The organism is Thalassospira sp. (assembly GCF_030690045.1).
In the GTDB taxonomy this organism is placed as follows: Bacteria; Pseudomonadota; Alphaproteobacteria; order Rhodospirillales; family Thalassospiraceae; genus Thalassospira.
This window is the reverse complement of sequence record NZ_JAUYHK010000001.1, coordinates 115,344-155,948: the sequence shown is the minus strand read 5'-3', so window position 1 is coordinate 155,948 and position 40,605 is coordinate 115,344. Positions and strand designations below refer to the sequence as shown.

Sequence of the window (40,605 nt, the reverse complement as noted above, 5' to 3'; positions counted from 1 at the left end):
ATCAGGGGTACTTGATATGGCGCCCATACCCCCGTCTGCCTCACCCGCCGCATCCGAAAATGCAGGCTTGGGTCTTCCTTCCGTCGTCGGGCCTTCGCCCCGCATCAACCGGCCCCGCCGCAAGACGGCTTTCCCGTCACCTCGACGGGAACCGGACACACTTCGGGCTTCTGCCCGCCGTGCCAACACCCCCGGCAAGGCCGGACAGCTCCCGCCACGATCCCGGCAGGCACGGCCAGCCACAATGCGCACCTTGGGCATCCGTCAGCCTCACCAACGGACCCGTCCCCCGCTCCTGCCACCCCCGGCATGGCCGGATAGCTCCCGCCCCGATCCGGGCAGGACGCGCCACCGACAAGACGCAATTCGGGCGTCCTGACAAATGGCCGGGTTAGCGGACCCGCGAAGTGCCACCGTAATGGCTTTTCCACCCGCCGGTCATCCTCTTGCGGGGTCGCCCGCCGCCTTGTCTGTCTCTGTAACGCTGCATCATCATCGCCTCTTTCCTCTGGCCCAAACGCAAAAACCCGCAAGGCTTATGCCTTGCGGGTTTCGGTCCGGGCGGATTTATCCCCTTGACTTTTCTGTTATGCCACAGCGAAAAGAACAAATCAAGAACTTTTTTCAAAAAATCTGAAAAAACTTTGGATATGTGCTGTCGTCTGATCGAAAATGCTGAAAAACCAATGGCTTGATGATGGCAACAGGATGCAGAAAACAAATCTGCATCCTGTCGTGCCGTGCCGGAATGTTACCGTAAAACGGTACTCAGTATTTGTCGGCCTGTACCAGCCCGTCAACCACCATCACCCGGGTGATTTCACCGGTGATGCCAAAATCATTATCGTTGATCATGGCCAGTTTGCCGTCACCCATGATGGCGAGGCCTTCGATTTTCGTCGGGGCCATCGGGTAATCGGCACTGTCAAAACGCAGGGTTTTGGCGGTGGCGATGATATCAGGTTTCGACAGGTCATTTTCCTGTTCCAGCGACGGGCGGGTGGCCATATCGTCCCAGCGGGTGGCAAGGATATTGGTTGCCCCGGCAAGGCTGATTTCGTGCAATTTGGTGGTGGCATCGGTACGTTCAAGAACCAGAAGACGGTCATCGCCAAGGGCCATCATCTCGGAAATGCGCGGGGCGCTCTGTTTTTTCGAGGGATCGTTGCGGAAGCTTTGCGGATCATCAAGCTGATAGACATATTCGCCGGTCAATTTGCGATTAACCCGGTCAAACACAAAAATCCGGGTGTTTTTTGCGGCCTTGAAGGCATCGGCATCCGGGTTTGCCAGCGGGTTCTGCATCATGAAATACAGTTTGCTTTCATCGGGCGAAACCGCCATCGATTCAATGCCGCGATTGTTCTGACGGGTGACCAGAATGGCCGGAAGACCGCCGGAAACCTTATAGGCGGCACCCTCAAAATCCTTTTCCGATCCGGCCGGAACGATGCGTTCCAGAACCGTGCCATCAGCCCCGACATGCAGGATGGAAGGCGCATTTTCCTCGCCAATCCAATAGGTGCCGTCGGCAAGGCGAATAATGCCTTCGGCGTCGATCGAGGAAACGGATTTTTCCAGCTCATGACCATTGAGATCGACCGGCGTTTCGGTGCTGGCAAGGCTCAGCTTGTTGGTCAGGCCGGTCAGGGGCACGCCATTTGTGTCTTTCAGCGTGATCACGTCCTTGATGTCAAAGCTGCCATCGTCATTCAGAAAGACGGTATAGATTGACGGGCTGTAATCCGGGGTCGGATAGATACGGACCTTGCGGCCCTGACAAATCGCATCGGCAGAAACGCCCAGAACGGTTTCGACATCGCCGCACACAAAATTGGGGCCGCGGTCCGAAACGGTATAAAACATATTGGCCGGGTCGCCGGGGCGGCGATAGGCCGCCGATCCGATCCCGACCGTCAGGTCGCGGGCCTTGCCACCATCGACCAGAACGGTTGACAGATTGTTGATCGCACTGGTGGTGTCATACATTTTGACGTCAGCCGCACTGGCGATCTGACAGGTCAGCAGGCCCGCCGCAAGGACGGTTCCGGCGATAAAAGTCCGTTTCATGGAAATTCCCCGATTGGCAATGAAAAAAGGCCCCGCGCCAAAGACGGCGGGGCACAGGCATCGGAAAGCATCTTATAAAACGGACATGTCGGTTTTGTTGCGGGTTGAATGCAGTTATGTGAATTTTAACAGGGATTTACCAGAAATCCTCGCGCCGGACGGTAAAGGTTTCTGCGACACTGGCATATTCGTGATAGCCCAGACGGGCCAGCGGCTCGAACAATGTGACATCCACCATGCCGTCACGAATGATCGCATCGTCAATATGCAGGCCGACCACAGTACCGATCACCATGGCATTTTTGCTTTGCGGGTCGGGGCCGGGTAACTCGACAATCTGGAACACCTTGCATTCCATATGGATCGGCACGCCTTTGATTCGGTGCGCCCGGACCAGTTTCCCCGGTTCCTTTTCAAGACCGGCATAGTCAAATTCATCCTCGCCGGGCGGCAATGGTGCCGAACAGAAATTGATTTCGCGCAGCATCGCGCGCGGGGCAACCGCGGCAATAAATTCGCCAGTTTCGCGGGCATTGTTCAGACTGTCAATCGATCCGCCAGATGCAAACATCACCATCGGCGGATTGCCGCACACCGCATTGAAAAACGAATAGGGTGCCAGATTGGCGCGCCCCTGAACATCGACAGTCGATATCCAGCCAATCGGGCGCGGTGCGACACAGGCCTTGAACGGATCATGTGGCAGGTTATGGGGTGTTTTGCCGGGTTCGTAAAACATGGTGTGGTTTCCGCAAATAGGGTCAGGCACCGGGCGCATAGGTTTCGGCCCGCAAGGTGCCGGGGCGCCCCGGCAGATCAAGGCTGGTTTGCCGGGTGGGGGTTTGCGCAATCACCTTGCCGCGCCGGATAACAAACAGGCGGTTGGCCCGCAGGCGGATTGCCTCGATGCTGTCTTTGGCCTGTAAAACCACAAGATCGGCATGGTTGCCAACCGCAATGCCATAGTTTTCCAGCCCCATGATTTTGGCCGGTTCGGTGGTGACGGCATCAAAACAGGCGCGGATATCGTCGCGTGACGTCATCTGGGCCACATGCAACCCCATTGATGCGACTTCCAGCATATCGCCCGATCCCATCGAATACCACGGATCCATCACGCAATCATGGCCAAAGGCAACAGTGATTCCGGCCTTGCGCAATTCAGGCACGCGGGTCATGCCGCGTCGTTTGGGATAGGTATCGTGACGGCCTTGCAGGGTGATATTGATCAGCGGATTGGCAATTGCCGCAATTTCCGATTCCGCCATCAGGGCGATCAGTTTCGAGACATAATAATTATCCATCGAATGCATCGATGTCAGATGCGACCCCGCCACCCGACCCTGAAGACCAAGGCGCTGCGTTTCACAGGTCAGGGTTTCGATATGACGCGACAAGGGATCATCTGTTTCATCGCAATGCAGATCAACGCGCAGCCCGCGTTCTGCGGCAATTTCGCACAATTCACGCACACTTTGCGCCCCCTCATTCATGGTGCGTTCAAAATGCGGAATCCCGCCAACCACATCGACCCCCTTGTCCAAGGCACGCAACAGATTCTGTTTGGCGGTCGGACTGCGGAAATAACCATCCTGCGGAAAGGCCACCAGTTGCAAATCGATATAGGGCGCGATCTGTTTTTTGACTTCCAGCAACGCATCCACCGCCAAAAGCCGGTCATCACAGACATCGACATGGCTGCGGATCGCCAGCAAACCCTGCGATACCGCAAGATCGCAATATTTAAGGGCGCGCTCAATCACGGCATCGATTGTCAGGATCGGTTTTAGCTCGCCCCACAATGCAATGCCTTCCAGAAGCGTGCCCGATTCATTCATCCGTGGCAAACCCAGCGACAGGGTGGCATCCATGTGGAAATGACAGTCAATGAAAGGCGGGCTGACCAGAAGGCCCGCGCAATCGATTTCCTGTGCCGCCGCGATGGCAAGGCGGGTGCCCAGATCGATAATCCTGCCATCCTTGCAGGCAATGTCGATGCCGGTGCGGCCATCGGGCAGGCTGGCGTTTTTCAATAACAGATCGGCTTGCATGTTCCGGTTTCCTTGTTACCGTTGGCCCTTGAACCACGGTGTCAACATCGCCTTGGGATAATCGGCCTTGCGGGCCACCACAATCAGGGCGGCAATCGATAACAGATAGGGCATCATCAGATAAACCTGCGACGGCAGGAACGATCCGACTTCGGTTTGCAGCCGCACCTGAAAGGCATCAAACGCACCAAACAATAACGCCCCGATCAGGGCCTTGCCCGGTCGCCAGCTGGCAAAAACCGTCAGGGCAATACACACCCAGCCCCGGCCATTGATCATGCCAAAGAAAAAGGCGTCAAAGGCCGACATGGTCAAAAATGCCCCGCCCAGCGCCATGATCGACGATCCGACAACAATCGCGCCGATGCGCAATCCATACACCGATAACCCCTGGGCCTCGACCGATGACGGATTATCCCCCACCGCCCGGATCGCAAGGCCCAGCGGGGTGCGATACAACACCCATGCCGTCGCCCCGACCAGAAACAGGGCCAGCATCGTTAATGCCGTTTGCGAAAACAGGGCCGTGCCCAGAAACGGCATATCGGACAGAAACGGGATATCAAGCGGTTGAAACGGTGTGATGCGCGGTGGCGAGGACACATTGGGCAGGGCGGTGCGATAGGTGAAATAGGACATGCTGGTCGCCAGCAAGGTCACACCAATTCCCGACACATGTTGCGACAGGCCCAGCGGCACAGTCAAAATCGCATGGATCATGCCAAAAAATGCCCCGGCAAGGGCCGCAACCGCCACCCCGCCCCACAGGCCCGCCCCCAGCCATACCGCCATCCAGCCCGCCATTGCTCCGGCGGTAAAAATCCCCTCGATCCCAAGGTTTAAAACCCCGGCCCGTTCGCAAATCAGCGCGCCCAGAACCCCGAAAATCAACGGGGTGGCAATGCGGATTGATGCCGCCCAGAAATTGGCGCTTAGCAGGATATCAAGGATTTCCATGATGGCTTTCTTTCCCCTGACGGCGTTCAAAAATCACGCGGAAGCGCACCAGAAACCCGCCAACCAGCACGCACAGCAACGACATCGCAACAATCAGATCGGCCAGATAGCTTGATACGCCGATGGCGCGGCTCATGGAATCGGCACCGACAAAGACCGAGGCGACAAACAAGGCCGATATGATCACGCCAATTGGCGACAGACGTGCCAGCATGGCAACGACAATCCCGGCATACCCAAAGCCGGGCGACAGATCGGTCGCCAGATAACCCCGCGTCCCGGCGGCCTCGGACACCCCGGCCAAACCGGCGAGCCCCCCCGACAGGGCGGCAACAAGAATCATGGTTTTGGTCACCGAAATCCCGGCAAATCTGGCGGCGGCGGCGTTTTCGCCCACCGCACGAATTTCAAATCCCCACACCGTGCGTTTGATGAAAATCGCCAGGGCAATCGCACAAATCAGCGCAATCACCAACCCCAGATGCACCCGCATCCGGGTGATCAGGGCGGGCAGGGCGGCTTCGTCAATCACCGGGGCCGATTGCGGCCAGCCCATCGACATCGGGTCTTTCAACGCCCCTTCCAGCATCATCTGGACAAACAGCAAGACAATGAAGTTCAACAATAAGGTGGTGACAACTTCATCAACGCCCAGCCGGACTTTCAGGATGGTAGGGCCGATCAACATCAATGCCCCGGCAACGGCCCCGGCAATCAAAACAGCGGGGATCATCACCCATGACGGGCCGGAAATCATGCCTGACCCAATGGCAACAGCGGCCATCGCCCCCATGTAAAGCTGCCCTTCGGCCCCGATATTCCACAGTTTGGCGCGAAAGGCGATGGCGGCGGCAAGTCCGGTCAGGATCAAGGGCGTTGCACGGGTCAGCATTTCCGATACGGCAAAGACCGATCCAAAGGCCCCCGTCACCATCAGGCCATAGGCGCGAAACACCGGCGCCCCGGCAAGGGCCAGAGGAATCGCCGCCAACAGCAGTGCTGTGATGGCGGCCAGCATCGGGACGCCATAGACCAGAAAGGCCGCAGGATTGCTGCGCGGTTCAAACCGGATCATGCTGTGGTTCCTTCCGGTGCGGGTCCATTGTCAGGGGAATGCCGACTGTGCCCCGCCATCATCAGGCCCAGTTCGGATCGGTTGATATCATCGGTGGGCAGGGTTTCGGAAACATGTCCGGAATGAATGACGGCAATCCTGTCTGACAGCATCAGCAATTCATCAAGATCTTCGGAAATCAGAATGACGGCAGCCCCCCGGTCGCGGGCATCCAGCAGGCGGCGATGGACTTCGGCCTGTGCGCCGACATCCAGCCCGCGGGATGGCTGATTGGCAAGGATCAGATTGGGGGATTTTTCCAGAACACGGGCCAGAATCAGTTTCTGAATATTGCCCCCGGATAACAGCCGGGCCGGGGCGTCAGGGCTGGGGCAACGCACATCATACCCGGCAATTGCGGTTTGCGCCCGGTTGCGGATGGCATCGAATTTCAAAAAACCGAAATGTTGCAAATCCGTGCTGTGAATATCTTCAATCGCAATGTTTTCCGCGACACTCATCGCCCCGATCACACCGTCATGGTGGCGGTCTTCGGGGATGCGGGCAATGCCGTTGCGGGAAAATTTCCGGGCATCAAAATCGGTAATGGTTTCGCCAAAAATCCTGACTGTGCCGCGATCCGGGCGTTCCAGCCCGGCAATCAGTTGCGCCAGGGCGCTTTGCCCGTTGCCCGATACCCCGGCAATACCCAGAATTTCACCTTCATGGGCGGTCAGGCTGGCATCGATCAATGACCGTCTGGCATCGCCGCGATCAATCGTGACATGCTCAAGCTGCAACACCGGCTTGCCGGGTGTTTTGGCGCTGCGGCGGCTGACCGGGACATCGCGGCCAACCATCAGTTCGGCAATCGACCGGCGGTCGGCGTCTGCGGTGCTGATTTCACCGACCTTGGCCCCGCCGCGCAACACCGCAATGCGGTGCGATACTGCCAGAACCTCGGCCAGTTTGTGGGCGATGATGATAACGGCCAATCCGCCCTGTGCCAGTTGCCGCAGGGTGGCAAACAGGCTGTCGGCTTCTTGCGGGGTTAAAACGGCGGTGGGTTCATCCAGAACCAGCAACCGTGCATTGCGATACAGCGCCTTGAGAATCTCCACCCGCTGTTTTTCGCCGACGGTCAGGCGATGTACCGGCTGATCCAGATCGACCTTCAAACCCGATTCTGCCATCAGGGCATTCAGTTTGCGCCGGGGTGTCGCCTTATCGCGCCACAGGCGCAATACCGGTTCGGTGCCAAGGACGATGTTATCAAGACCGGTCAGATTATCGGCCAGGGTGAAATGCTGATGGACCATGCCGATCCCGGCATCAATTGCCGCCTGTGGTGCGCCGGGTTCCAGCGGCACCATGTCGCCATTTTCTCCTGCCACCAGAACCACCCCGTCATCGGCGACATAATGGCCAAACAGGATGTTCATCAGCGTGGTTTTGCCTGCACCGTTTTCGCCCAAAAGCGCAACGATTTCGCCGCGATGGACATCAAGGTCAATCGCATCATTGGCAATCAGCGGGCCAAATTTTTTGGTGATCCCGGCCAGTGACAGCAACAAATCAGCAGGGTTTGGGGAAGAAGGCCGTTTGGCTTCTGGGGGCATGGGCGGGGTGTCCATTCTGGCGGATGGAAAAAGGGCAGTCCGGCAATGGTGCGGACTGCCCTTTGCAAGAGGCGGCTATATTACATGGATGACTGCGGTTCGCCATCATTGACATTGACGCGGAACATGCCGTCCAGAATTTCGGCCTGTTTGGCTTCGACTTCGGTGACGGTTTCAGCCGGAACCAGTGCCGGATCAAGGACAAGGCTGCCGCCGCCATAGCTCATAAAGCTGTATTGGCCGTAATCGGCGGCTTCAAAACTGCCATCCTTTACCGCCGCAATGGCGCGGTCGATGGTCGGTTCCATATGCCACAATGCACTGCCCAGAATGGTGCCGGGATAATCCGCCGCGGTATCGATCACATTGCCAATCGCCAGAACATTTCGTTCCTTGGCTGCATCGGAAACGCCAAACCGTTCCGCATACAGAATATCCGCACCCTGATCGACCATCGCAAAGGCCGATTCCTTGGCCTTGGGCGGGTCGTACCAGCTATTGATAAAGGTCACCATGAATTTCACATCGGGATTAACCGACAAGGCGCCATCCATAAAGGCATTCATCAGGCGGTTGACCTCGGGAATGGCATAACCACCGACCATGCCGATCTTGTTGGTTTTGGTGGCCTTGCCTGCCGCCATACCGACCAGATAGCTGGGTTCGTGAATCCAGTTGTCAAACACGGAAAAGTTTTCACCCGACGGACCAAAACTGGACCCCATCAGAAAGGCGGTATCGGCATATTCCGAGGCAACCTTGCGTGCGGCACGTTCAACGCCGAATACTTCGCCAATGATCAGGCCTGCGCCGTTTTCAGCATATTCGCGCATCACCCGTTCATAATCGGTGTTGGCGACATTTTCGGAAAATTCATAGGCAATGTCACCGCGTTCCTGGGCGGCATTCAATGCCTTGTGGATGCGCGATACCCATTGCTGTTCTACCGGAACCGTGTAAATCGCCGCTACTTTCAGCGGATCGGCGGCCTGTGCCGGGGTGGTAAGCCCCAAGGCGGTAACAGCCGTAAAAGCCGCAGCGGCGACAATCATCGTCCGCCGAGTAAAGCCATAAAGACCTGATTTCATTATATTGCCCCTGAGTAAGGTCGAAAAAGCATCGTTTTGTTGCGTTGCATATTTATTGTTCAGATATTCTACACGTTCATAAAGCTGACGCAATGGTCAAGAATGGCGGGGCGTGCCGTGGATCACATGTTAAAACCACATTCTGTTCGCCACAAAAAACCGGCCTGTTTCACCCGTTGCAACCGCGGTGATCCACGAGGAATGACGATATGTCTGATAATCAATAAGGTACTGTTGGTGACAGCGGCAGGGACCCGGAAAATGCGAAACGCCCCTTTTCGCTATCTGGTTGTGCGGAAGGCGGGCGATTTTTATAACCCCGAATGGCACAAGATTATGTCGCCTGCCAGAAGGCATCCCTGATATCGTTTGGGGGATGTCGGGTATTCCCGAGCCGCAGACAGGAAATCAAGATGAAATCATCCGCCGCCGATATCTATGAAATTGCGATGGGACGCTGGAGCCGCCGTCTGGCGCGTGCTTTTCTGGCTTTTGTCGAAGCCCCGGCGCAGGGGGCGCTTCTGGATGTTGGTTGCGGCACCGGAAGTCTGACCCTTGCCGCCGCCACCCGTTATCCCGATGCCAATATTCTGGGGATCGATCTTTTATCGGATTATCTGCACGAAGCCTTGATGCATTCCGCCCCCAATGCCCGGTTTGAAACGGCGGATGCCACCGCCTTGCCCTATGCCGATCACAGTTTTGAGGCGGCTTTTTCGCAACTGGTTCTTAATGATCTGGAAGATTCCCGCAAGGCGGTCGATGAAATGGTGCGTGTCACCCGGCCAGGCGGCGTGATTGCCGCAACAGTTTGGGACCGGGCTGGAGGATTGGGGTTTTTGCGGTTGTTTCTGGATGCCACGGCTGTTTTTCTGGATCAGCCGGGCGAGGATTTGCGCGCCCGGATTTTCGATGTGCCCCATAAAAACGAGGATGATCTGATCGACCTTTGGGCCGATGCGGGGCTGAAAGATGTCAACAGCGCGACCATTTCGATCCGCATGGATTTCCTTGATTTTGGCGATTATTGGGATTCCCTGATGGGGGCGCACAGCCTGATCCCCAAATTTATCGGCGAACTGGATATCGACACCACCCGCCAGCTTGAGGCGACTGTCAGACGCGCCTATCAGGGCGGGGCTGCGGATGGCCGCCGGTCGCTGGTGGCATCCGCACTGGCGGTGCGCGGGATCATTGCCTGAACCAACCGGATAAAAGAAAGAAACCAATCCATGACGGATCTGCCCAATATTGCCTTTCCGGCCTTTGACATTCCCAGTGCGGAAAAAGTCGAAACAACGGTAACGCCCGATCATGCACCGCGCATTTTGTTGTTGTATGGATCCTTGCGTGCCCGGTCGTTCAGCCGTCTTGCCTGTGAGGAAGCCGCCCGGATTTTGCAGGAATTTGGTGCCGAAACCCGGATGTTTGACCCGCGTGGCCTGCCCTTGCCCGATGAAAGCCCCGATACCCATCCCAAGGTAGCGGAATTGCGCGATTTGATGATGTGGTCCGAGGGGCAGGTCTGGTGTTCGCCCGAGCGGCACGGGGCGATGACCGGTATTTTGAAAACGCAACTGGACTGGGTGCCGTTATCATTGGGGGCCGTGCGCCCGACCCAGGGCAAGACATTGGCCTTGATGCAGGTTTCGGGCGGGTCGCAATCCTTTAACGCGGTTAATCAGATGCGCATTCTGGGGCGCTGGATGCGGATGTTTACCATTCCCAATCAGTCGTCGGTGGCCAAGGCCTTTATGGAATTTGACGATCAGGACCGGATGAAACCATCGCCCTATTATGACCGCATCGTCGATGTGATGGAAGAATTGTTCAAATTCACCCTGCTGTTGCGCGGGCGCACCGATTATCTGGTAGACCGGTATAGCGAGCGCAAGGAAACCGCAGAACAGCTAAGCCAGAGGGTCAATCAGCGGTCGATTTGAGCGCCATAAATCGTTCCTGATGTAGGGCGCAGTCATTAACATTGTCTAAACGGCTGAAATTACTTTTAAAGTTGTGCGACTCCGCAGAAATTTTCGGAGTCTGTTAACTTTTTGCGACGATGCTTTCGTCAGGTTTCAAGGGGGAACTGCGAAAGCATCATGACAAAAAAGCACACATTACCGCTTGATCAGGTTTTAGTTGGCGACTGCATCGAACTGATGAACGCCCTGCCGGAAAAATCCGTCGATCTGATCTTTGCCGATCCGCCCTATAATCTTCAATTGGGTGGGGATTTGCTGCGGCCAAACAATACCAAGGTGGACGCGGTCGATGATCATTGGGATCAGTTCGACAGTTTCCGCCATTATGACGAATTTTCGCGTGACTGGCTGATGGCGGCGCGGCGGGTTCTGAAGGATACCGGCGCAATCTGGGTGATTGGTTCCTATCACAATATCTATCGTGTCGGCACGGTGATGCAGGATATCGGATATTGGGTATTGAACGATATCGTCTGGCGCAAAACCAATCCGATGCCAAATTTCCGGGGCAAACGGTTCTGCAATGCGCATGAAACCTTGCTGTGGTGTTCCAAAAACGCCGATCAAAAGGCCATCACCTTTAATTACGAGGCGATGAAGCAACTTAATGAAGGATTGCAGATGCGATCCGACTGGTTGCTGCCGATTTGTTCGGGAACGGAACGCCTGAAAGACACCAAAGGTAAAAAGGTCCATCCGACCCAAAAACCCGAAGCCCTGTTACAGCGTGTTCTTCTGGCGACTACCCGACAGGGGGATGTCGTGCTGGATCCGTTTTTTGGCACTGGCACCACCGGGGCGGCCGCACGCCGTCTGGGCCGTCATTTCATCGGTCTGGAACGCGAAGCCGACTATGCCGAGGCGGCAAAGGAACGAATTTCCCGTGTTCAGATGCTGGATGGTGACAGCCTTGAAACGACCGAGTCGAAACGGTCCTTGCCGCGCATCCCGTTTGGTGCGGTAATCGAACGCGGCCTGTTGTCACCGGGCGATAAAATCTATGACAACCGGGGCAATGTTGCCGCCATGGTCCGCGCCGACGGGTCGGTCGCCTATAAGGATGATGCCGGATCGATCCATCAGATCGGCGCACGCGCTCAGGGTGCAGAGGCTTGTAATGGCTGGACTTACTGGCATTACAAATGCGATGGTCGTCTGGTTTGCATTGACAATCTGCGCGACCAGTTGCGTCAGGAAATGTCACAGATTTCGGCCTGACCGAATGTAACCGGTAAGACCAGAATAACAGATTTGTGAAGGCCGCCGTCAGGGTAATCTGGCGGCGGTCTTTGGCTTTTTTTGCAAAATCTGTTATGGTTTAAACCGAATTAGAGTTTTAACGGGAGTATCTCATGCAGGTTGGCGCACCCAATCCGGTCTTTGCCCCGAACCCTTTGCAGGTTCAGCAGGCAGTTGCCCCGATTGCCGAAACCGGCAGTAATGATTTGCAAAGTCCGGCGGATCAGCGTGTTGAACAGGCCGCCGCAGCAGAAACCGCGCAAAGTTCCGCAACAGGCCGTGGTCAGGTGATCGATATCTTCGCCTGATACCGTAACTGTTGTGATTTAAAAGGCCCGCTGCCCCCGTGCGCGGGCCTTTTTATGGCTTTATCCGTGTGTCAGGGCATGGCGGACGATTTTTTTCATCAGGGTTGGCAGGGCATAATCGGCCAACCCGTCAATCGTCGTCCAGACCCCGTTGATATCATCCGGATTATTGGTACTGGTTCGGGTGGTCAGGACGGTGATTTCCAAATGAAAATGGGTAAAAGTATGGCCGACTGTGCCATCAAGTTCCTGCCATGTGGCCTTGATCGGGGCTTCGGACAGCATCACATCGTCGGGGGCGTCAATCACCCGCCAGTCACTGCCGGGGATTTCATACATCCCGCCCAGTAATCCTTTTTCCGGTCGCCGCCGCAACAGAATTTGACCATCATCGCGGACCACCCAGAATGCATAACCCACCCGGGTTGGTTTGGCCGGTTTTTTGCGTTTTTTGGGGAGATCGGCGGCAATGCCGATTTTGCGGCCCTCGCACGGGGTTTGCCACGGGCAAATGCCGCAGGCCGGATTGCGCGGGGTACAAATCGTTGCCCCCAGATCCATCAGGGCCTGAGCATAATCGCCGGGGCGATCCGGCGGGGTGAGGACGGCGGATTTTTCCTTTATGTCCGGTTTGACATCGGGAAGCGGTGTGGTCAGGGCAAACAACCGCGAAATTACCCGTTCAATATTGCCATCGACCGGACTTGTATGCCGGTTAAAGGCGATCGCGGCAACGGCGGCGGCGGTATAGGGTCCAATACCGGGAAGGGATAACAGGCCATCTTCGGTATCGGGGAAAATGCCATTATGGTCACGAGCGACAACTTGTGCGCATTTGTGCAAATTACGCGCCCTTGCGTAATATCCCAATCCCTGCCACGCATGCAGAACTTCGTCCAGATCGGCATTGGCCAGATCGGTTACGGTTGGCCAGCGCCCCAGAAAGGCCGAAAAATAGGGTCCCACCGTGATGACGGTGGTTTGTTGCAGCATGATTTCGCTTAGCCAGACATGATAGGGATCCGGGGTTTCTCCCGGTTCGGCGCGCCACGGCAGGGTGCGGTGATGACGGTCGTACCAGTCCAGCATGGTGCGGCCCAGCGCATGGGTTTCTTCTGGCGTGAAATGCACGACGTTCCCGTGATATGTTAAGGGTGAAATTAAGGATGCGGGACCTTCCCGTTTGGCTGACCCTACGGAAGAAGCAGGCGTGAGCAAGAAAAAAGATATGAGCGATACAGATAAATCTGCCGGGGCGGATCAAAATGCCACACCCGATGCAGGCAGCATTGCGGCAAAAAATGCAGTAAAAAAGAAACAGCGCATCACCCCGATGGCCGAGCCGGAAAGGCGGGCCGGGCTGCGCAATGTGGCACCGATTGTCTCGATCCTCACACGGCCTTTGGTGCGCAAACGTGGATTTTTTCAGGCCGAAATTCTGGTCAATTGGGGCGAAATTGTCGGGCGCGATATTGCCGATCTGACCATGCCGGTGCGTTATGCGCCGCCACGGGGCGAAAATGCCGGGGGTGGGACGCTGACCATCCGGGTGGCTGGAGTGGTGGCGCTGGAACTGCAACATCGCATGCCGCAAATCATCGAACGGGTGAATACCTATTTCGGGTATCGGGCGGTGGAGCGGATCAAGATGATGCAGGGTGATATTGCCCGCCCCGAACGCACTGTCAAAGTGCCGGTGATTGTGCCCGATGGTCCGATCAGCAGCCGCACCGAAAAACTGATTGAACAAATCGAAGACCCGGCCCTGCGCGAGGTTTTGACCCGGTTAGGCCGTCATATCAGCGGGGCGGCCCGCGCCAAACCCTGACCTGGATGACCGAATCAACCAGGAAACAGGGCTGATCATGGATTTGCCGCATTTTGTTTCGATGCTGGCGACTCGTTGATGTGATGGCGGTTTCGGGGCGCAGGTTGACTTGTTCGCCGCAACAGGCTTGTAATCGCAAAATATTGTTTTAACGGAGGTTTCCTTTGCTCAAGCCGGTCAAATATCTTGCTGCGGTATTTTTTGTGTCAATGACGGCCCTGTCATCGCAGGGGGCGGATGCGCTCGAATATAAGGAACATGTGCTGGGCAATCCCGATGCCCCGGTGACGATCATTGAATATGCGTCGCTGACCTGTTCGCATTGTGCGGCTTTTCACACTGAAATTTTACCGGAAATCAAAAAGGAATTGCTTGATACCGGCAAGGCCAAACTGGTTTTCCGCGATTATCCACTTGATGGTGTGGCGTTGCGGGCATCGGCGATTGCGCAATGCGCCGGGGATGACCGGTATTTTGGTGTTCTGGGCATGTTGTTCAAATCGCAATCGACCTGGGCGCGCAGCGAAGACCCGATTGCCGCAATCAAGGAAACGGTTCGGTTTGCCGGTATGGATGGCGATGCGGTTGATGCCTGCATGGCCGATGAAGAACTGGTGAAGGGGATTGTCGCATCGCGCCTGCGCGGTGAACAGGAACACAATGTCAATTCGACGCCCAGTTTCGTGATCGATGGCAAAACATTTCCGGGATCGCGCGATCTGAAATTTTTTGCCGACAAGGTCGAAGACCTGACCAACTAGGCCAGAACCTGATTTGGGACAGGGAATAATAACATCACATGATCGTTGCCCGTATCCAAGGCGGGCAACGATCAGGGTTCGCAATGTGACGGACCGGGGGCGCTGATTGGTCCAGTTTAAATCGTTACGGCTGACAGGGTTTAAATCCTTTGTCGATTCGACCGAATTGCTGGTCGAGGACGGGCTGACCGGTGTGGTTGGCCCGAATGGCTGTGGCAAATCCAATCTGGTCGAGGCGCTGCGCTGGGTAATGGGGGAAACTTCGGCCAAGCAGATGCGCGGCAGCGACATGTCGGACGTCATTTTTGGCGGTACATCGTCACGTCCGGCCCGCAATGTTGCCGAGGTCTGTGTTGTTCTTGATAACAGTGAACGTCGTGCCCCGGCGATGTTCAATGACCACGAAGAACTGGAAGTCACCCGCCGGATCGAACGCAATGGCGGGTCGAACTACAAGGTGAATGGCAAGGATGTGCGATCGCGCGATGTGCAATTGCTGTTTGCCGATGCGGCGACCGGAGCGCGGTCAACCGCGATGGTGTCGCAGGGCAAGATCGGTGCGCTGATTGGGGCGAAACCGTCGCAACGCCGCCTTGTCCTTGAAGAAGCAGCCGGGATCACCGGCCTGCATTCCCGCCGCCACGAAGCAGAATTGCGCCTGAAAAGTGCCGAACAGAATATGGAACGTCTTGAAGACGTTCTGGTGACGCTTGATGCCCAGATTGCCTCGTTGCAAAAACAGGCCCGTCAGGCGCAACGTTATCGCACCCTGTCCGATTCGATCCGCCAGACCGAGGCGCTGTTATTTTATATTCGCTGGCAGGATGGCGAGAAACGCCGGGCCGATGCACGGGAATTGCTGGTGGCGGGCGAATCGGCGGTGCGTGATCTGAGCAGCCTTGTGACCGAGGCGACCACCCGGCAGGTTCATATCGCAGCATCATTGCCCGATTTGCGCAAGAACGAGGCCGAAGCAGCCAGTGCCTTGCAACGCTTGCTGATTGAACGTGAAGGTCTGGATCGGGACCGCCAGCAAATCGAAACCCAGATGACGCAATTGCGCGCCCGCATTGATCAGGTCATTGCCGATCTGGCCCGCGAGGCGGAACTGGCCAATGACGCACAAGGCGCACTGGACCGGCTGAAGGCGGAACGTGCGGAACTTGCCGATGCCCAGGGCGGCGAAGATGATGACATCGAAATCGCCCGTGGCAAAGTACAGGAAACGGCGGAACATGTTGCGCAACTGGAACAGACGGTTGACGATCTGACATCGCAGGCTGCGGCCGAAGAAGCCCGGGTACGCAGCGTTCAGCAACGTCTGACCGAATTGGCCGCACGGCGCATTCGCCTGAATGACCGCCTTGACGAGGCGGTGGTGAAACTTGACGACATTCTGGTCGATGCCGATTTCGCCGAACAGCTTGAAGATGCCGCCCTTGCCATTGCCGAATGTGAGGCGGTTTGCGAACAGCGCCAGGCAGCCATCGAAGATGCCGAAATGCGTCTGTTGGCATTGCAGGACCGCGAGGAAGCGGTGCGCGCCACCGAACAGGATGCTCGCACCGCCCAACGCGATATCGAGGGGGCGAAGGCCCGCCTTGTCGCCGAAATCGAGGCGCTGCGCAGTTTGCTGGCGGTTGATGAAAACCGCGAACACGGCCCGGTGATCGAACAAATAACGGTTGCCGACGGGTTGGAACTGGCCGTTGCCGCCGCCCTTGGTGAAGACCTTGACGCCGCCGAACAAACCGATGCACCAACCCACTGGACCCAAACCGGTGCCGGGGTAGATGATCCGGTCTTGCCCGATGGTGCAGAACCACTTGCCGCCCATGTTAAAGGCCCTGTTGTCCTTGCGCGGCGCCTGGCGCAAATTGGGGTGGTGGCGGATGAACAAACCGGTGCGACACTGGCCGCTGATCTGAAACCCGGTCAGCGTCTGGTCTCACGGGACGGGGCCTTGTGGCGCTGGGACGGCTATCGCATCCGGGCCGGGGCGGAATTGCCTGCTGCTGTCCGGTTGCGTCAGCGCAGCCGACTGGTTGTTCTGGCCGCCGAATGCGATGATATGGATGCGGTGCTGGACGCCGCTGTGGAACGCGCCGACGAAGCCAGCGAAGCGGTACAGCGCCTGCAAGATGACATGGACCGCGCCCGTCAGGCCGAACAGGACAGCCACCGTGTCCTGCGCGAGGCGCAAAACGAATTGTCCCGCGCCCGCGAGGAACTGGCCCACTTTCAGCGCGAGGCCGCAGCGGTTGAAACCCGTGCGACGGCGGCACGCGAAGCGGTGGCACGTCACCGCCAGGACCTTGACGAATTGATCGCCGAACAAACGGCCCTTGTCGGCACCACCGAAAGCAGCGAGGGGCTGTTTGAACTGAAAGCCAGCCTTGGCGAACAGCGTGCCGAACTTTCCAATGCTCGTGCCGACCATATGGAAGCCCGAAGCCAGCTTGAACGGATGCAGCGCGATATGTCGGGGCGGCGCAAGCGGCTGGAATTTGTCGAAAGCGAAATTGCGTCGTGGAAAGATCGGGCCGAAGGGGCCGGGGACCGGGTGGCGGAACTGCGCGAGCGTCAGGAAATGACGCAGATGGAACTTGAAGACTTGCAAATGCGGCCTGATGAGATCGAGGAACGCCGGGCGGTTCTGTCGGACCGGATTGTTCTGGCCGAACAAACGCGCAAGGATGGGGCCGATGCCCTTGCGACGGCGGAAACCGCGCAGCGTGAGGCTGATATTGCAGTCAAGGAATCCGAACAGAAACTGGCCGAAGCCCGCGAAGGCCGGGTGCGGTGTGAGGCCTTGTTGGAACAGGCCGAACAGCATCGCCGCGATCTGATGGAGCGCATTCGCGAACGCCTCAATACCGTGCCCGATCAACTGGCCGAACTGGCTGAAATCGATATGAGCCAGACCTTGCCGTCCGAGGCAGATATTGATGCCCGTCTGCAACGTCAGACTCGCGAACGGGAAAATCTGGGTGCGGTCAATTTGCGGGCCGAGGTCGAACTGGCTGAAATGACCGAACAAAAAGACACCCTGATCACCGAACGCGATGATCTGGTGGCGGCGATTGACAAATTGCGTAATGGCATCAATCAGCTTAACCGCGAAGCCCGCGTCCGACTGAACAAGGCCTTCACCGAGGTGGACAAGCATTTCCGGCAATTGTTTGTGCGGCTGTTTGGCGGTGGTCATGCCTATCTGATGCTGACCGAAGCGGATGATCCCCTTGATGCCGGGTTGGAAATCATGGCATCCCCGCCGGGCAAGAAATTGCAACATCTGTCATTGCTGTCGGGTGGTGAACAGGCCCTGACGGCGATGGCCTTGCTGTTTGCGGTATTTATGACCAACCCGGCCCCGATTTGCGTGCTGGACGAGGTCGATGCGCCGCTTGATGACGCCAATGTGGACCGTTTTTGCAAATTGCTTGAGGCGATTGGCCGTCATGCCAATACCCGTTTTCTGGTGATTACCCATCACCGCATGACGATGGCGCGGATGACGCGCCTGTTTGGCGTGACGATGGCCGAACGCGGGGTGTCATCACTGGTGTCGGTCGATCTGCGCGAAGCCGAAATCTATTCACAGAAAGAGCAAAAAGAACTCGACTTTACCGGTTGAGTTTCCGGACCTTATGCGTTCAGACAGGTTTCCCCCGGCCCGGACTTTGGTTAAGAGTGCCCTTTGCCAGATAACCAAGGTGTCGTTATGTCCCGCGAAGTCCGTCAGCTTTATGAACAGTTTCCCTATCCGTTGCGCGATCCGCAGGCGGAAACGGAACGGTTGCTGATGCCGCCAATGGACACTTTGGGGCGGGTCAATCATTATGGTTTTGGGGGCCGCAAAAAGTTCGGCGCCGGGTTTCGCGCCCTTGTTGCCGGGGGTGGTACCGGTGACAGCCTGATCTGGCTGGCTGAACAATTGCGCGATTGCGGCGGGCATGTCACCTATCTTGAACCATCGCTTGCCAGTACGAAAATTGCCCGTGCCCGTGCCGATATGCGTGGCCTTGCCAATATCACATGGGTTAACGCCACCATTGCCGAACTGGCCGCAAGTGCGCCTGAAAAATTCGATTACATCAATTGCGCCGGTGTGCTCCATCACCTTGAAAACCCCGAAGAAGGTTTGCGCGATTTGGCATCGGTTCTGGCCGATGACGGGTGTATTGGCGCGATGCTGTATGGCGAACACGGGCGTCTGGCGGTGACCGAATGGCGGGCGATGGTCGCCCCACTTTTGCCCGGCAAGGATATGAATGCCCGTCTTGCCTTGACCCGTGGGCTGCTTGCCAGCCTGCCGGATGGTAATATGCTGTTTAAAATGGGGGGCGGGGCCGGTTTCATCAAAGGGTTGCTTGAAAACGATCCTGAAATTGTCGATTTGCTGCTCCATCCCGTCGAAACGGCCTATGACGTGCAGGGTGTTTATGATTTTGCGGCCTCTGCCGGCTTGGAACTGGCGGCCTTTACCGGGTTTTTTGGCTTTGGCGGTACCGGAAAGGCACATTACAGCATCGACAATCATCTTCGCGATCCAAAGATTTTGCGCGATGTTGCCGCCTTGCCGGTACGCGATCAGCAAGCCTTTTGCGAACGCTATAGCGGTGCCATGCCGCTGCATGCCTTTTACCTGACCCGGCAATCGGTCGGGTTGGGTATGGTTGATCAAAAAATGCCGGATCGGGATTTGTGCCCTTATTTCTTTGTGCCGCCATCGGCAACATTTTTTGACGATTTGACGCGGCTGGCAGGCAAGCCGGTTGTGCTGTCTGATGGCACCGGCAATGCAGTTGATCTGATCGGAGGGCCCGATCTTGTGCGGTTGTTGCAATTGTTCGACGGGACAAGATCGTTTGAGCAGATCAAGGTTATTCTGCGCGACGATATTCTGACCCGCCAGCCGATTGATATGAACCAGATTGCCCAAAACACACTGGTATCGGTGTGGGCGCTGTTTCATAAATTTGACTGGATGCTGGCAAGTGCGCCAGATAGTGGCTGGCAGGTGCCATGTACCCCGCATGTTATTTCGGTCAAAACGCCGGATTGATGCAAGACGCAGGATCCTGATTCGGACCAAACCGTTGCCCCGATCATCGCCACAGGGGCAAATTTGGTGACCGGGGAGGCAAAATCGGGGTGTTTGGCGGTGAAATCAATAAATTAAATAGAATTTCACAGGGGGGCACAGAAGGCCCGCAGTGCGGGTATTATCCCGCGAATACAAGGGAAACTGCCGGTTGCACCCTGTTGGCAAACAGCAATCCTTTTCATTGGCGCCTGTGATCCCGGACACATAAAAGCGGCGGGGCATTAAAATCCTTAAAAAAAATAAGGTATTCCAAACAGTTATTTGACCCGGAAGCAGGCCGGAAGCTCCGGGTTTTACGGCTTGACAGCCTATGGGGGGCTAAGTATGTTGCCCGCGCATTTCCTTGCGATGTTTGCAAGGCTGCCAAAGCAGGAACCGATGCGATGAACGAAGACAAAGATCGTGCGTCGTTACAGGAACTGGATCGCAAACTGGTGGCCGTAGCGGGCAAACGTGAAGAAAAGCATGGCCCGACCCGGGGGACAGGGAAACCGTCCCAGGGAATGGCGCTTGGCATGCGGATATCAGCGGAAATGATCGCTGCTGTTCTTGTCGGGCTTCTGATCGGCTGGGCGCTGGACAAGGCGCTTGGCACAATGCCCTGGCTGCTTGTCCTGTTTGTTTTGCTGGGCGCGGGCGCGGGTGGACTGAATGCTTATCGGGCGGCCAAGGGGTTTGACAGTGCTGTCGGACTTGGACGTGCGATGGGGAAGCGCAAGCAGGGTGACAAAGAGTGATCTTTGTACCGCACAAGATTGAGCGAGGATTACGGTGGCTGGACCGCTAGAGCAGTTTGAAATCAGACCGCTGGCCGAACTCTCGGTTGGTGGTGTTGATATTTCCTTCACCAATTCCGCCTTGTGGATGGTGATCGCAGCCGTTCTCGTAACGGGTTTCATGACGCTGAGCATGCGTCGTGGCGCACTTGTACCGGATCGCTGGCAGGGTTCTGCCGAGGTGATGTACGAATTTGTCGCCAATATGCTTAAGGACAATGTTGGGACGGCGGGCCGCAAATATTTCCCGTTTGTGTTTACGCTGTTCATGTTTGTTCTTTTCGGGAATCTGCTTGGCATGATCCCGCACAGCTTTACATTTACCAGCCATATCGCGGTGACTTTCGCGATGGCTCTGGTGATTTTCATCGGTGTGACGATTATCGGCTTTATGCGCCACGGAACACATTATTTCCGGATGTTTTTCCCGGTCGGCGCGCCGATTGCAACGGCGTTCATCCTGATCCCGATTGAAATCATCTCCTATTTCTCCCGTCCGTTCAGCCTTGCTATCCGTCTGTTTGCCAATATGACAGTCGGCCATATCATGCTGAAGGTTATTGGCGGTTTCGTCGGCCTGATCGGCATCTTTGGCGTACTTCCTTTTGCCTTGCTGACGGGGATTACAGTTCTGGAGTTCGGCATTGCTGCGCTTCAGGCCTATGTCTACACCATTCTCACCTGCATCTATCTTCATGATGCGATCCACATGCACTGATGTGTGTGTGGCGGGTGTGATCTTTTTTTCTGATTGCCTTTTAAGAAATTCGAAAGGGTGAAGTTATGGAACTCGATGCTGCAAAGATGATCGGTGCGGGCCTGGCTGCTATTGGCATGATTGGTGCCGGTATCGGGGTTGGTAACATCTGGTCGAGCCTGATTGCGACTGTTGGCCGTAACCCGGCTGCCAAGGGCGATGTTGAACTTTATGGCTGGATCGGCTTTGCCGTTACCGAAGCTATTGCACTGTTCGCACTCGTCGTTGCGCTGATCGTTCTGTTCGGCTAATCGGCACTATTCACGCGAATATCTCGGCCCGGCGAGGCGCGTCCTCGCCGGTTCGCTGAATTCGGGAGTCTGCTATGCCGCAGTTTGATATTTCGACGTTCTCGGAACAGATCTTCTGGCTGTTTGTGGTTTTCGGCATTCTTTATATGCTGATGGCACGGGTGGCTTTGCCGAAGGTCGGCGAAGTTCTGGAACGCCGTCACAAGACCATTGAAGACAATCTTGGCAAGGCACGGGCGTTGAAAGACGATACCGATGCCGCCATCGCGAAATACGAAGCAGCCCTTGCGGAAGCCCGCAGTGCCGCCCAGGAAGACATTCGCGTTGCCTCGGAAAAGGCCGCCGCCGAACAGGCTGCCAAGACCGAAGCAGTGGCCAAGAAGCTGTCGAAAAAGACATCTGATGCCGAAAAAAGCATTGCGGAAGCAAAATTGCAGGCGATGACTGGTGTGGCCGATGCCGCAGCCGATCTTGCCCGCGAAGCGACCGAAAAGCTGATCGGTGTCAAGGTTCAGCCTAAGACTGCCGAAAAGGCTGTCTCGGTGATTGTTGGGGAGTAATGTATCATGGAACATGAAGTTACTTTCCTGACGGACCCTTATACCTGGACCACGCTTTCTTTCCTTTTGGTCGTGGGCTTTGGCGGTTTCAAAGCTTGGAAAGGGATCGGTATTGCACTCGACAAGCGTGCACAGAAGATTTCTGACGAACTGGAAGAAGCCCAGCGTCTGCGTGAAGAAGCGCAGGATTTGTTGGCCAAATATCAGGCCAAGCAGCGCGAAGCCCTGAAAGAAGCCGATGAAATCCGTGCCCATGCCAAGGTGGAAGCCGACCGCATGCTGGCCAATGCCAAGGTCGAGCTGGAAACCTCGCTCAAGCGTCGCGAACAGCAGGCCTTGGATCGTATCGGTAATCTTGAACATCAGGCCGTTGCCGAAGTTCGCGCCCGTGTGGCCGAAATCGCGGCACAGGCTACTTTGGCGTTGGTTTCTGAAAAGGTAACCGCGGCGAAGTCCGATGAACTGGTGAAAGATGCGATTGCGGAACTCAAGGTCCGCTTGAACTGATCAGGGTTCGACCCTGAACCGGTTCACGAAAATCAGACCCCCGGGGCACAGGCTTCGGGGGTTTTTTAATTGGCCGGATTGTAAATTTCGGTAATCGTGCCGTCTGTAATCATGGCCTGTAACGCTGTATTCAGCCGGTTATAATACAGCGATCCTTTTTTCATCGCATAAAGCGTTTCGGTGATTTCGGTAAAACTGTAATCACTGGTGACCCAACTTTGATACTGATGGGCGCGGGCGGCCTGTTCAAAGGCGGCCCGGTCAACACTTGCCACTACATCAATACGCCCGGCCGCAAGCAGACGCACCAGCAACGTATCATCGGGGACCGGGTCGGTTGCCAGAACCGTGTCGGCATCAAATCGTGCAAAATAGGATGTGCCGCGTTTCACCCCGATCAGATAGCCATAAAGGTCGTCATATTGGTTGATCCAGACCGGGCGGTTGCGGTCATAGAAAAATTCGACCTTTTTGGTACGATCCAGAATCGATACGGTGAAATCGATATAGATCGCACGTTCATCGGTCCGGAAGGTGCGGGGCACGATGACCTCACGCCCTTGCTGCAATTCAACCAGCGAGCGGGCAAAGGGTTTGGCGATCCAGGTGATGCTGATACCGGCCCGTCGGGCGGCTTCGTTCAGAATGACATATAACGGCCCGCCAATGATGCCGTTTTGATCGACGGTCATTTCGGGCGGACGATGTCGGGCATGGGCTTCCAGATCGGCCCCGGCATGGGCGGTGGCGGCACTGGCAATACACCATCCGCTAATCCACAAAAAAAACCACGCCACCAAGCGTAGCGTCATTATGTGAAAAACCAGACAAATCCGATGGTGATGCTGTTGCATGCAATGCACCGTTTTGGTGACAACCCGGCTTTTTATGTTTGCAATGACATCGGATTATTCAAGAGGGGGCCGGTTATGCGGGGCCTCAAAATCCAGAACCGGGCCCATCGGGACTACCCCGGTCGGATTGATGGTTTCGTGGCTTTCGTAATAATGGCCCTTGATATGGTCAAAATGCACGGTGTTCCGCACGCCGGGCACCTGATACAGCGCACGGGTATATGCCCACAGATTGGGGTAATCCTTCAACATGCGGATGTTGCATTTGAAATGCCCGTGATAGACGGCATCAAAACGCAGCAAGGTGGTAAATAACCGCCAGTCGGCCTCGGTTATTTGTGGTCCGGCGACATAAGCTTGTCTCGAAAGGCGCTCTTCCAGCCAGTCAAGGGTTTCAAACAGGGTCGTAACGGCTTCTTCGTAGGCAGTCTGTTTTGTAGCAAAGCCGGCCTTGTAAACCCCGTTATTGACGTCGTGATAAACCCGGTCATTGACCGCATCAATTTCGGCACGCAGGGGCGCGGGGTAATAATCGCCGGGTGTTGCGCCCAGATGGTCAAAGGCACTGTTGAAAATGCGGATAATATCGGCGGATTCGTTATTGACGATGGTGCTGGTTTTGGTGTCCCACAGCACCGGGACAGTGACGCGCCCGGTGTAATCGGGGTTGGCATCGCGATAAAGCTGATACAGAAAATCCCGCGCCCCCAAATGGTCAGGTAAATCATCGGTAAATTCCCAGCCATTTTCCAGCATGCGCCAATGCACCACCGATACCGGGATCATATCGGTCAGCCCTTTGAGGTGGCGAAAAATCAGGGTGCGGTGCGCCCACGGGCAGGCATGGGACACATAAAGATGATACCGCCCGGCTTCGGCGGGGAACGGACCGCTGCCATCAACGCAAAGGGTTTGGCGAAAGGCGCTGTCCTGACGTTTGAAGTTGCCACCGGACGATTTGGTATCGTACCACTGGTCTTTCCAAACGCCCTCAATCAACAAACCCATTGCCGTATCCTTTTGATTTCGTGCCGTGCGGCGCGTTTACATCCTGAACTGTTTCCTTGCCGATATCATGACATTTTCCCCGTTGAAGGCAATGGGGCGTTGTGCCATTAATTTGTTTCCCTTTGGGCAACAATAAGGATGATCCGGGATGTTAATCGGCAATCTGGACGGGATGACGGTTTTTGCCCGCGTCGTCGAAGAACTGAGCTTTTCAGGCGCGGCGCGCAAGCTGGGTATGTCGAAATCCGCCGTCAGCAAACATGTGACCAAGCTGGAAGACAATCTGGGAATAAGGTTGTTGAACCGGACGACACGTCGTCTGAGCCTGACCGATGCCGGATCGACATTTTATCTGCATTGTGCGCGGGTGGTCGAGGAAATCGAAGCCGCCGAACATGCCTTGAGCGATTTGCGCGGCACCCCGCGCGGCACCTTGCGCATTTCGGCCCCGCTGACATTCGGGCAACGGTATTTGTCCGGACTGGTGACGGAATTTATGTGCCGTTATCCGGGCTTGCATATCGATATTCATCTGGCGGATCATTTGGTCGATCTGGTGGCCGAGGGATTTGATCTGGCGATCCGGATTACCCGGTTAAAGGATTCCAGCCTGATCGCCCGCAAATTGGCACCGTTCAAAACTTTTCTGGTCGCTTCCCCCGATTATATTGCCCAAAATGGCGAACCGATCCATCCCGCCGATCTGATCCATCACCGCACGCTTTCCTATACCAATATCAGCAGCCCTAATATCTGGGAATTCGAGGGGCCGGACGGCCCGGTCAGTGTGCGCGTCGATCCGGTGATGTCGTGCAATAATGGCGAATTCACATCCACCGCCGCAATACGAGGCATCGGTATTGCCCGCGAACCGGAATTTATCATCATTGACGCGCTGAAGGCTGGAACGCTGGTGCCGATCATGACCAATTACAGCTATCCGGGCGGGGGGATTTATGCGGTCTATCCCGAACGGCGACATTTGCCGACCAAGGTCAGGCTGTTTATTGATTTTCTGGCCGACCGTTTTCGTGGCGGCATCGCTGATTTTTGCAACGAACCGCAGGAACAGGCTGGTTCGGCCGATATTTCCTGATTACCGGGTTTCCCGTCGCCAGCCAAACAGGCACAACAGGCCGATCAGAATGGCAATCAACGGCACTGGCAGCAGGTTGGTAATGCCGCCTGCCAAGGTTCGGTAACTTTCGGTTTTGACCAGTCCTGCCCATTGATTGCCCTGCCATGCCTGATCGCGGTTCACCCGGCGGAAATCAGGCAAGCCGGTTTCAATGCGCTGGATATGGCCACCATTGGCGGCAACGATGTCTTGCAGCAATTCCGGGGTGGAACTGGTATTTCGACGCTCATCGGTCAGGAAATCGCGATCGACATGCAGGCCGGTTTGCAAATTCATGTCGCGATCACGTGCCCGTACCCGGATCAGGCCGCGGCTGGCAATCGGCAATTGTGCATGCCAGGTCTGGTCATCGGCCTGTTGTTCGAACGGGGCTTCGACAGTTTCGCCAGATACCGGATCGACGCCATAGGCCGTCATCGGGGGCGGGCCAACCTTGCGCCATGTGACGACTACCGTATCACCGTCGGCTGATCTTGCCGTGTCGATATTGTTTTCATCAAGTGCCGGTTCCTTCATCAGCCAGTGCGACAAACGGCGCAACAATTCAGCAATCGGGCCGCCGCCTTCATGGCCGCGCTGCCACAGCCACATCTGATCACTGCTGAGGATGGCGGCACGGCCTTCTTCAACCCTTGACAGAGTCAGTAACGGTAAATCATTGATCCCGGTTAAAAGGGTCATGGCACGATCATCGGTCACACGGGTTTCCAGTTGCCGGTACCAGTGCCCCCATTTCGGATCAGTATTGTTCGGCCCGGCAATCGGGGCAGTGACCGGATGCAAACGACCGGTTTGATCGATGCGCGGGACAAAGGCCTGTTCGATCACCTGCCCGGTGGCTTGTAGGGGCATCATCCGACCCAGAACCGTATGGGCCAGACCATCGGGGGCAATATATTCCGGCCCAGCGACAATCAGGGCCGCCCCGCCCCAGAGGACATAATCCACCACCTTTTCCAGATATTGCACTGGCAGGACACCGCGCATCTGATACCGGTCAAAAATGATCAGGTCAAACTGACGCAGCCGGACCTCGAACAAATCGCGGATCGGGAATGGAATCAGCGCCAGTTCATTGATCGGGGTGTCATCGCCCTTTTCCGGCGGGCGCAGAATGGTGAAATGCACCAGATCAACCCCCGGATCGGCCCGCAACAAATTGCGCCATGCCCGTTCGCCTGGATGCGGTTCCCCCGATAACAGCAAAACCCGCAAGCGATCCCGAACTCCCATGCTTTCAAGGATCAGACGGTTGTTGCTGGTATCGAATTCATCGGGGGCGGGGTCAATGCGAATTTCGCCGATCACCGGTCCGGCATGGGGGACGGCCAAAGTGATCCGTTCGGGCTGATTGGCAGGTAGGGTAATGTCGCGTTCGCTACCATCTTCGTGCAGGAAACGGGCGGTGATCGGGGTGCCGGGTGCAAGGGCAGGGTCAATGGCCTCGACCATGAATTCCGCATCCTTGCCGACAATGCCGTAATCGGCACTTTGTCGGACCACCAGCCGCCGGTCGCGTTCATCCCCGGCCCCGGTGATCAGGGCATGCAGGGGGGCATCAAGGGTCAGGCTGGACGGGATGTCGTGCACTTGCCCGTCGGTGATCATCACCACCGCCGACAGTCTTTCCCGTGGTATGCCGCCCAAAAGACGGTCAAGGGCGGCAAACAGGCGGGTGTCGGTGGTGCCATCAACATTTTCGATGCGCAATTCGATGGAAGGATCATCGTCATAACGGGCACGTAAATCCGCCAGTGCCTGATCGGTTTGTGATGTGCGATTGCCAATATTCTGACTGTCTGACCGATCCGCCAGCACCAGAACAATATCGCTGAGTTTTTCGCGTTCCTGATCGGTTACCTGCGGGGTCAGTAGGGCCAGCAACAACCCGGCCAGCGCGATGCTGCGCCATAATGTACCGCGTGCGCCCAGAATGGCGCAAAGCAGCATCAGAACAAAACAGGTAATGCCAACAATCTGCAACAGTGACAGGTCGATCATCGGGGCAATCTGGAAATTTTGCCAGTTCTGCATCAGCGGCCCAGCCTTTCAAGGATGGCAGGCAAATGCACCTGATCTCCCTTGTAACTGCCGGTCAGGGCATACATCACCAGATTGACACCAAAGCGTAGCGCCATTTCGTGTTGCTGGGCGGTGATGTCGTCGGGGCGTAACCGGGCGACCGGAGGTTGGCCGGTGTCGGCATCGGTTTCTTGTGGCAGGGTCCATGCAGCGGCCCAGTCATTGCCGCCAAATAGCACGGATGCTACCCCGTCCAAGCGCGTGTCGGGTGTTGCATCCAGCCATAACGGTGCCTCGAACCGGCCATATGCCTGATCGAGCAAATAGAAACTGCGGAAAATGATATGATCGGATGGTGCGCGGTCCAGAATGGGAATTTCCAGCCCGGCCAGCAAATGGCGCAGGCGGGCGGGCTGAACTTCGCGGTCGCGGCTGTCGATCAGGATCATGCCGCCCCCATCCAGATAGCGGTTCAGTTTGTCACGGGCAAAATCCGATAGTTGCTGCTGTCCGTCATTGAGCGGCCAGTAAATCAGCGGATAAAACGACAAATCGTCGGTTTCTGGATCAATGCCGTGTGGGGCGGCCAGGCTGGCGGCACTGCGCCGCCGCAGGATTTCCGATAACCCCGCCAGACCGGAATGACTGAGCCGGTCAATCGCCGCGACATTGGTTTGCAGATAGGCCAGTCTGGGTTGCAGGGCGGCCTCGCTATTGTTGGTGGCCTGTGCCGGATGACCGGAAATCAGGCCATAACCAGTAAGAACCAGCACCAGAAACCCGGTGATTTTCCCCATGGCATAACGACGCGCCCGCCATGCACTGACATGATTAATTGCCAGAAGGATCAGGGTATCAAGCATCAGCAAAACCGTTGCGGTCAGCAGACACAGTGCAGCCAGATCAATCTGGTCCTGCCCGGTCAGGGTGCGGCTGACAACCCCGTCCGGCCAGCGGATTTTTTGGTCCAGCCCGGTCAGAAAATGGCCCAGATTGACGGCAATGGCCTGACCGTTACTGCCATAGATGCCGGGCGGGTGGCGTGGATCGGGCAATTGGGGGGTGCCGCGCAGGGGCAGAACCATCGCATCGGATTGATGGGAGCGGCCATATCCATCCAGCACCGATTGCGCAGGCAGGGCGGTTTGCAAATCATTGGCAGATTGGTCGGACGGGCTGGCAAGGGGCAACAAACGTTGCCACAATTCCACAAACAGCCCTGACATCGGCAAACCTGACCAATCCGCCCACGGTGTGACATGAAACAACACGATGCGCCCGGCATTTTGCGGGGCGCTGGTGATCAGGGGGGTACCATCATCCAGCCGAGCCCAGGTTTTTTGCACGATATCCGCGTCCGGTTCGGCCAAAAGTTGCCGGTTGACCGTGATGTCATTTGGTACATCAATACCAAAAAACGGGCTGGTTTCAGGGAAATCGACCAGACGTTTGGGTTTCTCCCATGACATGGATCCGCCAAAATCGCGATTGCCCAGCCGCAATGTGACCGGCAGGAATCCCTGTTCGCTGCCATGATCCTGCAATCCGGCGAACCGCACCAGCATACCACCCGCATCGATCCATTGCGACAGAGGGGCACGTTGACTGGCGACACCCGATATCGGGCCTGCGGCAACCAGGATATCCACCCCATCCTGTAACAAATCACCCAGTGGGCCGTAAGCGATACTGGCAAAGGGCGAAATCGCACGATCCAGAAAGAAAAACCTGTCCGACAGCAATTGTGGCGTTTCGCCGGAACTGACAATGATGCCGACCTTGCGCTGCTGCCATCCGGCCCCGGTTTGATAAAGGGTGGCGGCACTTTCAACATCGCGCAGGCCGATGCTTTGGATGGCATTGGTGATGTCGCCGGGCAGAAGGATGTCGCCAGTGGTCTGGCTGGTGGCTGGATCAAGGACCAGATCATGTTGTAACAGAACTCGCCCCCGGTCATCGCGGGCCAGAAGGGCGACATTGCGCGGGGTATCAATGCGGTTATGATGCAATGTCACTTGCATGCCGTTGCGGGTGCGTTCCATATCATGCACCACAATCTGATCGGTTTGTTGCGGGCGCAGGATGGTGACCGGTGCAATTGCCGATAAATCATCGGCCAGTTTCTCCTTGCCCGGCAAGACCAGATCGTCGGTCATCCAGATGACATTGGCAACCGCCGTGGTGATATCCTGCCGGTTTGAAATCAGATCAGACAGGCCGATATAATCGGATGGCCACGGCACGGGATGAAGCCGGTCAACATATTGATCGGCGGCGCGCGGTGACAGGGGGCCAATGATTGGCGACAGGGCGGTGTCCGTTGCCCCGGACGGTTCGGGGGCACTGCGGGCGACATAGATGCTGTGACCATCACTGCGGGCCTGATCAAGCACCTGTTGCATGCCGCGCCGGTATTCCTGCCAGTGGGCCGCCGCGGACCAGCCGGTTTCGGCAATCAGCAAAATCGATCCCGGTGCTCCGGCATAATCGGCTCGATGCATCACCGGGCGGGCGGCGGCGACAATCAGGGCCGTCAGGATCAGGCTGCGCAGGATGGTTTGCCAGATCGGGGCGCGGCGGGCTTCGCGTCTGGTGGCCGACAGGCCCAACAACAAACGGGCAGCCGGGAAAACCAGCCGTCTGGGCGCACGCGGGGCGCTGCGAATGATCAGCCACAATACCGGCAACAGGATCAGCCCGGCCAGCATCGCCGGATAAACAAAACTGATACCAGCCACCATCATGCGCTGGTCCCCGAATGTCGCGAGATTCCATGATGCTGGCGTTCGTTCAGATGCTGATACAGGGTAAGCAGGGCGGCATTGGCACTTTCGGCGGTGATGTGCCGGTCATAAAGCCAGTTATTGTCGCGGGCGGCGTCCTGAATGCGCGCACGCCACAGACGGGCGCGGGACTCGAACCCGTCGCGGACATCCTCGAATTTTTCGCTGCGATAGACAATTTTCGCCCGTGTATCGAGCAAATCCACCCGCCCTTCAAAGGGCGGTGAGACTTCCGCCGGATCAAGTATTTGCACAAGACCACCGTCATTCTGGCTGGAGGTCAGAAATTTCAGGGTTTGCGACAGGGGGGATCCGGGCCAGGCAAATTCCAGAAAATCGGACAAGACCACAACCGAATGTTTGCGCCCCGGTTGCAAGGTGGCGGTCACTTCGGTCATCGCACCGGGGCTGGCCAGCATGGCGTGGGCCAGTTTTTCAAGATGATGGGCGGATGTGATGCGGGTATGTTCCCCGTCAAAGGTGCCGACGGTTTCGCCATTGCCAACCAGCAAATCGGCCAGTGCCAGCGCCAGAACAAGGGCGCGATCCGCTTTTTCCGAAATATACGGGTCCGATGACCAGAACATAGATGACCCCATCACCGGCCATATCCAGTAGGTATGGCTGGCCTGCCATTCGGTTTGGCGGATAAAGGTGTGATCGCTGCGGGCGGAACGTCGCCAGTCGATCTGGCTGGCGGGGTCGCCGGTGACATAGGGGCGAAATTGCCAGAAATCCGAACCGGGACCGACCTTGCGATTACCATGCAGACCGCTGCGCAAACTGGTGGCCATGCGCCGCGACTCATCGACCAGTTGCGGCAGTCTTGCGGCCAGTGACCGGGCGCGAGCTACCTGTTCCTGCACGGTCGATGTCGGCAAATTCAACTCCCTTGCAGGCTGGCCAGTGTTTCGGTGATCAGGGTATCGACCGATTGACCCTCGGCCCGCGCGCCATAGGTCAGGCCAAAACGATGACGCAAGACCGGCAAGGCAAGGGCGGCAATATCATCATGTGACGGGGCAAAGCGCCCCTGCAACATGGCACGTGCCCGACAGGCCAGCGACAGAGATTGCGCGGCGCGGGTGCCCGGCCCCCAGGCGACATGACGGCGGATATTGTCGTGGCTGGTACTTTCGGGGCGGCATTCGCGGCACAGGCTGATGATGGTATCAAGAACCCGGTCGGGCATGGGCAGGCGACGGACAAAATCCTGTGCTTCGATCACATCGTCGGCATGCAGCATCTGACGCGGGCGTGGCTGTTTGTGACGGGTGGTTTCGGCGACAATCCTGCGTTCGGCATCCTGATCGGGATAGGACAGCCGTACTTCCAGAAGGAAACGGTCCAACTGTGCCTCGGGCAGGGGATAGGTGCCTTCTTGTTCCAGTGGATTTTGGGTGGCAAGCACATGAAACGGTGCCGGCAGGCTGTGGCTGTATCCGGCGACCGAAACTTCTCGCTCCTGCATGGCTTGCAAGAGGGCGGACTGGGTGCGCGGGCTGGCGCGGTTGATTTCATCAGCCAGCAATAACTGGCAAAACACCGGGCCCTTGATAAAGCGAAAGGCGCGTTTGCTATCAATCCCTTCTTCAAGGACTTCGGAGCCCAGAATATCGGCAGGCATCAGGTCGGGGGTGAACTGGATCCGTTTGTCGATCAGGCCCAATACCTTGCCGAGCGTATGGGCCAGCAAGGATTTACCCAGCCCCGGCGCACCAATCATCAGAACATGGCCACCCGATAAAATGCCAATCAGGGTTTGATCTATGGCCTGATCCTGCCCAAATATAATGGACGAAACCATATCGCGGGCTTCGCCAAGGCGGGCGACACAGGCATCCAGACGGGCCGCATCACGCTCAAGGCTGCTGTTTTGGGAAAAACCCGTTTCTTCGGGGAAACCTGGCACGTTGGTCATGTCAAAAAAACTTCGCATCCTTTGTTGCACCGGGTGTCTTTGCCTGTCACACAGACTGGCGGGGCCAAGATTGCAGACCAGATATATCTTACAGCTTCGGAATCCGAGTATATAGCATGACTTCCACCGACAAAACCGCAGATCTCGCCGTTAAATTGTGGCACCGGTTACGGGCAGGAAAACCCGACACTGGTCGGCGCCCGCAAATCTGTGGCGATATCGATATGTCTATAGGTCGGGATGGAACATGGTACTATCAAGGTGGTCCGATCGGACGCATTGAACTTGTCAAACTTTTCGCATCTGTGTTGCAACAGGATTCCGAAGGTGGATACTGGCTGGTGACGCCTGCGGAAATGGCGCGGATCACTGTCGAAGATGTGCCATTTATGATTGTAGAATTGCGCCACGAAGGACGGGGATGCGAGGGCGTGATCCAACTGCGCAGCAATATCGATACATGGATTGATCTGGACGATACCCATCCGTTGCGGGTGGAACATGATTCGCAAACCGGGGAACCGTCGCCTTATGTGATGATGGATCGCGGGCTGGAGGCGCGGCTGAACCGGGCGGTATTTTATCAACTGGTTGATATGGCCGACGAAATTGCCGACCCAAAGGGTGATATGATACGTATTGGTGTCTATAGTCATGGCATATTTTTCGAGATTGGCAGAATGGAGAAAGAGGCATGACGCCTGCGGAAATCATTGCCGCCCTGCGTGCGCCACGGGACAATATTTTGACCCGGCGGGGAGACCATGCGGTAGATTTTCCGGGTTCACAATCGCGTGCCCGCGCTTTTGCCGAAGGTGAACTGATCGCGCGGCCCGCCGCCGTTCTGGTGCCGTTGGTGCCGCGTGATGATGGGTTGCATGTGATTTTGACCCGCCGCACCGATCATCTGAATGATCATGCCGGGCAAATCAGTTTTCCTGGTGGACGGCAGGAAACTCAGGACCAAAACCTTGAAGAAACGGCATTGCGCGAAACCGAGGAAGAAATTGGCCTGCATCGCAGCCAGATCGAACTGATCGGGCGACTGGACGATTATTATACTGTGACCGGTTATCAGGTGACGCCAGTGGTCGGGATTGTTACCCCGCCATTCGATGTGCGGCCAGACCCTCATGAAGTCGCCGAAGTCTTTGAGGTTCCATTGCGTTTCATCCTGGAACCGGGCAATCAAAAATTGCAAACGGTGATGTTTGAAGGCCTGAAACGCCGTTATTTCGCCATTCCTTATCGGGAATATTACATATGGGGGGCGACGGCCGGCATGTTGGTTAACTTTAGTGAGGTATTAAAGACGTCATGTTGCAAAAGGTGATCCAGATTGGCCTGCCCCTGATTTTGCCATTCGTCCTGTATGGGCTGTGGCTTAAATGGGCGCGGTACAAGGCGATCCGCGATGGCCATGACATCATCCCGCCGTGGAATCAGGGGCCGTGGTTATTGTTGTTTGCCGCCGGAGTGGCGCTGACCGGGGTTCTTCTGGTTTATACGGCAGTCTTTACGGGATCGTCGCCGGATACTATTTATCATCCGCCGCAGATGGTGGATGGTGTGATCCAGCCCGGTTATTTTGAACCCAAAGAATAACTGGCAGGTTTTTCGGACAAATCGTGCATGAAAGAACTGACTGTTACCGGTCATCTTTCCCCCTATGGGGTGATGACCCATCCGGAAACCTTGCGGATTTTTTCAGCCCTTGCCGCCCATGGCGGCAAGGCGCGGTTTGTTGGCGGTATTGTCCGTGATGCCTTGCTGAAACGCCCCTTGCAGGATGTCGATATTGCCTGTGACCTTATGCCGGGCGATACAGTGACGGCACTGGAAAAGGACGGTATCCGGGTAATCCCGACCGGGCTGAAACATGGCACTGTTACAGCCATGACCGAACATCACAGTTACGAAATCACCACATTGCGGATTGATGTCAATTCCGATGGCCGTCATGCCGATGTTGCCTTTACCGATAACTGGCTGGCCGATGCAAAACGGCGTGATTTTACCTTTAATGCCCTTTATTGCGACATGGATGGCACCCTTTATGACCCGTTTGATGGCGAAACCGATTTGCGGGTCGGGCGAGTGCGGTTCATTGGTGTCGCCGAAGACCGCATCGCTGAAGATTATTTGCGCATCATGCGTTTTTTCCGGTTTCATGCCTTTTATGGTCGCCCGCCGCTGGACCCGATCGGGGCCGAGGCTTGTCGCAAGGGGGTGGCGGGATTACGCGATATTTCGGTCGAACGCATTCGCGATGAATTGTTTAAATTACTGTCGGCCAAGACGCCTGCGGCAACAATTGGCGAGATGATTGGCTTTGGTGTGTTGCCCGTGCCGTTGCCTGATGTCAGAAACGTGGCGCGGTTACGTCTTATGGAATGGCTGGAAGGCCCGGCCTTGTCCGATCCTGCCATCACGATTGATCCGTTGCGCCGTCTGGCCGCGCTGTATGTCGCCCCGGAAACACCGAATGGGCACGAGGCTGCTGCCCGGTTTGCCCGTCATTTGCGCCTGTCGGGCGATCAGGCCGAACGGTTTGCCACCATGGTCCTGGTCTGGCCCCTGATTACGGCGGATATGGACGCGGATGCAGTTCGTCGCAGCCTGTATCGTCTGGGTGCGGATGCCTTTCGTGATGCGGTGTTACTGGCATGGGCGGATCGCGGATCGTGCCCGCCGCGCCCGGTTTTGGGAGAAAATGCCCGCTGGCAATCCTTGCTGGATGCGGCACGGGACTGGCAACCTCGACCCTTGCCGGTTATGGGGCGCGATATTCTGGCCGCCGGTCTTGCTCCCGCCGGGCCACAGGTCGGGGCGTTGCTGGCACAGGCAGAAACATACTGGCTGGATCGTGCGATGATGCCTGATCATGCGGAATTGATGACCTTTGTAGCGGACTGTGCCGCCCGGATAAGGCAGGAGACGGAATGAACACATCAGCAATCGGCCATCGGGTCTGTTTTTTTGGGGACAGTCTGGTCAACGGGGTGCGCGACGGTGAAAAGGGCGGCTGGCCGATGCGGTTGGGTCGGCGATTGCTGGCTGATGCCGGGCGGGAAATTACGATTTATAATCTGGGTATCCGTGCGGAAACCACAACCGCGCTTAAAGACCGCTGGCAACGTGAAGCGGAACTACGCATGGTGACGGAATTTCCCAGCGTTTTGGTGTTTTCCTTTGGCGTCAATGATGCCCGCCATGCCGAAGAACGCGGTGAAGAAACCACCATGCAGGTTGCACCGGGCCTATCGGCAGCCAATGCTCATGCCATCATCAGTATGTCGGCCAAATTGGCACCAACCTTATGGGTGGGGCCACAAGCAGTCATCAATGGCAGCAAATCCAGCCGGACCATCAATGAGCGCCTTGAAGGCCTCAATCAGATTTTCTCCGAAACGGCAGTATCACTTGATGTGCCTTATCTGGATCTGTTTTCAATCACGTGCCGGGAAGATGATCCGTGGCAACGTGCCCTGCGCCGGGGAGATGGCTATCATCCCGATGGCGGGGGATATGACCGGGTGGCGGATTTGATCTGGGACTGGTCGGCGTGGCGCGATATTTTTCTGTCCGGCTGACCGGGAAAGGTTATCAGGCGACGATATCGACAATACTGCCGCGCGGCGGGGCGGATGCGGCCTGTCGGGAAATTTCGCCACCCTGACCATATCCCGACGGTGTGTCGTTGAAACTGGCAAGGTCCAGAACCGGTGCGGCATCGCCGGTATAATTGTTAAAACCGGCATCATTGGCGACGGACTGAACCGGCGGCTGGATATCATCCTGATCGGCTTGGGTGAAATTGCCTGACGTATTTTCCCGTGTCGAAGGCCCAATCGGGCGCAACGAGGGTGCGGTCGGGGAAATCAGATCGGGTCTGGTACCAGTGGTGCCTGTGATCATGTGTGACCGCATAAAACATGCCGACACCCGCCACAATGGCAGTGTCAATTATTGCGCATCATAATCGGGATTTGAAATTCGCAAAGGGCTATTTTACATCGTCAGGATGCAGCGGTTTCGCTGTCGGACCACAGACGTAATTCCGATTCCTGATAATCGCCAACTGCCAGACGATCAAAACTGTTTTTGGCAATTGCCTTGAGGGTCGCGGCCTGACTGGACACATGATCCAGCGTGATATCAATCCGTTCGGGTGGGATCCGGATCATCGCGGCGCTGACCGTCATCAGGGCGAAACGGCTTTCGGCTCCGTCGCGCCCCTTACCTTGCAAATAGCCTTTTTCGCGAGATTCGGGATCATAGAAACTTTTGATCTGCTCATCAAACATCTCCTGAACGCGGCGTACATTGGCAAGGGCGACATCAAAATCGACCGAACAGACATAGGCAAAAAAGTCATCGCCGCCAATATGACCGACGAACCAGTCATTCTGGCTGAGAGTCTTGCCAAGGATATCCTTGAACAGAATAATGGCGCGGTCGCCCTGCCGGAAACCGTAACGGTCATTGAAAGGTTTGAAATTGTCGAAATCAAAATAAACCGCAAAACGTCGTCTGCGCGGTTCGGTCAGGGCATTGGCGGCATAACGGTAAATTGCCGCATTGCCGGGCAGGCGGGTCAAGGGATTTTCATCGCGCGCATTGAGCATATTGCGTTCGTTGACCGCCCGCAGCAAGGCGCGTTGATCAAGCACGCCCAGATAACGGCCTTCTTCGGTCAGGATGATGCCATCCAGCGTATCGGCGGCGACAAAGGTTTCCAGCAATTCCGACAGGCTGGTCCGGATATCGGCGGTCGGACAGCGCCGCAAAAACCGCGACATATAGGTGCGGTTGGACGGGTTTTGCAGCAATTCCCGCCCATAAGGGGTGTAGATGAAGGCCTTGAAATCGGCATCGCGAATGATGCCGACCGGTTCGTCGTGATTATTGATCACCGGAACAATGGCGGTTTCGGGATTGGCCTGAAAATAATCCAGTACATCCAGCGGTTTGATATCGTCGCCAATCGGTGATGTTTCGGTCATGAAAGACCGCAACAATTCACCGTCATGATCACCCTGACGGCGGGTTTCAACGGTCAGTTCGGCAATGGCCGGGACAATATCGGTGCGCAAGGGCAAATCGGTTGACGGGCGGGCGATGAAAAATCCCTGTACCAGATCGCACCCGACCCGGCGGCAACACAGGAATTCTTCCTTGGTCTCCACCCCTTCGGCCACCACCTGGGCACCGATCATATGGGCAAAACCGGTAATCTGGGTGACAAACAGTTCCTTGCGTTTGTCACGATCCATGCCGTCGATGAAAAACCGGTCGATTTTGATAATGTCGGGTTCGCAATCATAGAGCGCACGCAATTGCGCAAAACCGATGCCGTAATCATCAATCGCCACCTTGAAACCCTGATCGCGATACCGGGTCAGGATATCCTTGATATCGTGGGCGTGGCTGATGTCCTGTCGCTCGGAAATTTCCAGACAGATGGTGTCCCGCGCCAATCCTGTTTGCGCCAGAAGTTCGGCGGTACGGCCGGGGCGGTAATCACTGGTGCGGACAACACGGCTGTCAAAATTGTAAAACAGTTTCAAACGCCCGGTATCAGGCAGGCGGGCAAATTTGCCAATCGCCTTGGCCCGTAAATCCATATCAAAGCCATGTAAAAGGCCGCTGGACCATGCGGTATCAAAAACATCCTGAATCGAGGCAAAACCGGCTTCTGCCCAATTGCGCAACAGCGCCTCATAGCCAAAAATTCGTCCGGTATGGACGCTGACAATTGGTTGAAAGGCAAAATCGACAGTATCGATCACCCGTTTCCAGTTACGTGCCCCGCTATGGCGGGCGGGATGCAATGTGACGGCATTATCGGTTCCGAGTGTCCCGTCCATTTATTTTCCAACACCCCCAAAAGACGAAAGATTCCAGACTGACTGCCGTTTTTATGATCGATTCTGGTATCTCAAGAATTCTTTCAGGTGGATGACGAATCTGTGACAAACACAGGGAGGGGCAGGTTACCCTGCGATTCGCGGGTTTTACCTATACAACAGGTAGGGGTTGGCGAGGTTGGCATAGGGTTTTTTCTCAGGAATGGGGACGTTGCGCCAGCGGATGATGTTCCTGCACCAGTCCGCGCAACCGGGACTCGAGAACATGAGTGTAAATCTGGGTGGTTGAAATATCGGAATGGCCCAGCATCTGTTGCAGACTGCGCAGATCGGCACCGTTGGCGAGCAAATGGCTGGCAAAGGAATGACGCAGGACGTGCGGTGAGACACGGGATGGCGGAATGCCGGCCTCAAGCGCCAGATCCTTGACCATATTGAGAAACATCTGTCGGGTCAGATGACCTTCTTTGCCGCGCGACGGAAACAGCCAGGGCGACCGTCCAGTTAACCCGCCGCCATCGACCGGCAGGAATGCCTCGCGGACCTCAAGATAGCGTTTCAGGGCATCGCGGGCAGGCTGTGACAGCGGCACCAGCCGTTCTTTTCCGCCCTTGCCTGTCACAATCAGCATTTGCGGATCACGTGCGGCGGCGGCATGGGGCAGGCCGACCAGTTCACTGACGCGCATGCCGGTGGCATACATCAGTTCGACCATCGCCACCAGACGCAGGCCCTTGATACCATCATGGCGGTTGGCGGTGTCGATCATGCGGTCGATTTCGGATGTGCTGAGGAATTTGGGCAACTGGCTACCCAGACGGGGGCTGTCGATATGGGCGGACGGGTCTTCGTTGCGATACCCGTCGGCATAAAGAAATTTGTGAAACTGCCGGATGGCAGACAATCGCCGGGCCTGAGTGCGTGCCGCCATGCCGCTGTCGGCAAGGGATGCCATCCATGCCCGGACATCGACACCTTGTGCCGTGATGGCGGTTTGGCCCCGTGCCGTTAGGCTGGCGGTGTAATCTTCCAGATCGCGGCGATAGGCATCAATCGTATGACGGCTGGCCCCGCGTTCCGCCGCCATCATTTCCAGAAAAGCCGGGATCAGATGATGTGTATTCGGGGCCATATCAGAATTCCGGTTTATTACAACCGGCCATCCAGAATGGTTTCGAGCGCAATCTTGCGGCCATCCTGTTCCAGACCGATCATGTAAAGGGCGGAAATTGCCAGAGACAGGGTGCGGGCATCAAGTTGTGTCTGATCGACCGGATGCAGCGCAATCAGGGCCAAGGCAACGGCGGTGGCCGTTTGTCCCTGCCGGGCGGCAAGGTCAAGGCGGCGCATCAGGCCGGGATTGGCCGAACTGTTCACACTGACAAACGGTGCGACCAGAACCGCATCCCACAATTTGTCGGGAACTTCGATACCCAGATCATGAAACAGCGCAAAAATCAGGGCGGCGTCATAGCGGGCACTTGCCTGATCTTCGCGGGCCTGATGTTGTTCCCACCACGCATCCATACGCGCCCGGTGCAGGGCCTGCGCCTGTGATGACGGGGCGCCGGTTGTGGATGGCGGGGTTAAAACAATCGCTCCGCCAAGGCCTGACGCCGTCGGGCCAGTGACCGCATTGCCCGACATTGTCGGAATGGTCTCCGACGGGCGGGTCGCACCGCTGTCTTCCAGACCGGCAATGACAAGAGCGGGATAAAGCACAAGCAATTGTGATTCGATGGCGTTAGAAGACGATGCCGAAGATCGCGCCAGACGCAGCCATTCGGCGGCCAGTTCATTTTTATGGCTGTAAAGGCCGGTCATCAGGCCATCCATCGCAAACCAGCCGAAATCGGCACTGCGCGGAATATCAACCAGCATCGGTTCGGTCAGGCGGGCCGCTTGCGGGAAATCATCATTGGCACGGGCGAGGTCATAAAAAGCTGCAAGAGTTTCCGCACGGGTTGTCGGGGCGGTGGTGCGGTTGGCAGCCTGATACAGTTTGGCATATTGCCGGGCGATGCTGCCGTCTGTGGCATCCAGGGCATTGTCGAGTTCGGCAGCGTCAAAGGCAACGGCGTTATAGAT

General features: G+C 56.4%; 37 protein-coding genes (1 of these 37 cut by a window edge). 19 read left to right on the top strand and 18 right to left on the bottom strand.

The genetic code is table 11. From position 1 onward, the window contains the following. Positions 1-768: 768 nt before the first annotated feature. The 7 genes from Q8O73_RS00695 to Q8O73_RS00665 all read right to left on the bottom strand — a co-directional run bounded on the left by Q8O73_RS00695 (position 769) and on the right by Q8O73_RS00665 (position 8,839). Entirely contained in the window at positions 769-2,070 is a 1,302-nt protein-coding gene (locus Q8O73_RS00695) for an esterase-like activity of phytase family protein (protein WP_305553383.1), read from the bottom strand. 136 nt (positions 2,071-2,206) lie between these two features. Continuing rightward, a complete protein-coding gene (locus Q8O73_RS00690) occupies positions 2,207-2,809 on the bottom strand; it encodes a flavin reductase family protein (RefSeq protein WP_305553380.1) in 603 nt (200 codons plus the stop codon). 22 nt (positions 2,810-2,831) lie between these two features. After that, positions 2,832-4,121 (bottom strand): amidohydrolase family protein, encoded by a 1,290-nt coding sequence (locus Q8O73_RS00685; RefSeq protein WP_305553377.1) that lies wholly within the window; start codon positions 4,119-4,121, stop codon positions 2,832-2,834. Positions 4,122-4,136: 15 nt separating this feature from the next. Continuing rightward, positions 4,137-5,078 carry an ABC transporter permease gene (locus Q8O73_RS00680; RefSeq protein WP_305553374.1) on the bottom strand — a complete coding sequence of 314 codons (942 nt, stop codon included), beginning with the start codon at positions 5,076-5,078 and terminating at the stop codon, positions 4,137-4,139. Then, the gene (locus Q8O73_RS00675; protein ID WP_305553371.1) at positions 5,065-6,153 is read right to left on the bottom strand and encodes an ABC transporter permease; all 1,089 of its coding nucleotides are present in this window, start codon (positions 6,151-6,153) and stop codon (positions 5,065-5,067) included. The genes Q8O73_RS00680 and Q8O73_RS00675 overlap by 14 nt, the downstream gene beginning before the upstream one ends. Then, positions 6,150-7,751 carry an ABC transporter ATP-binding protein gene (locus Q8O73_RS00670; RefSeq protein WP_305553368.1) on the bottom strand — a complete coding sequence of 534 codons (1,602 nt, stop codon included), beginning with the start codon at positions 7,749-7,751 and terminating at the stop codon, positions 6,150-6,152. Before Q8O73_RS00670 ends, Q8O73_RS00675 begins: the two co-directional genes overlap by 4 nt. 80 nt (positions 7,752-7,831) lie before the next feature. Next, positions 7,832-8,839: a BMP family protein gene (locus tag Q8O73_RS00665; RefSeq protein ID WP_305553365.1), complete on the bottom strand. Its 1,008-nt coding sequence runs from the start codon at positions 8,837-8,839 to the stop codon at positions 7,832-7,834. 413 nt (positions 8,840-9,252) lie between these two features. Between Q8O73_RS00665 and Q8O73_RS00660 the strand changes: the two genes are divergently transcribed. The 4 genes from Q8O73_RS00660 to Q8O73_RS00645 all read left to right on the top strand — a co-directional run bounded on the left by Q8O73_RS00660 (position 9,253) and on the right by Q8O73_RS00645 (position 12,371). Then, positions 9,253-10,041, top strand: a complete 789-nt coding sequence (locus Q8O73_RS00660) for a class I SAM-dependent methyltransferase (RefSeq protein ID WP_305553362.1) — start codon at positions 9,253-9,255, stop codon at positions 10,039-10,041. 30 nt (positions 10,042-10,071) lie between these two features. After that, a complete protein-coding gene (gene arsH, locus Q8O73_RS00655) occupies positions 10,072-10,782 on the top strand; it encodes an arsenical resistance protein ArsH (RefSeq protein ID WP_305553359.1) in 711 nt (236 codons plus the stop codon). 159 nt (positions 10,783-10,941) lie between these two features. Then, complete coding sequence (locus tag Q8O73_RS00650; protein WP_305553356.1) at positions 10,942-12,042, top strand: site-specific DNA-methyltransferase; 1,101 nt, start codon at positions 10,942-10,944, stop codon at positions 12,040-12,042. A 134-nt stretch (positions 12,043-12,176) separates the two neighbouring features. Beyond that, entirely contained in the window at positions 12,177-12,371 is a 195-nt protein-coding gene (locus Q8O73_RS00645; RefSeq protein ID WP_305553353.1) for a hypothetical protein, read from the top strand. Positions 12,372-12,431: 60 nt separating this feature from the next. Here the strand turns inward: Q8O73_RS00645 and mutY are convergent, their stop codons facing one another. After that, positions 12,432-13,502: an A/G-specific adenine glycosylase gene (gene mutY, locus Q8O73_RS00640; protein ID WP_305553351.1), complete on the bottom strand. Its 1,071-nt coding sequence runs from the start codon at positions 13,500-13,502 to the stop codon at positions 12,432-12,434. A gap of 97 nt (positions 13,503-13,599) precedes the next feature. On the opposite strand from mutY, the gene Q8O73_RS00635 reads away from it, so the two are divergent. From Q8O73_RS00635 to Q8O73_RS00595, 9 genes are all read left to right on the top strand, one after another. Further along, positions 13,600-14,199, top strand: coding sequence for a DUF721 domain-containing protein (locus Q8O73_RS00635; protein ID WP_305553348.1), 600 nt, complete (start codon positions 13,600-13,602; stop codon positions 14,197-14,199). 164 nt (positions 14,200-14,363) lie between these two features. Beyond that, complete coding sequence (locus Q8O73_RS00630) at positions 14,364-14,960, top strand: DsbA family protein (RefSeq protein WP_305553345.1); 597 nt, start codon at positions 14,364-14,366, stop codon at positions 14,958-14,960. Positions 14,961-15,066: 106 nt separating this feature from the next. Next, on the top strand, positions 15,067-18,597 hold the full coding sequence (locus tag Q8O73_RS00625; RefSeq protein ID WP_305553343.1) for an AAA family ATPase: 3,531 nt from the start codon (positions 15,067-15,069) through the stop codon (positions 18,595-18,597). Positions 18,598-18,684: 87 nt separating this feature from the next. After that, positions 18,685-20,028: a bifunctional 2-polyprenyl-6-hydroxyphenol methylase/3-demethylubiquinol 3-O-methyltransferase UbiG gene (locus Q8O73_RS00620; RefSeq protein ID WP_305553340.1), complete on the top strand. Its 1,344-nt coding sequence runs from the start codon at positions 18,685-18,687 to the stop codon at positions 20,026-20,028. 425 nt (positions 20,029-20,453) lie between these two features. Beyond that, positions 20,454-20,807 (top strand): AtpZ/AtpI family protein, encoded by a 354-nt coding sequence (locus tag Q8O73_RS00615; RefSeq protein ID WP_305553337.1) that lies wholly within the window; start codon positions 20,454-20,456, stop codon positions 20,805-20,807. Between the two features lie 34 nt (positions 20,808-20,841). Then, positions 20,842-21,564, top strand: coding sequence for a F0F1 ATP synthase subunit A (locus Q8O73_RS00610; protein WP_305553334.1), 723 nt, complete (start codon positions 20,842-20,844; stop codon positions 21,562-21,564). Positions 21,565-21,629: 65 nt separating this feature from the next. Continuing rightward, positions 21,630-21,854, top strand: coding sequence for an ATP synthase subunit C family protein (locus tag Q8O73_RS00605; RefSeq protein ID WP_007089066.1), 225 nt, complete (start codon positions 21,630-21,632; stop codon positions 21,852-21,854). 74 nt (positions 21,855-21,928) lie between these two features. Then, on the top strand, positions 21,929-22,414 hold the full coding sequence (locus Q8O73_RS00600; protein WP_305553300.1) for a hypothetical protein: 486 nt from the start codon (positions 21,929-21,931) through the stop codon (positions 22,412-22,414). A 6-nt stretch (positions 22,415-22,420) separates the two neighbouring features. Next, entirely contained in the window at positions 22,421-22,921 is a 501-nt protein-coding gene (locus tag Q8O73_RS00595) for a F0F1 ATP synthase subunit B (protein ID WP_305553297.1), read from the top strand. Between the two features lie 65 nt (positions 22,922-22,986). On the opposite strand, the gene Q8O73_RS00590 is transcribed toward Q8O73_RS00595, so the two are convergent. Together Q8O73_RS00590 and Q8O73_RS00585 are read right to left on the bottom strand one after the other, a co-directional pair. Further along, positions 22,987-23,733 (bottom strand): ABC transporter substrate-binding protein, encoded by a 747-nt coding sequence (locus Q8O73_RS00590; RefSeq protein ID WP_305553294.1) that lies wholly within the window; start codon positions 23,731-23,733, stop codon positions 22,987-22,989. A gap of 96 nt (positions 23,734-23,829) precedes the next feature. After that, positions 23,830-24,783 carry a glutathione S-transferase family protein gene (locus Q8O73_RS00585; protein ID WP_305553291.1) on the bottom strand — a complete coding sequence of 318 codons (954 nt, stop codon included), beginning with the start codon at positions 24,781-24,783 and terminating at the stop codon, positions 23,830-23,832. Between the two features lie 148 nt (positions 24,784-24,931). Here Q8O73_RS00585 and Q8O73_RS00580 point away from each other — a divergent pair, with 148 nt between their 5' ends. After that, positions 24,932-25,879 carry a LysR family transcriptional regulator gene (locus Q8O73_RS00580; RefSeq protein WP_305553288.1) on the top strand — a complete coding sequence of 316 codons (948 nt, stop codon included), beginning with the start codon at positions 24,932-24,934 and terminating at the stop codon, positions 25,877-25,879. On the opposite strand, the gene Q8O73_RS00575 is transcribed toward Q8O73_RS00580, so the two are convergent. The 4 genes from Q8O73_RS00575 to Q8O73_RS00560 are packed head-to-tail and all read right to left on the bottom strand — an operon-like array spanning position 25,880 to position 32,647. Further along, positions 25,880-27,955: a hypothetical protein gene (locus Q8O73_RS00575; RefSeq protein WP_305553285.1), complete on the bottom strand. Its 2,076-nt coding sequence runs from the start codon at positions 27,953-27,955 to the stop codon at positions 25,880-25,882. Further along, a complete protein-coding gene (locus Q8O73_RS00570) occupies positions 27,955-30,687 on the bottom strand; it encodes a DUF4159 domain-containing protein (RefSeq protein ID WP_305553282.1) in 2,733 nt (910 codons plus the stop codon). Before Q8O73_RS00570 ends, Q8O73_RS00575 begins: the two co-directional genes overlap by 1 nt. Then, entirely contained in the window at positions 30,684-31,607 is a 924-nt protein-coding gene (locus Q8O73_RS00565; protein WP_305553279.1) for a DUF58 domain-containing protein, read from the bottom strand. The genes Q8O73_RS00570 and Q8O73_RS00565 overlap by 4 nt, the downstream gene beginning before the upstream one ends. A 2-nt stretch (positions 31,608-31,609) precedes the next feature. Further along, positions 31,610-32,647 carry a MoxR family ATPase gene (locus Q8O73_RS00560; RefSeq protein ID WP_305553276.1) on the bottom strand — a complete coding sequence of 346 codons (1,038 nt, stop codon included), beginning with the start codon at positions 32,645-32,647 and terminating at the stop codon, positions 31,610-31,612. A gap of 116 nt (positions 32,648-32,763) precedes the next feature. On the opposite strand from Q8O73_RS00560, the gene Q8O73_RS00555 reads away from it, so the two are divergent. From Q8O73_RS00555 to Q8O73_RS00535, 5 genes are read left to right on the top strand one after another with little or no spacing between them, the layout of a single operon-like run. Further along, a complete protein-coding gene (locus Q8O73_RS00555) occupies positions 32,764-33,345 on the top strand; it encodes a DUF1285 domain-containing protein (RefSeq protein WP_305553273.1) in 582 nt (193 codons plus the stop codon). Next, on the top strand, positions 33,342-33,980 hold the full coding sequence (locus tag Q8O73_RS00550; RefSeq protein WP_305553270.1) for a CoA pyrophosphatase: 639 nt from the start codon (positions 33,342-33,344) through the stop codon (positions 33,978-33,980). Before Q8O73_RS00555 ends, Q8O73_RS00550 begins: the two co-directional genes overlap by 4 nt. Further along, positions 33,965-34,252, top strand: a complete 288-nt coding sequence (locus Q8O73_RS00545) for a hypothetical protein (RefSeq protein ID WP_305553267.1) — start codon at positions 33,965-33,967, stop codon at positions 34,250-34,252. The genes Q8O73_RS00550 and Q8O73_RS00545 overlap by 16 nt, the downstream gene beginning before the upstream one ends. Before the next feature lie 27 nt (positions 34,253-34,279). Next, positions 34,280-35,593, top strand: coding sequence for a CCA tRNA nucleotidyltransferase (locus tag Q8O73_RS00540; protein WP_305553264.1), 1,314 nt, complete (start codon positions 34,280-34,282; stop codon positions 35,591-35,593). Next, positions 35,590-36,240, top strand: coding sequence for a GDSL-type esterase/lipase family protein (locus tag Q8O73_RS00535; protein WP_305553261.1), 651 nt, complete (start codon positions 35,590-35,592; stop codon positions 36,238-36,240). Before Q8O73_RS00540 ends, Q8O73_RS00535 begins: the two co-directional genes overlap by 4 nt. Before the next feature lie 13 nt (positions 36,241-36,253). Here Q8O73_RS00535 and Q8O73_RS00530 read toward each other — a convergent pair whose 3' ends face one another. The 4 genes from Q8O73_RS00530 to Q8O73_RS00515 all read right to left on the bottom strand — a co-directional run. After that, complete coding sequence (locus tag Q8O73_RS00530; protein ID WP_305553258.1) at positions 36,254-36,577, bottom strand: hypothetical protein; 324 nt, start codon at positions 36,575-36,577, stop codon at positions 36,254-36,256. An 89-nt stretch (positions 36,578-36,666) separates the two neighbouring features. After that, positions 36,667-38,517 (bottom strand): GGDEF domain-containing protein, encoded by a 1,851-nt coding sequence (locus Q8O73_RS00525; protein ID WP_305553255.1) that lies wholly within the window; start codon positions 38,515-38,517, stop codon positions 36,667-36,669. 196 nt (positions 38,518-38,713) lie between these two features. Beyond that, on the bottom strand, positions 38,714-39,649 hold the full coding sequence (gene xerD, locus Q8O73_RS00520) for a site-specific tyrosine recombinase XerD (protein ID WP_305553252.1): 936 nt from the start codon (positions 39,647-39,649) through the stop codon (positions 38,714-38,716). A 17-nt stretch (positions 39,650-39,666) separates the two neighbouring features. Continuing rightward, on the bottom strand, positions 39,667-40,605 hold the final stretch of the coding sequence (locus Q8O73_RS00515) for an antifreeze glycopeptide (RefSeq protein ID WP_305553249.1). Its footprint extends 1,014 nt past the window's final position; only the last 939 of its 1,953 coding nucleotides appear in the window; its start codon lies off the right edge, out of view; its stop codon occupies positions 39,667-39,669.

What these genes read in the sequence shown, in the direction of transcription:
- Q8O73_RS00695 (WP_305553383.1), bottom strand. Translation starts at nt 2,070, where the DNA reads ATGAAACGGACTTTTATCGCCGGAACCGTCCTTGCGGCGGGCCTGCTG.
- Q8O73_RS00690 (WP_305553380.1), bottom strand. Translation starts at nt 2,809, where the DNA reads ATGTTTTACGAACCCGGCAAAACACCCCATAACCTGCCACATGATCCG.
- Q8O73_RS00685 (WP_305553377.1), bottom strand. Translation starts at nt 4,121, where the DNA reads ATGCAAGCCGATCTGTTATTGAAAAACGCCAGCCTGCCCGATGGCCGC.
- Q8O73_RS00680 (WP_305553374.1), bottom strand. Translation starts at nt 5,078, where the DNA reads ATGGAAATCCTTGATATCCTGCTAAGCGCCAATTTCTGGGCGGCATCA.
- Q8O73_RS00675 (WP_305553371.1), bottom strand. Translation starts at nt 6,153, where the DNA reads ATGATCCGGTTTGAACCGCGCAGCAATCCTGCGGCCTTTCTGGTCTAT.
- Q8O73_RS00670 (WP_305553368.1), bottom strand. Translation starts at nt 7,751, where the DNA reads ATGCCCCCAGAAGCCAAACGGCCTTCTTCCCCAAACCCTGCTGATTTG.
- Q8O73_RS00665 (WP_305553365.1), bottom strand. Translation starts at nt 8,839, where the DNA reads ATGAAATCAGGTCTTTATGGCTTTACTCGGCGGACGATGATTGTCGCC.
- Q8O73_RS00660 (WP_305553362.1), top strand. Translation starts at nt 9,253, where the DNA reads ATGAAATCATCCGCCGCCGATATCTATGAAATTGCGATGGGACGCTGG.
- arsH (WP_305553359.1), top strand. Translation starts at nt 10,072, where the DNA reads ATGACGGATCTGCCCAATATTGCCTTTCCGGCCTTTGACATTCCCAGT.
- Q8O73_RS00650 (WP_305553356.1), top strand. Translation starts at nt 10,942, where the DNA reads ATGACAAAAAAGCACACATTACCGCTTGATCAGGTTTTAGTTGGCGAC.
- Q8O73_RS00645 (WP_305553353.1), top strand. Translation starts at nt 12,177, where the DNA reads ATGCAGGTTGGCGCACCCAATCCGGTCTTTGCCCCGAACCCTTTGCAG.
- Q8O73_RS00635 (WP_305553348.1), top strand. Translation starts at nt 13,600, where the DNA reads ATGAGCGATACAGATAAATCTGCCGGGGCGGATCAAAATGCCACACCC.
- Q8O73_RS00620 (WP_305553340.1), top strand. Translation starts at nt 18,685, where the DNA reads ATGTCCCGCGAAGTCCGTCAGCTTTATGAACAGTTTCCCTATCCGTTG.
- Q8O73_RS00615 (WP_305553337.1), top strand. Translation starts at nt 20,454, where the DNA reads ATGAACGAAGACAAAGATCGTGCGTCGTTACAGGAACTGGATCGCAAA.
- Q8O73_RS00605 (WP_007089066.1), top strand. Translation starts at nt 21,630, where the DNA reads ATGGAACTCGATGCTGCAAAGATGATCGGTGCGGGCCTGGCTGCTATT.
- Q8O73_RS00600 (WP_305553300.1), top strand. Translation starts at nt 21,929, where the DNA reads ATGCCGCAGTTTGATATTTCGACGTTCTCGGAACAGATCTTCTGGCTG.
- Q8O73_RS00595 (WP_305553297.1), top strand. Translation starts at nt 22,421, where the DNA reads ATGGAACATGAAGTTACTTTCCTGACGGACCCTTATACCTGGACCACG.
- Q8O73_RS00590 (WP_305553294.1), bottom strand. Translation starts at nt 23,733, where the DNA reads ATGACGCTACGCTTGGTGGCGTGGTTTTTTTTGTGGATTAGCGGATGG.
- Q8O73_RS00585 (WP_305553291.1), bottom strand. Translation starts at nt 24,783, where the DNA reads ATGGGTTTGTTGATTGAGGGCGTTTGGAAAGACCAGTGGTACGATACC.
- Q8O73_RS00580 (WP_305553288.1), top strand. Translation starts at nt 24,932, where the DNA reads ATGTTAATCGGCAATCTGGACGGGATGACGGTTTTTGCCCGCGTCGTC.
- Q8O73_RS00575 (WP_305553285.1), bottom strand. Translation starts at nt 27,955, where the DNA reads ATGCAGAACTGGCAAAATTTCCAGATTGCCCCGATGATCGACCTGTCA.
- Q8O73_RS00570 (WP_305553282.1), bottom strand. Translation starts at nt 30,687, where the DNA reads ATGATGGTGGCTGGTATCAGTTTTGTTTATCCGGCGATGCTGGCCGGG.
- Q8O73_RS00560 (WP_305553276.1), bottom strand. Translation starts at nt 32,647, where the DNA reads ATGACCAACGTGCCAGGTTTCCCCGAAGAAACGGGTTTTTCCCAAAAC.
- Q8O73_RS00555 (WP_305553273.1), top strand. Translation starts at nt 32,764, where the DNA reads ATGACTTCCACCGACAAAACCGCAGATCTCGCCGTTAAATTGTGGCAC.
- Q8O73_RS00550 (WP_305553270.1), top strand. Translation starts at nt 33,342, where the DNA reads ATGACGCCTGCGGAAATCATTGCCGCCCTGCGTGCGCCACGGGACAAT.
- Q8O73_RS00545 (WP_305553267.1), top strand. Translation starts at nt 33,965, where the DNA reads ATGTTGCAAAAGGTGATCCAGATTGGCCTGCCCCTGATTTTGCCATTC.
- Q8O73_RS00540 (WP_305553264.1), top strand. Translation starts at nt 34,280, where the DNA reads ATGAAAGAACTGACTGTTACCGGTCATCTTTCCCCCTATGGGGTGATG.
- Q8O73_RS00535 (WP_305553261.1), top strand. Translation starts at nt 35,590, where the DNA reads ATGAACACATCAGCAATCGGCCATCGGGTCTGTTTTTTTGGGGACAGT.
- Q8O73_RS00530 (WP_305553258.1), bottom strand. Translation starts at nt 36,577, where the DNA reads ATGCGGTCACACATGATCACAGGCACCACTGGTACCAGACCCGATCTG.
- Q8O73_RS00525 (WP_305553255.1), bottom strand. Translation starts at nt 38,517, where the DNA reads ATGGACGGGACACTCGGAACCGATAATGCCGTCACATTGCATCCCGCC.
- xerD (WP_305553252.1), bottom strand. Translation starts at nt 39,649, where the DNA reads ATGGCCCCGAATACACATCATCTGATCCCGGCTTTTCTGGAAATGATG.